Genomic DNA, 56,248 nt, shown 5'->3' with positions numbered 1-56,248 from the left:
CTGGCCCTTCACCGGACACACAGCGCATGCGCATGGTTTGTGCATGCAATGTGCATGGAATGTGCATGCCCGTTTTCGACCCCAAGGGAGTCCTCTCATGACCGACGCCGCCACCCGCGCCGCCGCCCTGCTCGGCGAACATCGCGAGAGCATCGACCGGCTTGACGCCATCCTGGTGTTCACCCTCGCCGAGCGCTTCAAACACACCCAGGCCGTGGGCGTCCTCAAGGCGCAACACGACCTCCCGCCATCCGACCCCGCGCGTGAAGAAAAGCAGATCGCGCGGCTCCAGGATCTTGCGACCCAGGCCGATCTCGACCCGGAATTCGCCAAGAAATTCCTGAACTTCGTGATTCAGGAAGTCATCCAGCACCATAAGAAACATCAATCCTGAAGCGGGGCCGGTCCCCGTCTTCTTCCAGCCATTCCAAGGAGTGAAACAATGGCCATCAAGATCAGACTCGCCCGTGGCGGTTCGAAAAAGCGTCCCTTCTACCGCATCGTGGCAGCCGACAGCCGCATGCCGCGCGACGGCCGCTTCATCGAAAAGCTCGGCACCTACAACCCGCTCTTGCCCAAGGACAGCGAAGAGCGCGTGAAGATGGATGTTGAGCGCATCCAGTACTGGCTTGGCCAGGGCGCCCAGACCACCGACCGTGTCTCCCGTTTCCTCGAAGCCGCCGGCATCGTGGAAAAGAAGGAGCGCTCCAACCTCAAGAAGGGTGAGCCGGGCAAGAAAGCCAAGGAGCGCGCCGAGGAGAAGGCGGCCAAGGCGGCCGCACCCGCAGAGGAAAACGCGGAATAACCTGCGCCTAAAAATCATGCATGTCTCTGGAAACAGGATGTTTTCACGCGAGATGCAATAATGAGGCGCCCCGCCTGACTTGCGGGGCGCCCCTGATCCAAACCCCGATCCGGAAGACGCGTCGCGTGCCGGTTCCTCCTTCCGGATCCTTCGATGCTGCGCCTTGTCCGTCTTGTTTTTCTGTTGATCGCGGCCTTTGTTGCGGGTTTTCTCTACAACGACGCCACGCGGTCCGAGCGCTGCGAAGCCCGCGGCGGAGACATGCGGGACGGGCTGTGCATGGGTGTTAGCCAATGACTGATTTGATCTGTGTCGGCGCGGTGTCCGGCGCTTTCGGGGTGCAGGGCGAGGTGCGCTTGAAAAGCTTTACCGCTGACCCGGCTGCCATCGCCGACTATGCCCCGCTTTGCACCGAGGATGGCGCGCGCAGCTTCGACGTGGAGATCACCCGTGCCATCAAGTCCGGCTTCGCGGCACGCCTGTCTGGTGTGCGCACCAAGGAAGAGGCCGATGCGCTGCGCGGCACGCGGCTGTTTTCGCCGCGTGACCGGTTGCCGCAACTGCCCGATGACGAATTCTATCATGCCGATCTGATCGGTCTCGCCGTGGTCGACACAGGCGGCGCACCGCTTGGCACGATCAAGGCCGTTCACAATCATGGCTCCGCCGACCTTCTTGAGGTGATTGTGCCCGGCGAGAGCCGCACCGCCCTTTTGCCGTTCACGCAGGCCTGTGTGCCGACGGTGGACCTCGCCGCGGGCCGTGTCGTGGCAGACCCGCCGGAGGGCGTGTTCGAGTGACCCGGATCGTGGTGCATGCGGGATTTCACAAGACCGGCACCACCAGCACACAGAACTTTCTGCGGGAGAACCGCGCCGCCCTTTCAGAGCACGTGCAGATCTTGCTCAAAGCCGACATGGTCGATCTGACAGAGGCCGCGCGCCGGTATTCCATCAAGCGCACGGCGCAAAGACAGGCCGCACTCGAACAGGCCGCAACGCAGACCTTCGAGGCGCTCGACCGGCACGACCGGCGCGCCATCCTTCTTGCGTCGGAAGATCTTTCGGGTCACATGCCGGGGCGGCGCGGGGTCACGCAATATGATGCGGCGCCCGTTTGCCTGCGCAGTGTGCAGCGCGCCATTGGCGCCCGGTTCGGGAACGTCGCACAGGTGATATTTGTCCTGTCGACGCGTGCTCCGGATCCCTGGCTGCGGTCCACGTGGTGGCAGACCCTGCGCAGCACCCGATTGACAAAGGATTTTGAGACTTACGCGGCCGGGCTGCCCGCAGCGGCGGATCACGCGGCCACTCTGCGCGAGATCACACAGGCTGTGTTCCCGGCACAGGTCCGGGCCTTCAGCCTCGAAGATGCGCGCGCCATGTCCTTGGGCCCGGTGACCCCGCTTCTGGACTTTCTCGATGTGACGGGGGCTCAGCGTCAGAACTTGTGCCCCGTCCCGGTCGCAAACCGGCAACCCGGCAACGGGTTGGCGGAGGTGTTTCTGGCGTTGAACCGAAGTGGCTTGAGCGATGCGGCCCTGCGCCAAGCCAAGCGCAATTTGCTTCAAATTGCGAACAAAGAGTCTCAGGCCCGGTAATCGTTTCGAAATTGAACAAATGTAGTGTCTCTCACGCGGGACCCGATCATCCTTCTGCCGTATTGATGCGCCACTCTCCGGCCCTGTAGCAGCGAGTGTGTGCGGTGATGGTTGGATTTGGTGGTTCCCAGAGAGGGGTGCTGGCGGGAGTGGCTCTTGCGCCTCCGTTGTTTGCCCATTTTTGGCTCGTTCCGATGACGGGATGGCCGTTTTTTATGGGGTTTTGTGTGCTGGCCAGTCTGTTTGCGTTGCAACGATCCTTGATGCCGACCGCGTCGGAGTTCGGCGACCGCGGCGGCGAGATGATGTTGCGCGCCTCCGCCATGCCACGGGTTTTGGCGGAAATGCCGTCGCGCGACGCCATGCAGGCGCAGATTACCGCGCGGCTGTTGCCGGTCGACCGTCGCCCCCAGGACGCGCCGCCTGATCTTGATGAGGCGATCGGACAGGTTTTTTCGCGGATGATGGCGCGTTGGCGTCGCCATAGGGTCGAAGAACTGCCTGACGGGGAAGCGGCCATCCTGTGTCTGATAGACGCGCTGTGCCGGGCAGAACCGGACACGGCGGCCCGTCTGGCGCAATCCTTCCGGCGGCCTGATGTTTTGCTCAAGATGCGCACGGAGGTGCATAGGCTTGCCCGGGAACGCGCGTCATACGACCGCGCCTTTGCATCTCTGAACGAGACGCAGGCCTTGTGGCAGGCCAAGAGCTTCGATCAGGACACGGGGATGGTCGACGCGCTGGAAGCGATGACGGTGCCCGATCTCGATTTGTGGCACCACATCGTGCTCAATCACGATCCGGACGATCCCGCACAGCGCGCCGCCGCGCTTTGGTGTGTGCGCCAGAAAGCGTGTGACAGGGCGACGGTTGCGGCCTGGCTTGTGCTGACCGCGTGTCATGGGGGATTTGCCCGTCGTGTGCGCAGAGACGGCCCGGAATTCATCGATGCGTTGCGCATGGTAATCGAGCGCTGGAACAATGGCTCATACCGCACCGCAGAGTTGGGGTTGGACCCGCCGGACCGGCTGCGCCCGATGGGGCCGAGGGCGCTCAACGCCCTGTCCAAAGCGGCACAGATGCTCGATCTTCCGCCCTTGGCAGAACCCAAGGGATTGTTCTCAGACTACCGGGGCCGTTTGGCCCGGGATCGCAGTTTCTGGTGTCTTGCGTCAGGCCGCCTGCTCAAGGCCCCCACCCGCAAGGCTTTCATCGGTTCGGTGGGCTCGATCAAGGCATCCTGACATCCGGTATCGGTATCGGTGTCGCGGCTGGCGGTACGCCTGCGCCGGAGCGGGGTGTTTGCTTGTCTCGTCGGATGTCCGGGCAGAACCCGGCCAGCGAAAGCCGGTTGCGGCGCAAGAAATCGTAATTCGTGACTGCGATGCCGGGCGTCGTGGTCTGGCACATCGGCGGATCACCCAGTAAGGAACGATCCATGTCCGATACACCGCCCGATCCCGCCAAGGCCAAATCCGAACCCAGTCGCTCGCATGGACGCAAAGCCATAAGACCGACGTTGAAGCCCCGTGCGCTGATGGACCCGGAGGCCGAGCTGGCCCGTGCGTGGCAGGCGCAGGTGATCACGCTCATGCCCGAGCTTTTCCCCGGGGTTCTGGGTGCTTCGCTGACGGGCAAGGCGCTGAAAGACGGGATCTGGCAATTGTCGTCCGTTCCGCTGCGCCAGTTCGGCGAGGGCAAGCATCGCAATGTCGACGACACCCCTGCCGGTGGTGGCGCCGGGATGGTCCTGCGGGCCGATATCATGGCCAAGGCAATCGAAACCGCCCGTCGCGCCATGCCAGCCGCAGCGCCTTTGCTCTACCTCTCGCCGCGTGGCCGTCCGTTTACGCAGGCGATGGCGCAGAGCCTCGCCTCTGGCCCCGGGGTGACACTGATCTGTGGCCGATTTGAAGGGCTCGACCAACGCGTGATCGATCATTTCCGCATCAAGGAAGTATCGCTTGGAGACTTTGTGCTGACCGGTGGCGAAATCGCGGCTCAGGCGCTCCTTGATGCGACCGTGCGGCTGTTGCCGGGGGTTCTTGGCAATGCGGCCTCCGCGGAAGAGGAAAGCTTCTCCACGGGCTTGCTGGAGCATCCGCAATACACGCGACCGGCGGAATGGCGTGGTCATCCAATCCCCCCGGTGCTGACATCGGGCAATCATGGCGCAATCGCCGAATGGCGCCGTGCGCAGGCCGAAGCCCTGACACAGGCTCGCCGCCCCGATCTTTGGGAGGCGTATCAGGCTATGCAGGCCCGGACCGACGAGAAAGACAGCTGAGACGGGCGATAGCGGGTTGATCCGGGGCCCATCCTTGCCTATAGCGGCCCGGTCCGGCGGGCGTCTCCCGCGCGGGCCGATTCCCGTTTTCCAGGATGATCATGTATCTGGTCATCTATCCGGTGCGGGAACCAGACGACGACAAAGACGACGATAAACCTGTCTGCCCCTCCGGCGGGCGTTGGCCAGCAATCCACGCGTTGGCAACGGACCCGAGCGATAACCCGGAGTTCTCGGACGAGAAAACCCGTCACGGGACAACCGTGCAGCAATTCAGGAGATGATCAGATGGACCTGATCGCACAGATTGAGGCGGAACAGATCGCCTCGCTCGGGAAAAAGATTCCCGATTTCAAGGCGGGCGATACGATCCGCGTTGGCTACAAGGTGACCGAAGGCACGCGGACCCGCGTTCAGAACTACGAGGGTGTCTGCATCAGCCGCAAGAATGGCGACGGCATCGCCGGTTCGTTCACCGTTCGCAAGATTTCCTTCGGTGAAGGCGTGGAGCGCGTGTTCCCGCTCTATTCGACCAATATCGACTCCATCGAGGTTGTCCGTCGCGGTCGCGTCCGCCGGGCAAAGCTCTACTATCTGCGTTCGCGTCGCGGCAAGTCCGCCCGGATCGCCGAAGACACCCGCTACAAGCCCCTCAAGGGCAAAGGCGCCGAGGCATAAGGAGCGCTCCGATGAAAAAGAACCTGCATCCCGATTACCACATCGTCGACGTCAAGATGACCGATGGCACGATCTTTCAGGTCCGCACCACCTGGGGCAAGGAAGGCGATACGCTGTCCCTCGACATCGACCCGACCGTGCACCCGGCCTGGACCGGCGGCACGTCGCGCCTGCTCGACCAGGGCGGCCGCGTGTCGAAGTTCAAGAAGAAATACGAAGGCCTCGGCTTCTAAGCGCCCTGACCTTTCGGAAATCACAAACGCCGTCCTTCGGGGCGGCGTTTTGCGTTTCTGGAGCGGTCTTCACCGAATGGAAAGGCAGGAGGGCTAAAGGCAGGGGGGCGAGACCCAGAATGGGTGGCGCAGAAAGGTTGCCATGTCCCTTATGCTCTTGTCCTACTGGCTCTTGCGGTCCAAAGCTGGCCGATCCGATCGCGCATGCCGCCCTTGGGTTTTTGCCCTGACGGGTGTGATGGCTCTGTGCCTGAGCGCGCTGCATGCGGGTGCAGCATCCGCATCGGCCAAGCAGGCGGAGATCGTGATCGATACACGCAATGGCGCGGTGTATCACGAGATGGATGCGGACAAGCGGCTGCATCCCGCGTCCCTGACCAAGATGATGACGCTTTACATCGCGTTTCAGGCCCTGCGTTCAGGGGAGATCGCCGCAGATCGGGAGGTGACGGTATCGGCGCATGCCGCCGCGCAGCCGGGATCGACTCTCGGCCTCGCGGAAGGTGACCGCATCACGGTAAACTCGCTTGTTCTGGCGACCGCCCTCCGCTCGGCCAATGATGCGGCCACCGCTCTTGCCGAGGCAATTGCCGGCTCAGAGGACGCATTTGTGGCCCGCATGAACAGCACCGCGCAAGCGATGGGGTTAACGGGCACATATTTCCGCAATCCGCATGGCCTGACCGAGGAGGACCATCTGAGCACCGCAAGAGACATGGCGCGGCTCGGTCGCTACTTGTTTTTCGATCAACCCGAGGACTATGCCGTGTTCTCGCGCCGGTCCGCCCGCATCGGCTCGCAGGACGTGGTGCATACAAACAGCCGCTTTCTGGCGGGCTATGGCGGTGCGGACGGTCTCAAGACGGGCTATACCCGGGCCGCCGGTTTCAATCTTGCGGCTTCGGCGCGGCGCGGCGACCGGCACCTGATTGCGGTCCTGTTCGGCGCGCCGAACTCGGTGGCGCGCACGGCGCGCGCCTCGGAGATGATGGATCTGGGCTTTGCTGCCGCACCGGAAGAGGTGCCGCTCATTCACCCCGGTCCGATGTCCCGCAACGCCGCACCGGAGGATCTCTGGATCGCCCGTCTTGATGGGTTGAGCGGCTACGGCGCAGGCTCGGTGCTTGCCCAGGTGCGGATCACGCCGGAGAGCGGTGGACAAAACAACCCGAGCATCGGATCGGCAGCAACGGGGACGACCCCCATCAGGCCGAGCCATGGCGCCATCGGGCTTGGTCTTTTCTCCGCAAAAGCCCCGCCTTGAGCGCGCGACATCGATGCCGGACGCGCGGCTGCGAAGTGATCGGCGCAGAACGGCGCGGCTGGTGCACAGGCGCGCGCGCAGCGCGGGAGCACGGCTCTGAAGCCACTCGAAAAACCGATATTTCAGAGTGTTAAGACACGTCGTCGATTCTTTTTGCACGTGCAGCAATGTCGCTGTGCGGATTGTCGCAGACGGCGGCAAAGATGCGAATTCAGCCTATCTTTGGTCCAACACAACAATGGAGTTCCGCCATGATGGACGCTCTAATCCTGTCGAGGATCCAGTTTGCGGCCAATATCAGTTTTCACATCCTGTTCCCGACGATCACCATCGCGCTCGGGTGGGTGCTGCTGTTTTTCAAACTGCGCTTCAACGCGACGGGCGACGAAAAATGGTTCGATGCCTATCGCTTCTGGGTCAAGGTCTTTGCCTTGAGTTTCGCGATGGGCGTGGTGTCTGGCATCACCATGTCATTTCAGTTCGGCACGAACTGGCCGGGCTTTATGGAAACGGTCGGCAATATTGCCGGGCCGCTCTTGGCCTATGAGGTCATGACCGCCTTCTTCCTCGAAGCGGTATTCCTTGGCATCATGCTGTTCGGCTTCCGGCGCGTTCCGGGATGGTTACACACGCTGGCGACCTTCCTCGTGGCGTTCGGCACGACAATGTCGGCTTTCTGGATCCTTGTTTTGAACAGCTGGATGCACACGCCGGCAGGGTTCGAAATGCGGGAAGGGGTTGCGCATGCAACCGACTGGTTCGCCATCATCTTCAACCCGTCTATGCCTTATCGCCTGGTGCATATGCTGCTTGCTTCCGGTTTGACGGTTGCGTTCCTCGTGGCTGGTTTTTCCGCCTTCCGGTGGTTGATTGGCGATCGGTCCGCCTCTGTGCGGGCGACGCTCAAGACCGGGCTCGTCATGGGGGCCTTGCTGATCCCGATCCAGGTCCTCGCCGGCGACATGCATGGCTTGAATACGCTGGAACATCAGCCGCAGAAGGTTGCCGCAATGGAGGGCAACTGGGAGACCCGCAGCAATGTGCCGCTCGTGCTTTTCGCGCTGCCGGACGAAGAGGCCCGGGAAAACCGCTATGAAATCGGGATCCCGAATCTCGCCTCCATCATCCTCAAACATGACGCAGACGGCGTCGTGCCGGGTCTGAACGATTTTGTGGCGGAGGACGGGAGCGCCTTGCATCCGCCTGTCGCGCCGGTGTTCTTCAGCTTCCGGGTGATGATCGGGACGGGTGTGGCGATGTTGCTGTTGAGCTGGGCGTCGGTGTTCTTCATGGCGCGGCGCGACGTGAGCCGTGGCGGCACGCGCCATCGGCGCGGTGTCGAAGGTCTGCCCAAGCCGCTCTTGTGGGCGTTGGTTCCGATGGCCTTCTCGGGCTGGGTGGCAACGCTTGCGGGCTGGTACACCACCGAGATTGGCCGCCAGCCGTGGCTGGTCCAAGGTATCATGACGACCGCGGATGCTGTTGCCGACGTTCCGGCGCCCTTCGTTGCAACCTCTCTGGTGGCGTATCTCGCGGTCTATGTGGTCCTGCTCGGCGCGTATGTCAGCGTGCTGTTCTACCTCGCGACCAAGACCGCCAAGGGTGAGCGGGTGGCGCTTCGCCCGGGATCCGGCGAAGCCACCACGGCTGCCGCGGCCGCAGTGGCGGCGGAGTAACGGTCATGACCTTGTTTGGTGATCCGACCGTCTGGTTGCCGCTCGTTTTTGCGGCCTTGATGGGGGTCTCGATCCTCGTCTACGTCGTGCTCGACGGGTTCGACCTCGGGGTCGGCGTGCTGTTCCCGTTTGCGGATGAGGCCGAGCGCGACCGGATGGTCGCCTCGATCGGACCGTTCTGGGACGCAAACGAAACCTGGCTGGTTCTGGCGATTGGCATTCTGCTTGTCGCCTTCCCGTCGGCGCATGGTGCAATCCTGACCGCGCTTTACCTGCCGGTCGCCGTCATGCTGATTGGTCTCATTCTCCGGGGCGTCGCCTTCGAGTTCCGGGTCAAGGCGCCGCATCGCTGGAAGCTGTTCTGGGATCGAGCCTTCTTCGGCGGCTCTCTGATGACGTCACTGAGCCAAGGCTACATGCTCGGGATCTACATCATGGGGCTGGAGATCACCGTGTTTACCACGGCCTTCAGCGCGATGACGGCGATTGCCCTGACGGTCGCCTACAGCTTCATAGGAGCCACATGGCTGATCATGAAGACCGAGAGCCAGCTTCAGCGCAAGGCTGTGAACTGGGCCAAGGGGGGCATCTGGGGCGTTGTGCTCGGATTGGGTGCCGTGTCTGTGGCGTCGCCGTTCGTGAGCCAGCGGATCTTCGAGAAATGGTTTTCCATTCCGGAGATCTTTCTTCTGGCGCCTCTGCCGCTGATTGCACTCGGTCTCGTGGCGCTGTTGTGGTATGCGCTGCGCCATCTGCCCGCGCGCAATGACAGCTTTGCCTGGTTCCCGTTCGTGATCACCATTGCACTGTTTGTCTTGGGCTTTTTCGGGATGGCATATAGCTTCTACCCGTTCGTGGTGCCGGACCAGCTCACCATCTACGAGGCGGCCAGCGCGCCCGAGAGCCTGTTCATCATCCTGGTCGGCACCTGCTTCGTGCTGCCGATGATCGTCGGCTATTCGATCCTCGCCTACACGATCTTCCGCGGCAAGGCACGAGATCTGACCTACGACTGACAGGCCGGCTGTCAGAGCGGACAATTGCAAAGCGGCGACCCCCGCGGGCCGCCGCTTTATTACTGTCGTGCCGGGGGCGGTGACCCGATCACCGCCGCCCCCGATATCGAGGCCCGATCAGGCAACGTCGAAGGAAAGTGGGCGGATCTGCTGGAACATGCCGGTCTTGCGCAGGGCGTTTGACGCGGCCTCGGGAAGAGGATCGTCGATGTAGAGAAGGGCGATGGCCTCGCCCTGCGACTCCTTCCGGCCCAGCGTGAAGTTTGCGATGTTCACACCATTGGCACCCAGGGTGGTGCCGAGCGTGCCGATGATGCCAGGCACGTCCTTGTTGGTGGTATAGACCATGTGCTTTCCGACTTCGGCGTCGATATTGATGCCCTTGATCTGGATGAACCGCGGCTTGCCATCGGAGAACACCGTGCCAGCGATGGAGCGTTCGCGTTCCGGCGTGACGACGGTCACCTTGATGTAGCCCTCGAACGCGCCTGACTTGGCCTGATTGGTCGTCGAAATCTTCACCCCACGCTCGCGCGCGATCACCGGGGCGGATACCATGTTCACATCCGGGTTCACGGATTTCATGATCCCTGCGATGAGTGCGCAGTTTAGCGCTTCGAGGTTCATCTCGGAGGCCGCGCCGTCATAGAGGATGTTGATCGCCTTGACCGGCTCATCCGTCATCTGGCCGATGAAGCTGCCGAGATGATCCGCCAGCTTGATCCAGGGGCCCATGACCTTGGCCTCTTCCGCTGTGACGGAGGGCATGTTGAGCGCGTTTTCCACGGCGCCGGTCAGAAGATAGCTCGACATCTGCTCTGCGACTTGGAGCGCGACGTTCTCCTGGGCTTCGGTTGTGGCCGCGCCAAGATGCGGCGTGACGACGACGTTGGGCAGGTTGAAAAGCGGGTTTTCCGTGGCCGGCTCGACAGAGAACACGTCGAAAGCGGCGCCGGCAACATGGCCGGACTGAAGCAGCTCGGCAAGCGCCTCTTCATCAACCAGACCGCCGCGGGCGCAGTTGACGATACGCACGCCTTTCTTTGTCTTTTCAAGGTTCTCGCGGCTCAGGATGTTGCGGGTCTGGTCCGTCAGCGGCACGTGCAGGGTGATGAAATCGGCCCGCTCCAGAAGCGTGTCGAGCGTGACTTTCTCGACCTGCATCTTCTGGGCTTTCTCTTCGGACAGGAACGGGTCATAGGCGATGACCTTCATCTTGAGACCGCGCGCGCGGTCGCAGACGATGCCGCCGATATTGCCTGCCCCGATCACCCCGAGGGTCTTGCCGGTCAACTCCACACCCATGAATTTCGACTTTTCCCATTTGCCCGCATGGGTCGATGCGGACGCTTCGGGGATCTGGCGCGCCACGGCGAACATCATCGCGATGGCATGCTCCGCCGTTGTGATCATATTGCCGAAGGGCGTGTTCATCACGATCACGCCTTTCTGGGAGGCGGCGTCCTTGTCGATATTGTCGGTGCCGATCCCGGCGCGGCCGATGACCTTGAGCTTGTCGGCGGCCGCGAGGATCGTCGGTGTCACCTTGGTCGCGGAGCGGATCGCGAGGCCGTCATAGTCGCCGATCACGGCGGCGAGCGCCTCCTTGTCCTTGCCGAGTTCGGGGCGGAAATCGACCTCGATCCCCCGGTCGCGGAAGATCTGAACGGCGGCCTCGGACAGCTTGTCGGAGATGAGAACTTTGGGAGCCATGATTGGTCCTTTCACGCTGTGTAGAGCGGACGCACAAGGCATGCACAGAGGATGCACAAACCATACATACGCGATGTGCGCGCTTAGGGGCTGTTATTTGGTGTTTAGGTGCAAATTTGCACGATCTGGCGTTTGCGTGCGCACCCCCATGAGGGGCCCGCACGCATGAAGACGGGAAGAGGCGCAGCGGTCAGGCGGCCTCGGACAATGCGGCGATCTCGGTCGCGAAGGCCCAGTCGAGCCAAGGAAACATCGCTTCGAGATCGGCGGTTTCCACCGTCGAGCCGCACCAGATCCGCAACCCGGCAGGCGCGTCGCGATAGGCGCCGACATCGAGTGCTGCTCCTTCCGCTTCGAGCCGCTTCTGCACGGCCTTGGCGAAGGTGGCGCCATCGGTGATGCGCGGATCGGTGAATTTCAGGCAGACCGAGGTGGTGGAGCGGGTGGCGGGATCGACCGCGAGGTTCTCGATCCAGTCGCGCGCGGCGCAGAACTCCCAAACCGCCTGCGCGTTGCGATCCGCGCGCGCGATCAGCCCGGCAAGGCCGCCTTCGCCGCGCGCCCAGTCGAGCGCCAGCAGGTAATCCTCGACCGCGAGCATGGAGGGCGTGTTGATCGTTGCGCCCTCGAAGATGCCCTCGATCAGCTTGCCGCCCTTGGTCAGGCGGAAGATCTTGGGCAGGGGCCATGCGGGGGTGTAGCTTTCGAGCCGCGCGACCGCGCGCGGGCTGAGGATGATGACGCCATGCGCCGCCTCGCCGCCCAGCACCTTCTGCCAGGAGAAGGTGGTCACGTCGAGCTTGTCCCAGGGCAGGTCCATGGCAAAGGCCGCAGAGGTCGCATCGCAGATGGTCAGCCCGTCCCGATCCGCAGGGATCACGTCGCCGGAGGGCAAACGCACGCCGGACGTTGTCCCGTTCCACGTAAAGACCACGTCGGTATCATAGTCGATCGCGGCCATGTCGACGATCTCGCCATATTCGGCGGTGACGACATCGGCGTCGATCTTGAGCTGTTTGACCACATCCGTGACCCAGCCCGCGCCGAAGCTTTCCCACGCGACCATGGTGGCCTTGCGTGCGCCGAGCAGCGACCACATCGCCATTTCGACGGCGCCGGTATCGGAGGCCGGCACGATCCCGATGCGGTAATCGGCGGGCACGCCGAGGATCTCGCGGGTGCCTTCGATGGCAGCCTTGAGCTTGTCCTTGCCGATCTTGGCACGGTGCGACCGGCCCAGAGCGGCGTCGGCCAGCTTGTCGACGGAAAATGTGGGGGGCTTGGCGCAAGGGCCAGAGGAGAACCGCGGATTTGCAGGCAAAACGGCGGGTTTGTTGGCGGCGTCATGCGACGCCGTGTGTGTGATACCAGTCATGGCTAACCTTCCAGATAGTCGCCCTTCGTTGGGGAAGGGTGTCCCACAGACCCCGCTAAAGAACCGCGCAGCGAGGCGCAAGTCGCAAAATGCATGTGAGCCGTCGGTTTGAGCGTTCCGGAGCGGTCCTTGGCGCGGATCGGAAACATCACGCGCCGGGCGGATCAACCAATCACCGCGAAACCCCTTGATTTACAAAGGGTCAGGCGCAAGTCTGGTGATATGAACAATTTCACTCCGTTTCCGGGGGGCGCTGGGGCGGGCGCATCCCATGAGGTCGTTGCCTTTCACCGCACCGAGCTTTCGGTGATCCTGTCGCTTTACGGGCGGATGGTTGCAGCCGGCGAGTGGCGCGATTACGGCATCTCGTCCCTGCGCGACATGGCGGTGTTTTCCGTGTTTCGCCGCACGGCGGAGCATCCGCTTTACCGGATCGAGAAACGCCCGAAATTGCGCAACAGGCAAGGGCAATACGCGGTGATCGGGGCCGATGGGCAGGTGCTCAAGCGCGGCGCGGACCTGCGCGCGGTGCTGCGGGTCCTGGAGCGCAAGCTGATCCGCGCGGTGGAGTAAGCTGGGCCTTTGAGTCGCGCGTTCCGGCGCCGTGCGTGTCGCAAGGCGGGGAACGGGGCGGGCGGGATGCATCGCGCCCGGTTGATCAGCCGTCCGCGTCAGCCAGCATCGCGCAGAGCAGTTCGAACATGATCGAGACGCCGAGAAAAGCTGTTCCCCCCGATTGGTCGAAGGGCGGTGAGACCTCCACCAGATCGGCCCCCACAATATCGAGACCGTGGAGTTCGCGGCAGACCTGCAGCGCCTGCAAACTGTTGGGTCCACCCACTTCCGGCGTGCCGGTGCCGGGCGCAAATGTCGGGTCGACAAAATCGATGTCGTAGCTGACATAGGTCGGCCTTGTGCCAACGATCTCACGGGCTTCTGCCATCACATCCGCCAATCCGCGCGCAAAGAACTCCTCGATCAGCACAAGCCGGATGCCGTTTGCGGCGGCAAAATCGCGGTCTTCGGTGTCATACATGGTCCCGCGCAGTCCGATCTGGATGATGCGCCTGGGGTCGAGCAGCCCTTCTTCCACGGCGCGGCGGAACGGGGTGCCATGGGTATACATCTGGCCGTTGAAATAGCTGTGGAACAGGTCGGTATGGCTGTCGAAATGCACCATGCCCAGCGGACCGTCCTTGGCCAGCGCGCGCAGGATCGGCAGCGAGGTCAGATGGTCGCCGCCCGCGGTGAGCGGGCGAATGCCCTGCGCGTGCACCGCGTCGTAAAACGCCGTGATGCGCGCCATGCTGTCCGGGATATCCGCCGGGTTGGGGCCGACGTCGCCCAGATCGGCGCAGGCGGCGGTTTCGAACGGGCGCTGGCCGGTGGTGGGATGCTGGGCGCGGATCATCGTCGAGGCGTCACGCAGCTGGCGCGGGCCATGGCGGGGACCGGGCCGGTTGGTGGTGCCGCTGTCCCAGGGCACACCGATCAGACCGATTTCGACCTCGGCGCGGCGGTCATGCTCCGGCGGCAGGTAGGGCAGGCGCATGAAGGTCGGCACGCCCGCGAAGCGCGGCAACTCGAAGCCCGAAACCGGATGGAAGAACGGGTCGGAGCGTGGCGTAGCGTTTGGCATCATGGGAGCCTTTTCAAGCGGTTGGAGGGCCGTCGAACGGATGTCCCGCGCATGGTGGCCCAGTGCGGGCGGCGACGCAAGCGGGACGGGCGCGGGTGTTCGGGCGTCTGCTGGACCGGCGCTGCAGGAGGGCCGGTTGCGATGGCGGGGCGGCTTGCATGGTGGCGAAGGCGGGCGGAAGCGGGAGCTTTCGAGGGGGCGCTTTGGAGGGGGCGCTGCCCCCGCCGCGGCAAGCCGCGACTCCCCCGGAGTATTTGCGGACAGAAGAAACTGCTGGGGGGCAGCCTTACCGGGTGCGGGGAGCCGGGCGTGGCGTGTTGCCGTGCGAGAGGGGGGCGCTGCCCCGCCGCGGCAAGCCGCGACTCCCCCGGAGTATTTGCGGACAGAAGAAACCGCAGAGGCGCAGCCTTACCGGGCGCGATGGAGCCGGGCGTGGCGTGTGACCGGGCCGTCGCCCTGGTCGGCGATGCGCGCCAGGGCGCGGTCGAGCGGCTCATGTGCAACCGCCATGTGATGGGCATTGGCATGGAGCAGGCTGTCCGGATCCGAGACCCAAGCCACATGGCCCTTCCAGAACAACAGATCTCCCCGGTCGGGCGCGGTGCCGGGGGGCAAGGTTATGCCGAGCGCGCGTTCCTGCATGTCGCTATCGCCGGGGCAGGCCATCGCGCAGGCGTGGCAGGCGATCTGCACGAGGCCGGAGCAGTCGATGCCCAGGCTGCTGTTGCCGCCCCAGAGATAGGGCGCGCCAAGCAGCCGTTCCGCCACCGAGACGGGATCGTCCTCGGGGCTGTCGGTGGGGGCGAGATGGTTTCGGGGCACGAATCCCAGAGAGGTTGAGGCAAACCGGCCGACGACCGCGTCGACGGTGACCCGGGCGCCAAGCGGGAGGAGGCATCTGTCGGGCGATTTCATATCCGGGGCGGTATAGGCATGGGTCGCGCGGGTCTTGACCCTGTGCGTGGCGGTCCTTTCCGGGCCGATGGCGGCCTGCGCCACATACCCCACATAGCTGTCGTCGGTGGCCTGCACGAAGGCCCAGCCGGCGTGGTGCTCGAAGACCGTAACCGGCGCGCCAAACAGCAGCTGACGGTCCCGCGGCCCATCCGGTGCGGCGCACAGGTCGGTCACCGGATCCGTCACGCAGGCCGGCGTGCCATCGGTGTAGCGGCGCCGGTCTCCCGGCCGGGGCGGGTCGGGTTGCAGGGTCCGGGCGGCGACGCGCGCATTGGCCGGGGTCAGGCGGCGGTCAGTCATGGATCAGAGGTTGAGCGCCTGCGGCAACGCGCCGAAGATCGCCCGCGTTCCCTGACCGAGGCCGCCTTTGCTGCGCCCGGCGGCGGCGCGTGGTTGCCAGGCATAGATGTCGAAATGCGCGTAGCGCGGTGCGTTTTCGACGAAGCGGCGCAGGAACAGCGCCGCGGTGATCGATCCGGCCATGCCGCCGGCGGGGGCATTGTCGAGATCGGCAATGCCCGGTTCGATCATGTCTTCGTAAGGCGCCCAGAAGGGCATGCGCCAAATCGGGTCTGCAAGGCGCCGGCCGGCTTGTTCCAACTCGATGGCGAGGGTCTCGTCATCGGTGTAGTAGGGCGCAAGATCCGCCCCGACAGCCACGCGCGCCGCACCGGTCAGGGTGGCCATGGAAATGGTGAGATCGGTGTCTTCCTCATCGGCAAAGGCGAGCGCATCGGCGAGCACCAGACGGCCCTCGGCATCGGTGTTGTTGATCTCGACGGTCAGCCCCTTGCGCGAGGTCAGGATGTCCTGCGGGCGGAAGGCATTGGCCGAGACGCTGTTTTCGACCGCAGGGATCAGCATGCGCAACCGCAGGGGCAAGCGGTTCGTCATGATCATCTCGGCCAGACCCATCACGTTGGCCGCGCCGCCCATGTCCTTTTTCATCAGACCCATGGAGCTTCCGGGTTTGAGGTTGAGCCCGCCGGTGTCGAAGCACACCCCCTTGCCGACCAGCGTAAGCATCGGCCCCCGATGCCCCCAGCGCATGTCAATCAGCCGCGGCGCGGTGGCGGAGGCACGGCCCACCGCATGGATCATGGGGAAGTTCTTGTCGAGAAGCGCGTCCCCCACGGTGACGGTGATCTCCGCGCCGTGTCGGTCGGCCAGCGCGCGGGCCGCGGTTTCTAGCGCGTCGGGGCCCATGTCGGAGGCCGGCGTGTTGACGAGATCGCGGGTCAGGGCCTCTGCGGCGGCGAAGGATTCCACACAGGGCGCATCGATCGTGGCCGGCGCGACGAGCCCCGGGCTTTCGGCGTTGCTGTTGCGATAGCGGTCGAAGCGGTAGGCGGTCAGGAGCCAGCCCAGCGATTCCGTCGTGGCATCGAAATGATCGGGCGTTTGCGCCAGATGATAGGTTCCGGGCGCGAGACCCGGCAGGCAGGCGGCGAGCGGAAACCGCTGGCGGGCGCGGTCACGGGCCGTGCCATAGCCTGCAAGCGCCGCCATCGGGTGACCGTCCGGACCCGGGATCATCAGGCAGGTGCCTATGGCGCCGGTGAAATGCGTCGCCTCGACCCAGTGGCGCGCAAAATCGCTGGCCTCTGCGGCCCAGCATGCGACGTCATCCGGTTCAAGCACGTAAAGCGGGCACGCCGCATCCGAGGCAGGCGCAAACTGCATTGACATAAAATGGACCTCTCGCTTCCTGAGGGTACACCTTATGCCTCTCTCCGGGCCGATGAAACCGGTATTGTGGCCGTGCCTGCGCCACGATTTCCAACGCGGGGCAGGGGATCACGGGGGTGCACGCGCTGCGAGGCAGGGGACGAGGCGCAGGCGGAATGCGCGCTGCGGCGCGTTGGCGGAAGGGCTGGGGGCCCGGGACCATGGTGCCTTCACGGGGTCAGACGGAGAGATCCTGCAAATCCCACAATGTGCTCAACGCCTGTTCGCCGACGCGGCCGAGTCGCGCGGTTGTCGCGGCTTCGGCGACCGTATCGCCATATTCGATACAGTTCATCACGTCGCGCGCCACACAGGCCAGCCCGGTCAGGCCGATTTGCCCGGCAACCGCCGCCAGGGCCCGGAGGTCCTTGTGGCGTTCCTCGCTCGGGCGGCGGGGATCGTGTTTCTGGATCCGGCACAAACGCATGCCCAGATCTTCCATCGTCCGGCAAATCACATCTTCGGCGGCGCGTGATCCCAGGTCCGCGCACAAGATTTCGATTTGACGCGCATCCATCTCCGGCCGCTCGCCGGGCGCGAGAAAACTGACCTCAGTCATATTTCACCCCATCGTTCAGAGCCCCCACGGCTGACCCATCTTTGCACCGCTGCCCTAGCAAAAGGTTATCTCCGCGACGTATTATCCCTCGAATCTTCCGACAATTCAGCCTATTGCAAGGGACGCAGATCTGTTCCGGAGGCCGATCCCATGCACCGTGTCCGTCCCTTGCCCGCCTATCTCGTTCAGCGTTACCACGGATGGAAAGCCACCGGGTATCACGAGAACCGCGCGTGGTATCGGCGTCTTGCCGAAGAAGGCCAGCGCCCGCGCGCCATGGTGATTTCCTGTTGCGACAGCCGCGTGCACGTCACCTCGATCTTTGGTGCCGATCAGGGCGAATTCTTTATTCATCGCAATATCGCGAACCTTGTGCCGCCCTTCGAGACCGGCGGAAAGCAGCACGGCACCTCGGCAGCGGTGGAATATGCGGTGACGGGGCTGCACGTGGCGCATGTCATCGTGCTGGGTCATTCGCAATGCGGCGGTGTTCAGGGCTGCATCGACATGTGCGAGGGCCGTGCGCCGCAGCTTGAGGACAGCGAATCCTTTGTCGGACGCTGGATGGACCTGTTGCGTCCCGGCTATGAGAAGGTGCGCGAGCGCGGGGAAGGCGATATGGCGCGCGCGCTCGAGAAGGAGGCGGTCGTCGTCTCGCTCGAAAACCTCATGACATTTCCGTTTGTGCGCAGTGCGGTTGATGACGGCGAGCTGACGCTGCACGGGGTCTGGACCGATATCGGTCAAGGCAATCTCGAATGGTGGGACCCGGCAAGCGAGCGGTTTCAGCTCGTCTGATCCTGGGTCGTCATCGCGTGGGCGTTGGCCCGCGTCAGCGCGGGTCAAGCTCGGCTGTCAGGCCATCGGCGCTGCCGCGGAGCGCGGGACGGCCGATGCGGGCCGCGATGCTGCGCAGCGGAACGCCAAGGCTGCGCCCGGTGCAAAGCGGCTCCCCCTGTTCGCGCAGAATGACGAGATGTCCGGCGCGAAACCCCAGCCCGTAGCCCTTGGCCTGCAAGGCGCGGGCCAGCGCGGGCCAGTCCGGCGCGGTTTCCAGGATCGGGCTCAGGAAGCGGCGCAGCAGCATTTGCGTTTCGCAATCGAGCGGGGCCGGAAGGATGGTGGCGGCCGGGTTTCCGGCGCTTTGCCATCCGGCTGAACTGTCTGGTTGGTGCCTCATGGCGGAACTCCAATACTCTGAACACCGCCAGTCTGCGCGTCGAAAACGGCAAAACTAGGGCCGGAGCGGACGTATTATCGTGGTTTGGGAAACGCTTCCTTAACCTGGCGTGCGCAAGGTGTCCCCATGACGAGGATCGAGATCCGCATCAACGAAGACGATCCGCTCTGTCGTGCGTTGCAGACCGTGGCGGACCGCAAGGGCCAGGACTTGGAGGACGTGTTGCGCGAATATCTTTCACAACTGGTCGAGCGGTCGTTGGACGACGCATGGGCGGCAACGCAAGCCCCCGGCGCGGCGGCAGACGAGGCCACGGGCGTCGAGGGCGGCGGTCCGCCCGACGCGCGTCGCCTCGCGGATGAGGGCCTGCGGGAGCAGGTGCGGCGCGATCTGGAATCGGCGCAGTCCTGGCCGGAGCTTCAGGGGCGCTTGATGTTGCGCGGATGCGCGCTGCGCAGCGGTTCAACGGGTCTGGAGGTGGTCCAGCATCCCGGTGAGGACCGGCTCTGGAGCCTCGACAGCCTTGGCCTGTCCCGCGCGGCGCTCGAGCGGAGGATCGGTGCGCGTTTCCCTGACAGCAGCGGTATCGACTGGGCGCGTCTGCGGGGGCAGGGTGCGCGGGTCGCGCCGATTGCACGGCCGGGGCACCGGTTGAGCGCATTGTCGGTGCAACGGGGGCCGGTCGAGGACATGGTCGAAGATGCTGGGGCGAAGATGTGCTTCATGCGGGACGCCGGCGCCACGGCCAGAGGCGCGCTTGCACGGGTGGCAGCACGCGAGGCGGACAAAGGCGGGATGCCTTCGGGCGATGGCGGGGTGCATGCAGGTGATGAAGCGCCACGCGTTCTGGGTGACCCTGCACCCGCCAAGAGGATGGTGCAAACGGATGCGGGGGCTGACGGTCGGCGCGACGAGAGCCCTCGGCTGACTTTCTCAGCGAGGGCGAGTGCAAGTGCGAAGGCGCTGGAAGCGGATGCAACGGGCGGGGGCAGCGAAACGGCCATTTTCCAGCAAAAGGAGGCAGGAGACGCGGGCCCACCGCTTTTTTCGAGCCCTCGGCGCCACGTAGCGGGCTGACCTGTTCCACCGACACCCATGCGGGAAATGCGGTTTTGGTTCATGATTGGGCGCAGCCGGGCAAGTCGGGGCCGCTCAGGATGGCACTGTCTTTATCAGACAGCGATGGCGCGTGCGGCGGGTGAGCGGAACAGCCACGACCGCACGGGACGGCGACGGCGGCGCTGGCCGTCGAGGGCGTTCAGGGCGCGCAGGCGGCGCGCGCGGGCAATGCAGATCAGCGTGTCAGTCATGGACCTGTTCCTTCCATCGACAGTCCTGGTGGGGCCACCGCGTTCGACGATGACATAACAACCATCGCGTGCAATCTGGGCAGAAACAGGACACGTCATGGCCGGTATCGGGACCATTTCGCGAAAGCGCATGGCAAAATCGGGGCTCGAAGGCCAGCCGCCGAGTGCGTAGAGCAGCCGCGGGGAGGAGAGACCAGTGGCAGGGCGCGAAGACCAACCACGGGGCGGGAAGACCAGCCGCGGGGCGGGAAGACCAGCCGCGGGGCGGGAAGACCAACTGCGAAGCGCGAAGACCAGCGGCGAGGCACGAAGACCCGCGGCGAGGCACGAAGACCTGCCGCAGTGACGCAATCGACCCTCTGTCTGGCCATCGGAATGCAGATCCCAGCGGCTTGACGCAGCGGTTCCCAAAAAGGAGCGATCAAGGTCGCGACACCCTTGCCAGGCTTATCCGACAGGCTCGCTCCCCAATTTTGCGGGCACAAAAAAAGCGGGACGCCAAAGGTGCCCCGCTTGTTGGTGTCACTGCGGCGCGGTTGCTGCGCCCGGGTTGCCGCGCGGGTATCCTTGCGGCTCATTCGCACGGATTGTGTCATTCCGGCACCGCCACAGCGGTGCCGTCGCTGCGGTAGTGTCGCTGCGATGCGGTCGCTACGCCCGGTTTGCCGCGCTGCTATCCGGGAGGCTCTTTCGCCGGGATGGCATTATTGTGGCGCCGCCACTGTGGTTCGGTCGCTGCGGTAGTGTCACCGAGGTAGCGCCACCGCGGCGTGGTTGGTGTGCCCGGTCAGCCGCGCCGCTATCCAAGCGGCTCTTTCGCAGGGAAAGTGGTATTGTGGCGCGGCGACTTCGGTAGGGTCGCCGCGCTGGTGCCGCCGAGGAACGTTCTCTGCGACAGGGTTCCCGCGCCGCTGTCCGTGCGGTTTTCTCACCGCAATGGTACGACTAAGGTGCCGCTACTGCGGTATATGCACCGCGGTGATGTCACAGCGGCGGCGTCAGCCCTTTTTCAACGCGCGCTGGCCAAGAACCTCGGCAATCTGGACCGCGTTGAGCGCGGCTCCCTTGCGCAGATTGTCCGAAACGCACCACAGGTTCAGACCGTTGTCGATGGTCGAATCCTGCCGAATCCTTGAGATGAAGGTCGCAAAATCGCCCACGCATTCGACGGGAGTCACGTATCCGCCATCCTCGCGCTTGTCGATCACCATGATCCCCGGTGCTTCGCGCAGGATCTCGCGCGCCTCGTCTTCATCGAGGAAGTCTTCGAACTCGATATTGATCGCCTCGGAATGACCGACAAAGACCGGCACGCGCACGCAGGTCGCCGTGACCTTGATGCTCGGGTCGATGATCTTCTTGGTTTCGGCGACCATTTTCCACTCTTCCTTGGTGGAGCCGTCCTCCAGAAACACGTCGATATGCGGGATCACGTTGAAAGCGATCTGCTTGGGATAAACCTTGGGCGGCACATCGGAGACCGGGTTGTAGACAGCCTTCGTCTGGTCCCAGAGTTCATCCATCGCCTCCTTGCCCGAACCGGAGACGGATTGATAGGTCGACACGACCACCCGCTTGATGCGCGCGCGGTCATGCAAGGGCTTGAGCGCAACGACCATCTGCGCGGTGGAACAGTTCGGGTTGGCGATAATGTTACGCTTGCTGTAGCCCATCACGGCATCGGCGTTCACTTCCGGAACGATCAGCGGCACGTCGGGATCATAGCGATAGAGCGACGAGTTATCGATCACCACACAGCCCGCCTTGGCGGCCTTGGGCGCGAATTCCTTGGTCGCATCGGAGCCGATCGCAAAAAGCGCGATGTCCCAGCCGGTGAAGTCAAACGTGGCGAGGTCCTGGGTTTTGAGCGTCTTGTCGCCAAAGCTCACCTCCGTGCCAAGCGAGCGGCGTGACGCCAGCACCGCCAGCTCGTCGACGGGGAATTCCCGTTCGGCGAGGATGTTCAGCATTTCGCGGCCCACGTTGCCCGTGGCACCGGCGACGACGACCCTGTAACCCATGTCGGTCCTCCGTTTAGGTCTGATGGCGGAACACGATGTTCCGGCCCGTTGTCCGAGGCGTCGTTACCCCAGAGCGACACGGCTTGAAAGACCTCTTTGCTGCGGCACGGTGGAGTTTTGCCCCGGTCGCAACAGGGGCAGGCGCCAAAGGGTGTGGCGGCCTGCCGCAGCCGGGCGCTTTTGGCCAGCCTGAAACCGCCGAAATTGAGGGCACGTGCCCGAAAAACCGGCGAATACCCGCCGATATTCCCCTTGAAGTGCCCAAATGGCGGAAATCCGCCATTTTTTTGGGCGCACCGGTGGTGTATCTGCAGAAGGTATCTCATTAGCTAAGACGGCGATCTTCCCGAGCGGCGCAATTATGTGACAGTGCCGGGTGGTCTCCAAGGGCCGGGATTGCGCCAACAGGCGCTGTGCGGGCATGACAATAAAAAAGGCCTCGGCGCAGAGCACCGCACGAGAGTCAGGGAACGGGACATGCTTTATAGTATTATCAGGACGCTCTCGCCTGGCTGTAAACAGGCCATTTTCATGCTTGCCGACGTGGTGATGATCGCAGTGGCGCTGTACTTGGCGCTGGTGCTGAGTGCCTCGACCTCCGCTGACCCAGCAACACTGCTGTCCGCGGCACCGCTGTTCGCAGGGCTCATGGTGGGAGGGGCTGGTCTCGGCTGGTGGCTCGGTCTGCCGCATATGAAGCTCAACGCATACGAAATGCGGGGCATCCTGCGCACCGCGACCTTTGCCACGGGGCTGGGTCTGACGGGGGTCATTCTTGGCTCCGCCTTTGGCTCAAGCTTGTCTTTTGCAGTCTTTTTCAATTTCACGCTTCTGCTGATGGTGTTCGGCGCGGCCTGGCGGATCGGTCTGCGGCATCTGACGATGATGATCTACCGCCGCGGCCAGAACCGGATGCGGGTGATGATCTACGGCGCCGGTCAGACGGGCCAGCAGCTGGCGTCCGCGCTGCGCCATGACCACGCGGTCGATGTGGTCGCCTTCATCGATGACGACCCGACGCTGCAAAGCACCTCGATTCAGGGCATTCGCGTCTATGGCGCCAGCCGCATCAAGCAGATGGTCGCGGAGATGGACATCCAGCGTATCGTTCTGGCCATGCCCTCGATCAGCCAGCCGACCGTCGCAGGCATCGCGCAACGGCTGCGTCGCATGGGATGCGAGGTGCACACCGTTCCGTCCTTTGCCGCGTTGATCGGGCGCGAAGCGATGAACCGCTCGGTATCGCCGGTCTCGCTCGACGATCTTCTCGGGCGCAATCAGCTTGAAAAGGAGCTACCCGCGGTCAGCCATGCCTATACGAACCGCCGCATCCTCATCACCGGCGCGGGCGGGTCGATCGGCTCGGAGCTCTGCCGTCAGCTGGTGGCGTGCAAGCCCGAATGCGTGGTGCTCGTCGATCACTCGGAGCTGGGTCTTTACAACATCGAGAAAGAGCTCAAATCCCTCGCCGAAGGCATGACAATTGTGCCTGTGCTGGCGTCGGTGCTCGATCAGCCGCTGATGACACAACTGCTGGAGCAACACCGCATCGAGGTGGTGCTGCACGCGGCGGCTTACAAGCACCTGCCCATGGTCGAATGCAACCCGATCAGCGGTCTGCGCAACAATGTCATCGGCACCAAGGTGATGGCCGACGCGGCGCGCGTCACCGGGGTCGAGCGCTTTATCCTCGTGTCCTCCGACAAGGCGGTGCGGCCAACCAATGTGATGGGCGCATCCAAGCGCCTCGCGGAGCTTCTCGTGCAGGATCTTGCTACGCGCTCGGCGGGCACACGCTTTTCCATGGTGCGCTTTGGCAACGTCCTCGGGTCGTCCGGCTCTGTCATCCCGCTGTTCAAGGAACAGATCGAACGCGGTGGTCCGGTGACGCTGACCCACGGCGACGTGACCCGCTACTTCATGACGATTTCCGAAGCCGCCCGGCTTGTGCTTCTGGCCGGGTCCTTTGCCCAGGGGGGCGAAGTGTTCGTTCTGGACATGGGAGACCCGGTTCCGATCAAGGAACTCGCACGCAAGATGATCGAGGGCGCCGGGTTCCAGGTGAAGGATGCGGAAACGCCGGAAGGCGATATCGAGATCAAGATCGTCGGGCTGCGACCCGGCGAAAAGCTGCATGAAGAGCTGCTGATCGAGCCCGACATGCTGACGACACCGCATCCCAAGATCCTGCGCGCGCAGGAGAGCTACCTCTCCGAGTTCGAGATGGCGACCGCGATCAAGGATCTGCGCCTTGCGCTGGAAACCCGCGACGCCGATGCCGCCCGCGCGGTGATTGCGCGCTGGGTCGAGCACGAGGTGATCGAGGAACAGCTGGGCACCGTCTGACGCGGTGCTGGCGCAACGCTGCTCCCCCGCTTGCCCTTCCCCAGTTCATGGTGACGGCGTCCTCGCACGAGGGCGCCCTGCGGGCTCTCCACCGCGGTCCGCGCGTTTTTGGCAGACATCACGCCGAGGGCCGGCGGCCGGGCAGGGCTGACCGGCCTTCCGACGTGGATCGGACCCGGGCCGGCCTGTGCTTGTCAGCGGCCGGGGATGATGTCCCGAACGCCGTGCGCCTCCCAGTTTTCGATCGCGGCAAGCGCCTCTTCGCCGGTTTCGACAAATCGGAACAGTGACAGGTCGTCCTGCGAGATCGTTCCGGCCTCCGCAAGGGCATCCCAGTTGATGATCCGTTCCCAGAAATCGCGTCCGAAGAGCAGGAAGGGCACCCGTTTCATGCGCCCGGTCTGGATCAGCGTCAGCGACTCGAACAGCTCGTCCAGCGTGCCAAACCCGCCGGGAAACACGCAGATCGCGGCGGCGCGCATCAGGAAATGCATCTTGCGGATCGCAAAATAATGGAAATTGAAGGCCAGGTCCGGCGTCACATAGGGGTTCGGGGCCTGTTCATGCGGCAACACGATGTTCAAGCCGATCGAAACGCCTCCGGCCTCTTCGGCACCCCGGTTGCCCGCCTCCATGACGCCCGGTCCGCCGCCGGTGCAGATCACCCAGTCGCGGTTTCCGGACGCCACGGATTTCTCCGTGACCAGCTTCGCAAAACGGCGCGCCTCCTCGTAGAACTGTGACAGGTCCGCAAGCGTTTGCGTGCCCGCGCTGGCCTTGTCCGCGGGCGACGGGATCCGCGCGCCGCCGAACAGAACAACGGTGCTGTCGATCTGGTGCTCGTCGAGCAGCATCTCGAATTTCAGCAATTCCAGTTGCAACCGGACAGGCCGGAGTTCGTCGCGGCACAGGAAACTGTCATCCGCAAAGGCGAGCCGGTAGCTCGGCGAGAGGGTTTGCGGTGTTTCGGGAACCGCGCGAGCGGTCTCGCAATCGGTCCCAGCATCGCGCAGGCTGCTGCGGCGGTCATCTTTCATCGGGGCGTCCTTGTATGGTGCTTGCTCCGACTATAGCGTCAGCGCAAACACACACCAGAGCGATACGTGCCAACTGCGCGTCACGCAGGACAGGAGCCGGGCAATGGATTGGAAAGCGCAGATCAATGCAGCGGCCGAGCGCATCGCGGGCCACGCACAGGTGACGCCGGTGATGCAGAGCGCGTCCCTCTGGGAGCGCCCGGTGGATCTCAAGCTCGAACATCTGCAGCACATGGGCAGTTTCAAGGCGCGCGGCGCGTTCAACACGCTGGCTGCGGTGGATGTGCCGGAGGCCGGGATCGTGGCGGCGTCGGGCGGCAATCACGGGGCGGCGGTGGCCTATGCGGCGCGGATGCTCGGCCACAGGGCGCGGATCTTTGTTCCGGAAATCGCCGGACCGGCCAAGATTGGCCTGATCGAGCGCACCGGGGCGGATCTGACCGTTGTGCCGGGTGAGTATGCCGATGCGGCGGACATGGCGCGCCGGTTCGAAGAAGAGCAGGGCGCGATGCAGGTCCATGCCTATGATGCCGATCTGACGGTCGCCGGGCAGGGCACGCTGATGCGCGAATGGGAGGCGCAGGGGCTCGCGGCGGATACGGTGCTGATTGCCGTGGGCGGGGGCGGATTGATCGCCGGGGCGCTGGCGTGGCTGCAGGGCGCGCGCAAGGTTGTTGCGGTTGAGCCGGGCAGCTGTAACGCGCTGGCTGCGGCGCTTGACGCCGGTGCGCCGGTCGATGTCCCGGTGTCGGGAGTTGCCGCCAATGCGCTGGGCGCGCGCCGGATTGGTCAGATCGCCTATGATCTGGCCGCGGCGCAGGGAATTTCCTGTGTCACGGTCCCCGATGGTGCGATCCTGGAGGCGCAGAAAACGCTCTGGCAGGCGCATCGCCTGCTTGTGGAGCCCGCAGGGGCCTGCGCCCTCGCCGCGCTGCAATGGGGGGCCTATGTGCCCGAACCGGGGGAGCGGGTGGCGGTGCTTGTATGTGGCGGCAATGTAGCACCCGATCCGCTCGGCTGATACGGGCGCGGCACGCCGACAGTCCCCAACCGCCGCGCCAAAAGGCAAGCGGCCGGCCGAGTGGTGCATTGCGCGGCAGGCAGGAGGGCATTAAGGGGGTGTGCGACGCGAACAGGGGAGTTGCACATGTCGAATGCCGAGTTGGAAGTTGCCATCGAAGCCGCTTGGGAAAACCGGGCCGAGATCACGCCGGCGACCACAGGCGCCACCCGCGAGGCCATCGAAGAGACGCTGAACGCGCTCGATGGTGGGGGGCTCAGGGTTGCGGAGCGTCGCGAAAATGGCGATTGGCATGTCAACCAGTGGGCGAAGAAGGCCGTTCTTCTGGGCTTTCGGATCAAGGACATGGAAATCCAGGACGGCGGCCCCCAGGGCGGCGGCTGGTGGGACAAGGTCGACAGCAAGTTCAAGGGCTGGGATGCCGGGCAATGGCGGGACGCCGGCTTCCGCGCGGTGCCGAACTGCGTGGTGCGCAAATCGGCCTTCATCGCGCCGGGTGTCGTGCTCATGCCGTCCTTCGTGAATCTCGGCGCCTATGTGGACGAAGGCACCATGGTCGATACCTGGGCCACGGTCGGCTCCTGTGCGCAGATCGGCAAGAATGTGCACCTGTCCGGCGGTGTCGGGATTGGTGGCGTTCTGGAACCGATGCAGGCCGGTCCGACCATCATCGAGGACAACTGCTTCATCGGGGCACGCTCCGAGGTGGTCGAGGGCTGCATCGTGCGCGAAGGTTCCGTGCTGGGCATGGGCGTGTTCATCGGTCAGTCGACGAAGATCGTGGATCGCGAAACCGGTGAGGTCATGTATGGCGAGGTGCCACCCTATTCGGTGGTCGTTGCAGGCTCGATGCCATCGAAGAACGGGGTTAACCTTTACTGCGCCGTGATCGTCAAGCGTGTGGATGAACGCACGCGCTCCAAGACCGGGATCAACGAGCTGCTGCGCGATTGATTGCGAGATCATCGGGAACCATTGGCAAGCTGCCGGGTTCCCGATGCAGACCTATTTGCAAAAACGGCTCAGGAGCGAACATGGGACTTGGTATTTTGGCATCAATCATCGTCGGCGGGCTTGCAGGATGGATTGCAAGCGGCTTGATGAAGGCACAGACAGGTCTGTTGGTGAATATCATCCTCGGGATCGTCGGTGCGGTGGTGCTCAACACCATTCTCTCCATCGTTGGCATCTATGCCGACCGGAGCTGGCTGCCGCAGCTGATCGTGGGCGCGGCCGGTGCCTCCCTGCTCATTTTCGTGTGGCGCCGCATCAAGAGCTGATGCGCCTCTCATGGCGGTAATCGCTGTCGATGATCGGGCGGGCTCGTGATAGGGTGACCATCACACAATGCGATCAAGAATGAGAGTGGCCCGCCTATGAATCCGCGCATGATCCTGCCTGTTATTGCCATTGCCCTTTCGGTGGCCCTTTCTGGGTTGCCCGCTGATGCACAAGAGTATGACGGGCTGTATCGTATCGAAGGGCTCGGCACCGGCACCTGCACCTATACCGGGGCCGATGATGGCGTCATCGAGGTGCGGGACGGTATGTTGGGCGGGGTCGAAAGCCGGTGTGCGCTGACCAATCCTGTCGCGGTGCGCGCGATGGACGCCACGTTGTTTGACGCGGAATGTATGGGCGAGGGCGAAACCTATGGCTACCGCGTGATGTTGATGCAGACGGCGCGCGGGATCGCGGTCATCCGCAATGGCTATACCGGCGAATATGACAGGTGCGGGGGATAGGCGTGGCCAAGACCGACACATCCGAAAAACCCGCAAAGCCCCGCAAACGCCAACAGGTCTATACCCTGCTTGTCGAAGTCGGGCGCAAGGCGGGTGACGGGCTTCCGAAAGCGGCCACCGGCGGCGCGCTCATGTGCTATGCCTCCGGCGTGGACGAAGCCGAAGCCGTGCGTGAAACCGTGGCCATTCTCAAGCAGGCGGATATGGCACCGCTTGACGTCACCGGCTACGGCACGCCGGAAGAGCGTGAACAGCAGGGCCACGAGATCGACGCGGAGGAGCGCGGATTGATGGACCGCGCGCTTGCCGAAAACGCGGTGATCGTGGCCAGTGTCGAGCCGTTCTTCGACTGACTCCTTGGTCTTTGTGCCCACTCCAACGCCCTGGCCCATGTGATCACGCGCGCTCCTGTGTCGACGCGCCATGCGCCGCAGCAGCCGCGCTGCGGCGCGCGCGCCTTGCAGAGCCGCTGATCGTGAGCCGTCACCAGACAACACGCACGGATCGGCGCACCTCGCCGGCGGCGCTCCGGCGTCTGGCATGCCATGGGGGTAATGGGAGGCTTTGCCAAAGCCGGTTTGTTGCCAAGCGCCCTGCCACGCGGTAGCCATCCCCACGACATCAACCCCGGCAGGAGCCCGTCATGACCACTGATCCCGTTGCACTGACCGCGCGTCTGGTGCGTTGCCCCTCCGTCACGCCGGACGAGGGCGGCGCGCTGGTGCTGCTTCAGGAGCATCTCGAAGCCGCCGGGTTCGACTGCACGCGCGTTGACCGGGGCGGGGTGAGCAACCTATTTGCACGCTGGGGCGCAAAGGGCGCAGCCCGGACCTTTGGATTCAACGGGCATACCGACGTCGTGCCGATCGGACGCCGGGAGGACTGGACATACGACCCGTTCGGCGCGGAGATCGACGGCGACTGGATGTATGGGCGCGGGACCACGGACATGAAATCCGGTGTTGCGGCCTTCGTGGCGGCAGCCATTGATTTTGTCACCGACACGCCGCCGGACGGGGCCGTCATCCTGACCGTGACCGGCGATGAGGAGGGCGATGCGCTGGACGGCACGACCGCGCTTCTGGACTGGATGGATGCGCAGGGAGAGCGCATGGATGTCTGCCTTGTGGGCGAGCCGACCTGTCCGCAACAATTTGGCGACACGATCAAGATCGGACGGCGCGGCTCGATGAATGCCTGGATCACGGTGACCGGCAAGCAGGGGCACTCGGCCTATCTGGATCGAGCGCTGAACCCGATGCCTGCGATGGTGCGGCTTCTGGACCGGCTGTCATCCACACCGCTGGACGCGGGCACGGATCATTTCGACCCTTCCACGCTTTCCGTGGTTACGGTCGATACGGGCAACCCGGCGACCAATGTGATCCCGGCCAAGGTCGAAGCCACGCTCAACATCCGCTTCAACGATACCCATACCGGGGCGGCGCTTTCCGAATGGTTGCACGAGGAGGCGGCAAAGCTGGACGCGGAATTCGGCACACGCACCGCGTTGCGCGTGAAGATCTCCGGCGAGAGCTTTGTGACACCGCCGGGGCCGTTGTCGGATCTCGTGGCCCGCGCCGTGGCCGCGGAGAGCGGTGTGACGCCGGAGCTGTCGACCACCGGCGGCACATCGGATGCGCGATTCGTGAAGGCGCATTGCCCGGTGGTGGAGTTCGGTCTTGTCGGGCACCGGATGCACGCGGTGGACGAACGGGTTTCCGTGTCGGAGATTGGCCGGCTCAAGGCGGTCTACACGCGCATCCTCGGCGATTATTTCGGATCGCGCTGATGCCGGGGCGCCGCAGTCTTGTGGTGATGGTCAAGGAGCCGCGTCCGGGCCGCGTGAAAACGCGGCTTGCGCGCGATATCGGGTCGGTTCCGGCCACTTGGTGGTTTCGGCATCAGGTGGACCGCCTGACACGGTCCATCCGCGATCCCCGGTGGCAGACCGTTCTGGCCGTGGCGCCGGACAAGGCGGTTACAAGCCGGGTCTTTGACGCCGCCTTGCCGCGCGTGGCACAGGGCCGGGGCGATCTTGGCGCGCGTATGGCGCGGGCCATGCGGCAGATGCCGCCGGGGCCGGTCTGTGTCATTGGAGCCGACGTGCCCGGCATCACGCCTGCGCATGTGGCCCGCGCGTTCCGCGCGCTTGGCGATGCGGAAACGGTGTTCGGACCGGCGGAAGACGGGGGCTATTGGCTCGTGGGCGTCCGCAATGCGCGCGCATTTCCGCCGGGGCTTTTTGAGGGCGTGCGCTGGTCGAGCCGGCATGCTCTGGCCGACAGCGTCGCCTCGCTCGGGAAGAGGCGCGTGGCTCTTGTCGACCGGCTTCGCGATGTTGATCGGGCCGCCGACCTCTGAGACCGGTCGAAGGATGCGCGTGGCCGTGGTCCTGCGGGTCGATACGGGCCGCCCGGCACGGCTGAATGACAGGAGAACGCGCCCGACTCGCGCAAGGCGGAGCGCCGCGTGACAGCGTCTGGTGATGATCCGCGTGACGGCGGAGGGCGCGCGTGCTAGCTGACAGGGCATGACACAGATCCCCACGAAAGACGCGATCCTGCAGTGGATCTCCGACAATCCGACGCTGACCTCGAAGCGCGACATTTCCAAGGCCTTTGGCATCAAGGGCGCCGCGCGGATCGACCTCAAGCGCGTGTTGAAGCAACTCGAAGCCGAGGGGCATCTCGAGAAGCGCAAGAAAACCTACCGCGATCCTGATCGGCTGCCGCCGGTCAGCGTGCTGATGGTGCGGGAGCCGGATTCGAACGGAGATCTGTTCGCCCAGCCGCTGGAATGGCATGGCGAAGGGGTCGAACCGATCGTGCTTCTGGTCCCGCGCGAGTCGGACCCGGCGCTCGGGCCCGGCGACAGGATCCTGGCCCGGCTCACGGTGGTGCATGAAGAGGATCACAATTACGAGGCGCGGCTGATCCGGCGGATTGGCCATGCGCCCACCCGCATCGTCGGGATTTTCCGCAAAGGCGCGGAGGGCGGCCGGGTTCTGCCCATCGACAAGGGCTCGGACCGCGAGTGGAGCGTGGCGGCGGACGCCACCGGGGGCGCGCAGGATGGCGAGCTGATCGAGGCCGAGCAGGTCGGGCCAAAAGGCCGCATGGGATTGCCGCGGGCCCGGGTGGTCGAGCGGCTTGGCGACCCGACAGAGCCGCGCGCGGTGTCGCTGATCGCCATTCATCAGCACGGCATTCCCGACAGCTTTCCCGAGGATGTGCTTGCCGAGGCCGACAGGATGAAGCCCGCGGGGCTGAACGGGCGGGTCGATTTGCGTGACATGCTCCTTGTGACCATCGACCCGGCTGATGCCCGGGACCACGACGACGCGGTTTTTGCCGAGGCCGATGACGACCCCAAGAACCCCGGCGGGCATCGCATCTGGGTGGCGATTGCGGATGTGGCCCATTACGTGCGCCCCGGTTCCGCGCTGGACCGCGAGGCCAAGAAGCGGGGCAATTCGAGCTATTTCCCCGACCGGGTTGTGCCGATGTTGCCTGACCGGCTGTCCGGTGATCTGTGTTCGCTGCATGAGGGGGTGCCGCGGGCCTGTATCGCGGTCGAGATGGTGATCGCGGCGGATGGGACGTTGCGGTCCAAACGCTTCATGCGCGGGTTGATGCGCTCGCCGGCATCGCTGAATTACCAACAGGTGCAGGCGGCCATGGATGGCGCGCCCGATGCACAGGCCGAACCCCTGGTCAGCGCCGTAATCCGGCCGCTCTACCAGGCCTATGCCGCGTTGCGACAGGCGCGCGAGCGCCGCCAGCCGCTGGAGCTGGAACTGCCGGAGCGCAAGGTGGTGCTGGACGAGACCGGAACGGTGCAGTCGGTGGATTTCAGCGAACGGCTCGATGCGCACAAGCTGATCGAGGAATTCATGGTCTTGGCGAACGTCGCCGCGGCCGAGGTGCTCATTGCCAAGAAATCGCCGCTGCTGTTCCGGGTGCATGAAGAGCCGCCGCAAGACAAGCTGGACTCGCTCCGGGATACGGCGGAGGCATCGGGGCTGGTGCTGGCCAAGGGGCAAGTGCTCAAGACCAGCCATCTCAACCGGTTGCTGGCGCAGGCAGCGGGCACGGATGAGGCGGAGTTGATCAACATCGCGACGCTGCGCTCCATGACGCAGGCCTATTACAGTCCGAAGAATTTTGGTCATTTCGGCTTGGCGCTCGACAATTACGCGCATTTCACGTCGCCGATCCGGCGCTATTCCGATCTCGTCGTGCATCGTGCGCTCATTGCCGCGCATGGCTGGGGCGATGACGGGCTGAGCGCGGAGGAAATCGACAGGCTGGAACAGACGGCGCAGCATATCTCGGATACCGAGCGGCGTTCGATGATGGCCGAGCGTGACACCACGGACCGCTATCTGGCGGCCTTTCTGTCGGACCGGATCGGCGCGGAATTCACCGGTCGGATCAGCGGAATTGCCAAGTTCGGGGTATTTGTGAAGCTCGATGAGACCGGCGCGGACGGGCTTGTGCCGATCTCCACGCTGGGGCGCGAGTATTTTCACTTTGACCGCGATGCCGGGACCCTCATGGGCGCGGATACCGGGCGGCTCATCGCGCTGGGCATGCGCGCGCGGGTGCGGCTCGTGGAGGCGGCGCCGGTGACCGGGGGCATCGCGTTTGAAATGCTGGAGATCGAGGATGAGGGCATCGCCAGCAGCGCGCGCGGGCGCGGCGGCGGGCCGCGTGGCAAGGGGCGCGGGCGGGGCGGGCGCCCCGGTGGCGCACCAAAGCGCAAATCGGTCCGGGCGGCGAAGAAGGCGGCGAAGGTGAAACGCAAGGTGACGCGCCAGACGCGCCAACGGTAAATCGCGCGTGGCTTCGCAAGGCTTTGCCGATCCGCCGCGCAGGGTCCGCTTGCGGCGGAGGGGCCGCGCGTCCTAGGCTGGAGCAGGATCAGGAGGGCGACGATGCGGATTGCAGACTATCTGGCATGCGCGCTGGCGGCAGTGCTGCCAGCAATGGCGGTGGCGGAGCCGCTGCGCCCGGTTGCACGGCCCGCCGTGCTGGATGCGGCGAGGCCGGTGCCGGTTGTCCTTGCGCAGACCGTGCGGCCGCAGGCGCGTCCGGCGGGGGTCGACCAAGATGGCGCCGGCGCGGGCAGGGGCGGCGCGGAATTTGACGCCTGGATTGCCGGGTTTCGCGCCCGCGCGCTGTCTCGGGGCATCACCGCATCGGTCTTTGATGCGGCCTTTGCCGATGTGCGCTACGATCCGGAGGTTGTCCGGCGCGACCGAAACCAGTCGGAATTCACCAAGACGATTTGGGTTTATCTCGAAACCGCCGTGTCCGAGGCCCGCATTCGCAACGGGCGCGCGGCGCTTGCGCGGCATCGGGCGCTGTTGGAGCGGATCGAGGCCGAATACGGCGTGCGCAAGGAAATCGTCGTCGCGATCTGGGGGCTGGAATCGGCCTATGGCACCTTCAAGGGCTCCAAGCCCGTTATCGGGTCCATGGCGACGCTGGCCTATGACGGGCGGCGGCAGCGTTTCTTCGAGGCCCAGCTGCTGGCCGCGCTGAAGATCCTGCAACAGGGCCATACCGTGCCGGAAAACATGAAGGGGAGCTGGGCCGGTGCGATGGGCCATACCCAGTTCATGCCGACCTCGTTCCAGTCGCTGGCGGTGGATTGGACCGGCGATGGGAAGCGCGATATCTGGGGCGAAGATCCGGCCGACGCGCTGGCCTCCACAGCGCATTACCTCAAGTCGAACGGGTGGCGGACCGGCGTGCCATGGGGCGTGGAAGTTGTTGTTCCTGAAGGGTTTGACTATCTCCAGGCCAATCGCGAGATCGAGCGGCTGCCCTCGGCTTGGGCGCGGCGCGGCGTGGTGCCGGCCCATGGCGGCCCGATCCCCGATGCCGGGGTTGCGTCGCTCTTGCTGCCCGCAGGGCACCAGGGGGCCGCGTTCCTCGTGTTCCGCAATTTCGCCGTGTTGGAGAGCTACAACACCGCCGATGCCTACGTGATTGGCGTGGGGCATCTGGCGGACCGGATTGCCGGCGGCCCGCCAATCAGGGGGGGCTGGCCGGAAGCGGACCGGGCGCTGACATTTGAGGAGCGGATCGAGTTGCAGGAACGTCTGACGGCGCTCGGATTCGATACGCGCGGGATCGACGCGAAGGTCGGTCCGTTAACCATCAATGCCGTCCGGCGTTTTCAGCAATCTCAAGGGCTTGTGCCCGATGGCTATGCCTCTCCGGGGCTGTTGCAGCGGGTACGCGCGGCCGGGTGAGCGAAGGCCGGGTGCGCGCAGCCCGGGGGCCGCCCTGATCGCCCGTGCGAGCGATGGGCGGACCCAGGGCTTGGCGGCTCTGTCCCGCAGGCGCGCGCTGCGTCTCCATGCGTGTTTGGGCACAGCGCGGCCCCGTGGTCGATTGGGGTGGATGCCCTCCGATCACCGGTCTCGGAATGCGCATGGGAAACGGTGTGCCGGTTTGGATCCCCCGCGCCGGCGCGCAAACGCGGTTCGGATGCGCGCGGGCGAGGGCGCGTTGCGGAAACGCCCGGGACTGCGGAATGGGGCGATGCACAAACCATGCACAAGCCATGCACATCCCATGCGCATGGGATGCGCCTCTCTGGCGACCGGGCGGGGGATGCGCGGTGCTTTTCAGATCCCCGACATGCGATCTTTGCGGTGGTCGAAAAGAGGGGCGCTGCCCCGTCGCAGCAAGCTGCGACTCCCCGGAGTATTTCGGGACAGAAGAAACCACGGTTGTGTTGGAGGCCAGCGGGTGGCGGCGGGTGTCAGCGGGCAGGGGCGCAGGCATCGCCGGTGAAGCAGGCGGTGATGGCGGCCAGCGTGGCCCGTGACGGGGTGGCGTGCAGGTTGGCGCCGCAGGGGCTTGCAAAGACAATGTCGGCACCGGCCTCGCGTTTGACGAAGGCCAGGTAACGCCCGCCATCCTCCGGCGCGCCGCACCACGGTCCGAAACAGAGCACGCGCAGCGTCACGGCGCGCGCGAAGGGGCGGTCAAACCCCTTCGGGCCAAGGCCGAGCCCCCGGAGGGTGGCGGGGATATCGGTCTGGCGGGCGGCGGCCGCGCCGCTGTGGCTTCGGGGCAGCGCGCTTGTGTTGAAGCGCAGCGTGCCGGTAACCACCATCCAGATTTCCTCTGCTGCGGCGGCGGCGAGGAAGTCGCGCACCGGGTCCGGCGTGCGACAGCTCAGCGCGGCGGCAGGGCGGGCGGCGAGGGCCAGCAGAAGGGCGATGCCCGCGAGCCGTGCCGCGGCGCCGATCCTCATGCCAGGTGCGCTCTGAATTCGGCCATCACCGCTTCGTAGACGCCGCGTTTGAACGGCACGATCTGCGCCACCACCTCGTCGGCGGGCAGCCATTTCCAGGCGGAGAATTCCGGGTGGTCGGTGTCGATGCGGATGGCGTCATCGGTTCCGTGAAAGCGCAACAGGAACCATTTCTGCTCCTGCCCGCGATACCGGCCTTTCCAGATCCGCGGGATGATGTCGGCGGGCAGGTCATACCGGACCCAGCCTTCGGTTTCGGCCTCTAGCGTCACCATTGCGGGCGAGACGCCGGTCTCTTCTTCCAGCTCGCGCAGGGCGGCGTCGCGCGGGGTTTCCCCCTTGTCTATCCCGCCTTGCGGCATCTGCCAGGCGGGGGTGTCCACCGGGCTGTCGAGACGTTGGCCGACCCAGGCGTGGCCCTGGGCGTTGATCAGCATCACGCCCACATTCCGGCGATAGGGCAATTGGGCGATGGCATCGGGTGTGAGGGGCGTATCGGTCATGCGCGGATGGGTAGCGCGCGCGGCGCGGCGCGGCAAGGGGCGGCGCTGCGCCGGTCTGGGAGGGACTGCATGGGTGGGGGAGGGACTGTGCTGGTGGGGGAGGGACTGCGGCGGTGGGGGAGGGACTGCGGCGGTGGGGGAGATTGTGTGGAGAGGCGAAGGTCTGTGCCGCGGGGAAAGACTGTGCCTGTTGCGCGGCGCTGATGCGCGGGGCGCGCTGTGCGCATGCAGGGGGGCCGCGCCGCGTGAAAGCCGTGCCCGAGCCGAGGGGCCGCTGCGCGGGGAGGCTCTGTTATGCGGGGCGCGCCGTATCGGGGGAAGGGTCTGCAGGGTCTGCGTTGCGGGGAGCACCCGTGCCCGAGAGGAGAGGCCGCGGCGCGGGTAGAGGCTGTCCCCGAGGGGAAAGCGCAGGCAAAGCGCAATTGCCGAAACGAAGCCGGCGGCCCCGAGATCGGGCCGCCGGCGGGTCTTGTCAGGATGCGCCGTGCGGCGGATCAGTCCGCGTTGGGACCAAGCGCCGACAGGCCCTTGAGGATGTCGATGGCATAGGCCAGCTGATAGTCCTCGTCGCGCAGGGCGGCGGCGGCTTCGGCTTTTTCGCGGTCTGCCTCGATCTGGCGGATCTCGTCTTCGGTCAGCGAATCGTTGTCGAGAGAGCCGCGCAGGTCGGCTTCGGAGCGGTTGAAGATGTTGGTTTCATCCTCGTCCTCCTCCTCGTCGCGGCGGCGGGGCTGTTCGACCACGATATCGGGCGAGACACCGAGCGACTGGATCGAGCGGCCCGACGGCGTGTAGTAACGCGCGGTGGTCAGGCGCATCGCGCCATCGCCACGCAGCGGCATGACCGTCTGGACCGAGCCCTTGCCGAAGCTCTTGGTGCCGACCACCACCGCGCGGCGGTGATCCTGAAGCGCGCCGGCGACGATTTCGGAGGCCGAGGCCGAGCCGCCATTGATCAGCACCACCACGGGCTTGCCGCTCGCCAGATCGCCGGGCGTGGCGTTGTAGCGGTCGCCATCGGCCGGATCGCGGCCCCGTGTCGACACGATCTCGCCTTTTTCGAGGAACGCGTCCGACACCCGGATCGCCTGTGTCAGCAGACCGCCGGGGTTGTTGCGCAGATCGAGCACGAACCCGTTGACGTTTTCGATGCCGCCAAGGGCTTCGATCTGTTCGGCAATGCCTTCGGCGAGGTTGGGGTAAGTCTGGTCGTTGAAGGTTGTCACACGGAGCACGACGCTGTCGCCCTCGGTCCGTGTGCGCACGGCGGTGAGCTTGATGGTGTCGCGGATGATCGAGACGTCGAACGGCTCTTCTTCGCCTTCGCGCACCACGGTGATGATGATCTCGGAGCCGACCGGGCCGCGCATGAGGTCCACCGCGTCGGTGAGGGTCAGACCGAGCACGCTTTCGCCATCCACATGGGTGATGAAGTCGCCCGCTTCGATGCCGGCTTCGTCGGCGGGGGTGCCGTCGATCGGCGAGACCACCTTCACGAACCCGTCTTCCTGGCTGACCTCGATGCCGAGGCCACCGAACTCGCCCCGGGTCTGCACACGCATGTCTTCGGCGTCATCGGGGGGCAGGTAGCTCGAATGCGGATCGAGCGAGGTGAGCATGCCGTTGATCGCCGCTTCGATAAGGTCGCTTTCGTCAACCTCCTCGACATATTGCTGGCGGATCCGCTCGAAGATGTCGCCGAACAGGTCCAACTGCTCGTAGACGCTCGATGGGCGATTGTTTTCCTGCGCCAGAAGCGGGCCGACGAATTGCGTGGTCGCGACCACGGAAGCGAGTGTGCCACCGACCGCGGCCATCACGAGTTTCTTCATCATTGTCGTCCTTTGTCGTCGTCCTGAACCGGGCGATCTGCGCCCGGCTGCCTGTTGTCTTTCGGGCCGCCTTCCCGGCGGGGTGTGTCTGCTGCGGCGCGGGCCAGCTTTGCGTGGCCGTTGCGGGGCACGGTGCCGGGTTCAGCGGCCGAGGTCAAACCATGTCAGCGGGCTCACCGGCCTGTTGTCTTCCCTGACCTCTATATAGAGCGTTTCCGACCGTTGCGCGCCAGTGTTTTCACCGGAAGGTGAAGGGATATCAGCCGCGGAGAGCACGGTGCCGCCCATGAGACCGACCGGATCGCCCGCGCCGACCACTTCGCCGGTGCGTGCGAAGGTCTGGTCGAGACCGGCGAGCACGAACAACAGATCGGCTTGCGGCTCGAGGATCATCACCAGACCGTAATCCAGAAGCGGCCCGGTATAGCGCACGGTGGCGGCGGTGGGCGTGGTCACGAGCGCCTGTGGCTGGGTGGCCAGAACAAGGCCCGGCCGGGTGACGCCGGCGGCGTCGGCCTCGCCGGGGCGGCGCAGGATCGTGCCTCGGACCGGCAGCGGCAGCGCGCCCTTGCGGTCCGCGATGCGGGGCAGGCCCTGGGGGCGCTCATCTTCCGCGATCTGGCTGAGACCGGAGGCGAAAGCGTCGAGGGTTTCGGCGGCGGTGATCAGGATCGCGGTGCGCACCGGGTCTTCGGTAAAGCGGCGCGGCAGTGGCACACGGTCCGCTACGGCCTGGCTCAGCGCGGTCCGCGCGGCCTGAAGATCGGCGAGACCGGCAACAAGCGTATCGGCGGCACTCTGTTGCAGGCGGCGCAGCGCGGTGACCTCCTCAAGGTCGGCCCGGAGCGCGTCGGCCGCGGCGTTGAGCGCGGGTGTCAGGGCGGCGACCAGCATGCCGGAGCGCGCCGCGCCAAGCGGCCCGTCGGGATGCAGGAAGCTTTGTGGCCGGACCTCGGGGCCGAGCGCGGAAAGCACCCCGAGCAGCTGCGCGATCTCCGCATCCTGTGCGGCCAGGCGGCGCGTCAGCTCGGTTTCCCGGATCGCGGCGCGGCGCAGGCCGTCCCGCATGGCCGCGAGCCCGTCTTCGAAGGCGCTGACCGTGCTCGTCAGGGCGGCAACGCGGTCGCGGGCGCCTTCGGCGGCGTCAAGTTGAACCGCGGCGGCTTCGAGCGCGGCAAGCGCGGCACGGGCATCGGCGCCGGCGTTTTGCGCCCCGGCCAACACGGGCGCGGCACAAAGCGCAAGTGTCAGCGCAAGGCGTTTCACGCCAGCAGGCTCCGTCCGGTCATTTCCTCGGGCTGGTCGAGCCCCATCACGTCGAGCAGCGTCGGCGCCACATCCGCCAGCCGACCGTCGCGCAGCGTGCCGCCCTCCGGCCCGCCCCAGAGGATCACCGGCACGAGATTGGTCGTATGGGCGGTATGCGGCCCGCCGGTTTCGGGATCGACCATGGTTTCGCAATTGCCATGATCGGCGATGACAAGCATGGCGCCATCCGTGCCTTCGAGCGCTTCGAGAACCTTGGCGAGACCGGCATCCACCGCTTCGCAGGCCGCAATGGCGGCATCCAGATCGCCCGTATGCCCGACCATGTCCGGGTTGGCATAATTCACCACGATCAGGTCATAGCCTTCGCGGATCGCGGCAACGAAGTGCTCTGTCACTTCCGGCGCGGACATCTCGGGCTGTGCGTCATAGGTCGCCACGTTGGGCGATTTGGGCATGAAGCGGTCTTCGCCGTTCGCGGGGATTTCGACACCGCCATTCAGGAAGAAGGTCACATGCGGGTATTTCTCCGTTTCGGCGAGGCGAAACTGGCGCAGCCCCTGCTTGGACACCCATTCGCCGAGCGTGTTGCGAATGTCGCGCTTGGGGAAGGCTGTCTGCATGAAGCCGTCATGCGCATCGGAGTAGGACACCATCCCGAGCAGCGCAGCGAAGGGCGGCTTGTCGCGGGTGAAACCGTCGAAATCGTCCGACCCGATGGCGGCGAGGATCTCGCGGGCGCGATCCGCACGGAAATTCAGGCAGAAGAAGCCGTCGCCCTCCGCAATGCCGGAATACGATCCGATGACGGTTGCGGGTAGGAATTCATCCGTTTTGTCAGCGGCATAGCTTGCGTCGATGGCCTCTGCGGCGGAGGTCGCACTCGCTCCCTGACCGTCGATCATGGCCCGGTAGGCCTTCTCCACGCGGTCCCAGCGGTTGTCCCGATCCATGGCAAAATAGCGCCCTGTCACGGTCGCGATCTCGATGCCCTCGCGTGCATCGATCCACGCCTGAAGATCGGCCATGAACCGATCCGCGGATTTCGGGGCGACATCGCGCCCATCGGTCACCGCATGCAGCCGCACCGGCACGCCCTGATCTGCGATCATCGAGGCGGCGGCCTTGATGTGGCTGGTGTGGCCATGCACGCCGCCATCGGAGACGACACCCATGAGATGCGCGGTGCCACCGGTTTCACGAAGGGTCTTTGCAAAGCCGAGAATGGCGTCGTTTTCGAAGAAGCTCGCATCTTCGATGGAGAGGTCGATCTGACCGAGATCCATCGCCACCACGCGACCGGCGCCGATATTGGTGTGTCCGACTTCGGAATTGCCCATCTGGCCGCTGGGCAGGCCGACATCGGGGCCATGGGTGATCAGCGTCGCGTGCGGGCAGGTGGCAAAGAGCCTGTCCATCGTCGGGGTGCGGGCGAGCTTGGGTGCGTTTGCCGTGGGGTCATCGCGCAGCCCCCAGCCGTCAAGAATGGTCAGGATCACGGGTTTGGACATCGGTTTGGCCTCCTGCGGTTGCGAGCGGTGTAACAGGGCATCGGCGGGATGTGGAGGGGTCTTCACAGCGCGTTTGCGGCGTGACGTGCCGCGCGGAAGGGCGCCCGGAACCCGGGAGTGTTGCAGATCGGCGCGGTTTCCGACGTTCACGCAGATTTGCCGTGTGCACAGTCGGGAATCGCTCTATTTATTTCCATGCAGACCATGATTCATGGTTTCTTCAGTCAAGGCCTGTAGCACAGGTCATAGCCAAGGCGAACGGATCGAGATGAGCACCTCCGGGCACAGCATTCTGCACAGGTTTGTGGCACTTCTTGTGCTTGCCACGATGATTTCGGTCACGCTTGGGGGATCCGCGAGCGCCGAGGAGCGCAGCCTGTCTTTCGAACTGGGCCTTGGTGCGCGGGTTGCCCCGACCTATGAGGGGTCCGACACCTATCAGACGAGCCCGTCGTTTGGCGGGGGGCTCGAGGCCTTGTCGCTTGGCGCGATCAGTATCGAACCGGGTGACGATCTGGGCTTCGGTTTTGCACCCTCCTTTCGGGTGCTTTCCGAACGGACCGCCGACGATGATAAGGCCCTGACGGGAATCGACGATGTGGATCTGGCGTTTGAACTGGGTGCCAAAGTCTCCTATCGCTGGGACGGGGCGGAGGCTTTTGCGGCCCTGCGCAAGGGCGTGACGGGCCATGACGGGCTGGTGATGGATTTTGGGGCGGATGTCATCATGACACCGGGCACCCGGACCGAGCTGCGGTTTGGTCCGCGCATGTCCTGGGCCGACGATGCTTATATGGACACGTATTTTTCCGTGCCTGCGGGCGCGACGCTGCGCCAGTACGACGCCGAAGGCGGTTTGCGGTCCTATGGGCTTGAGATGTCCATGCGCTATGACATGTCAGACGTCTGGGCGGTGGAAGGCACTTTGGGATACGACCGGCTGACCGGATCGGCAGCGGACTCCCCCATCGTAGATGCCGGCAGCCGCGACCAGGGCAGCGTGGGCATCCAGATAATCCGGACGTTTAACCTGCGCTTCTGAACTGGAACACTGGGTCTTGTTTGCGGACGTGTCGCCAGTGTCGCCCGTGTCTCTTTTTGCGGTGTGAATTTTCTCTGTGGGCTGACGGAACGTCTCGGTGTGTGCGGTCCGGCCGATGGGGTCCAGGGGCGATCAGGGGACCGTTGCCGGGCTTGGCTGATTTGATGGCAGGGCCGTTTTCTGGCGTCGGGTGAACCGATAGAGGGGCCGCTTCGGACCCTCGCTGATCCGATGGCGGGGCCGGTTGGAGCGCTGGTTGGTCGGATTGGAAAACCGATGTGGGTCGTGGCGCATCGGACGACCGGGCCGTATCGGACCGCGCTGATCCGATTGCGGAGCCGGTTGGAGCGCTGGTTGGCTAGATTGGAAAACCGGTCTGGGTCGTGGCGCATCTGACGACAGGACCGTATCGGGCCCTCGCTGATCTGATGGCGAGGCCGGTTGGAGCGTCGGTTGGTCGGATTGGAAAACCGGTGTGGGTCGTGGCGCATCTGACGAAAGAGCCGCATCGGACCCTCGCTGATCCGATGGCGGGGCCGGTTGGAGCGCTGGTTGGTCGGATTGGAAAGCCGGTGTGGGTCGTGGCGCATCTGACGCTGGTGCTTATGCGAGTCGCTTCAACTCTGATTGCGGCGCAGTTGCGGGCTAAGGCTTGTTTGATCGGGGACCTGTTCTGCGTGGTTTGGGGGTGTTGCGGAGGTCATGGCCTTGCCGCTTCGAACGGTATTCGAACGCATGATCCGGCGTTTCATGGGGGCTCGATCGGATCGGTGGTGGTCGGGGCCGTGTGAACGAGATCACTTGCTTCATGTGCTGATCGTGCCGGTGCGGCGCTCAGGCTGTTCACCCTGCGCTGCCGGATATGAGGATCCGACGGTTGGCCCAAGGCATGGCTTCTGCACGTTCGATCCATGCGGTGACCGATGACCGGGGTAGCGCGATGCGCAAGGTCTTGGCCGGCCACGGTCAATGCCAAGCCGCGACGGACCCGAGCCTGGGGCATTCCAGATCGGGAAAAGCATCGGTTCGGCGGCACAGCATTTGTCGGGGTGTGACCGTATGGCCCAGAGGGCGGCCGGGATTGCGACGCCGGGAAACACGCGGCGGCACGCGCGGGCGCGGGTTCCGATCCGAGCCGCACCGGGGATGCAGAAATCCCGGCCAGTGGCCGGGTTTCGCGCGAGGGTCAGCGGCCTGCGACCATCAGCCTTGCAGCGACTTGACCACCAGATCGCCATCTTCGCGTTCTTTCATGGCAAGAGCGGCGGCATGCGCTCCGGCGGCAGTCGTGAAGTAGGGGATCTTGTCATAGAGCGCGACGGAGCGGATCTCCTGGCTGTCGGTCACCGCGGCGGCGCCCTCGGTGGTGTTCATCACCAGTGCGATGCCGCCGTCCTTCATCAGGTCGACCACGTTGGGGCGGCCCTCATAGACCTTCTTGACCACGGTGGTTTCCAGCCCGTGATCGGACAGGAACGCGGCTGTTCCGCCCGTGGCAACAATGGAAAAGCCCAGATCGGTCAATGTGCGTGCCGTTTCGACAAGCTGGGGGGTTTTGTCGTCATCCTTGATCGAGAAGAACACGGCCCCTTCGGTGGGCAGCACCGTGCCGGCCCCCATCTGCGCCTTGAGGAAAGCACGCGGGAAAGACCGATCCCAGCCCATGACTTCGCCGGTGGATCGCATTTCCGGGCCAAGCAACGTGTCCACGCCGGGGAAGCGTGCGAAGGGCAACACGGCCTCCTTCACGGAGAACCACGGCATGTTCGGGTCCGCCAGCGTCATCGGATCGGCAAGCGGCAGCGTGGTGTCATACCCGGCATCGGACGGGTAGGGATCGCGCAGCGGGAAGTTGGAAAGCGGCTCGCCCGCCATGATCCGCGCGGCGATGGAGGCGATGGCGCTGTCGGTGGCCTTGGCAACGAAGGGCACGGTGCGGGATGCACGCGGGTTCACCTCGATGAGGTAGATCTCGCCATCCTTGATCGCGAATTGGACATTCATCAACCCGACCACGCCGAGCGCGCGCGCCAGCGCATGGGCCTGCCGCTCGATTTCGGCCAGCACCTCTTTCGAGAGCGAGTAGGGCGGGAGCGAGCAGGCGCTGTCGCCCGAATGCACGCCGGCCTCCTCGATATGCTGCATGATGCCCGCCACATGCACCGCCTCGCCATCGCACAGCGCGTCCACGTCAAGCTCCACCGCGCCGGAAAGATAGCTGTCGAGCAGCACCGGGCTGTCGCCGGACACCACCACGGCCTGCGAGATGTAGCGGCGCAGCTGATCCATGTCGCGCACGATTTCCATCGCGCGTCCGCCCAGCACGTAGGACGGGCGGATCACCAGCGGGAAGCCGATCTCTTCGGCGATGGCGAGCGCCTGTTCGTCGGTCGAGGCGATTCCGTTTTTCGGTTGTTTGAGACCGAGCTTTTCGACCAGCGCCTGAAACCGTTCGCGGTCCTCGGCAAGGTCGATCGCATCGGGCGAGGTGCCGAGAATCGGGATTCCCTCTTCTTCGAGCGCATTGGCGAGCTTGAGCGGCGTCTGGCCACCAAACTGCACAATCACGCCCTTCAGGGTGCCGTTCTGCTGTTCGACACGCAGGATCTCCATCACATGCTCGAAGGTGAGCGGCTCGAAATAGAGCCGGTCGGACGTGTCGTAATCGGTGGAAACCGTCTCGGGGTTGCAATTGACCATGATCGTTTCGTAGCCCGCCGCGGTCAGCGCGAAACAGGCGTGACAGCAGCAATAGTCGAACTCGATCCCCTGGCCGATCCGGTTCGGGCCGCCGCCCAGAATGACGATCTTGTCGCGCTTTGAGGGCCGCGCTTCGCATTCGACCTCGCCCATCATCGGGGCCTCATAGGTGGAATACATGTAAGGTGTCTGCGCCTCGAACTCGGCCGCGCAGGTGTCGATGCGCTTGAACACGGCGGCCACGCCCTGCCCGAGGCGTGCGTCGCGCACGGCTTTCTCGGTCTGGCCGGTCAGGGTCGCCAGCCGCGCATCGGTAAAGCCCATCATCTTGAGATCGCGCAATCCGGCGGCATCGCCGGGCAAACCGTCGGCCTTGATCCGCGCCTCGACATCCACAATCTCGCGGATGCGGGCGAGGAACCACGGGTCGAACATCGTGACGCCATGGATCTCGTCATCGCTGAGACCGTGGCGCATCGCCTGCGCGATGGTGCGCAGACGGTCCGGTGTCTGTTGACCGATGGCCTTGATGATGGCGGATTTCTCCGGCGCGCCAGGGATTTCGACATCGTCAAAGCCGGTCAGGCCGGTTTCCATCGAGGCCAGCGCCTTCTGCATCGATTCGTGAATCGTCCGCCCGATGGCCATGGCCTCGCCCACGGATTTCATCGCGGTGGTCAGATACGGTTCGGAGCCGGGGAATTTCTCGAAGGCAAAGCGCGGGATCTTGGTCACGACATAGTCGATGGAGGGCTCGAAGCTCGCCGGGGTCACGCCGGTGATGTCGTTGTCGAGCTCGTCGAGCGTGAAGCCCACCGCGAGCTTCGCGGCGATCTTGGCGATCGGAAAACCGGTGGCCTTGGAGGCCAGCGCAGAGGAGCGCGACACGCGCGGGTTCATCTCGATCACAACCATGCGGCCATTGTCGGGGTTCACCGCCCATTGCACGTTGGAGCCGCCGGTTTCGACGCCGATCTCGCGCAGCACCGCAATCGAGGCGCCTCGCATCATCTGGTATTCCTTGTCGGTCAGCGTGAGCGCGGGTGCGACGGTGATGCTGTCGCCGGTATGCACGCCCATCGGATCGACGTTTTCGATGGAGCAGACGATAATCGCGTTGTCGGCCTTGTCGCGGACAACCTCCATTTCATATTCTTTCCAACCCAGCAGCGACTCGTCGACGAGGATTTGCCCGACCGGTGAGGCATCCATGCCGGAGCGGCAGAAATGGATGTAGTCTTCGCGGTTATAGGCCACGCCGCCTCCGGTGCCGCCAAGGGTAAAGGCCGGGCGGATGATCGCCGGAAGCCCCACATAATCCAGCGTTTCCAGCGCGATGGCGACGCCGGCCTCAAGGTCGAACTTGCCCTTGGCATCCTTGGGCGCGGTGACGATGGTGGCCTTGGGGTTTTCCAGACCGATCCGTTCCATCGCCTCGCGGAAGAGCTTGCGGTCTTCGGCCATCTCGATGGCCTCGCGCTTGGCCCCGATCATCTCGACGCCGAATTTCTCCAGCACACCCATTTCCTCAAGCGCAAGCGAGGTGTTGAGCCCGGTCTGGCCGCCCATCGTGGGCAGGAGCGCGTCGGGACGTTCCTTCTCGATGATCTTGGCGACAACCTCGGGGGTGATGGGTTCGATATAGGTGGCGTCCGCCAGCCCCGGGTCCGTCATGATCGTCGCCGGGTTGGAGTTGACGAGGATAACCCGATACCCTTCCTCGCGCAGCGCCTTGCAGGCCTGGGCGCCGGAATAGTCGAATTCGCAGGCCTGCCCGATCACAATCGGCCCTGCGCCGATGATCATGATGGATTTGAGATCGGTACGCTTGGGCATGGGGGTATCCTTTACCTCGGCAAAGCAGCGATTACAGCGGGACACGCCCCAGCCGCAAATTGTTGCGGGTTATAGACATGCGCGACTGACGTTCAAGGGGCTTCGCACGGCGATTGTCGCTTTGTGCATCCGGTGGGCGGGGTCCACGGGAAGGCCGGAAATCGCGCCGGCGGCTGAACCATTTTGCCGGGCCCGCGTTATCCCGGAACCGACGTCATTCCAGGAGAGCCACAGATGACCCCCTCAGCCGTCTTCTTCGGAGCGATCGGCACGCTTGCCGAGACCTCTGACATGCAACGCCGCGCCTTCAATGCCGCCTTCGAGGAAGCCGGTCTCGGCTGGCGGTGGGACCCGGGCGCCTACCGCGACATGCTGCGCGCGCCCGGCGGCCGGGCACGGATTGCGCGGTTTGCCAAGGAGCGCGGCGAGAGCGTCGATGCCGACGCGCTGCATGCCCGCAAGGTTGCGCATTTCCGGGCGCTGGTCGAAGAGGAAGGGATCGCGGCGCGCCCCGGTGTCGTTGCCTTGATCGAGACAGCCAGAGAGCGGGGAATCAAGGTGGGGTTTGTGACCGCGACGGGCGAGGACACGGTTGATCTTATCCTTCGGGGGTTGGAGGGCTGTGTTGCACGCGACCGGTTCGCGCTTGTGACCCATGGCGGGCTGGTGCCCGCGGGCAAGCCCGACCCGGCGATCTATGTGCATGCGCTTGCGGCGCTCGGCCTCGACCCCAAGAGCGTCCTGGCCATCGAAGATACACCGGAAAGCGCGCAGGCAGCTGTGGCCGCGGGCATCCCGACGATCGCCTGTCCCGGTCTGGAGGCGCAGGGGCGCGATTCTCCCGGTGTCGAGGCGGTGGTGGATGCGCTCGATCCCGGGCTCCTTGATGGCCGCGCCGGGCGCGCAGCCTGAGCCCGCATCTCGGGGGCGGCGGGTGCGGGTTTCCGGGCGCGGCGCCGCTGAATGGCCGGGCGGGCCGAGGGGCGGGCGCGGGGCGTGCGTCCTGCAATCGGCCGCCATGGCGCTGCAATCGGCCCTGTGACTGCGCGATTTATGGCGAATCGCGCGGGCTTCCCTTGACTTCCCGCGCGCAGAGCGATGTATCGGCCCACAAAGTTCCGCTTCCCCAAAAGGGCCGTTCGTTATGCATGCCTATCGCAGCCACACCTGTGCCGATCTGACCAAAGCCAATGTCGGCGAGACCGTTCGCCTTGCCGGTTGGGTACACCGCATCCGTGACCACGGGGGCGTTCTGTTTGTCGATCTGCGCGACCATTTCGGCATCACGCAGGTGCTTTGTGACCCCGACAGCCCGGTCTTTGCCGAGGTGGAAAAGGTGCGCTCGGAATGGTGTATCCGCATCGACGGCACCGTGAAGGCGCGCGACGAGAGCCTTGTGAACCCCAAGATCCCGACCGGCGAGGTCGAGGTTTTCGTGCGTGACATGGAGGTGCTGGGCGCGGCGGACGAGCTGCCGCTCATGGTGTTCGGCGATCAGGAATATCCGGAGGAGACGCGGCTGCGTTACCGCTATCTCGATCTGCGCCGCGAGGCGATGCAGCGCAACATGACGCTGCGCTCGGATGTGGTGGCCTCGATCCGCAAGCGGATGTGGGACCAGAATTTCCGCGAGTATCAGACGCCCGTGATCACCGCGTCGAGCCCCGAGGGGGCGCGCGACTTCCTTGTGCCGTCGCGTCTGCATCCGGGCAAGTTCTATGCGCTGCCGCAGGCGCCGCAGCAGTTCAAACAGCTCATCATGGTGTCGGGTTTCGACAAGTATTTCCAGATCGCGCCCTGTTTCCGCGACGAGGATCCGCGCGCCGACCGGTCGCCCACGGATTTCTACCAGCTCGACATGGAGATGAGCTTTGTCGAGCAGCAGGACGTGTTCGACACGGTGGCACCGGTGATTGCGGGCGTGTTCGAGGAGTTCGGCGGTGGCAAGACGGTGGACGCACCGCAGGACTGGCCGCAGATCCCCTATGCCGAGGCGCTGCTGAAATACGGCACCGACAAGCCCGATCTTCGCAACCCGATCGAGATGCAGGACGTCTCGGAGCATTTCCGGGGCTCGGGCTTTGCGATCTTTGCCAAGCTTCTGGAGCAGGAAGGCACGCAGATCCGCGCGATCCCCGCGCCCACGGGCGGCAGCCGCAAATTCTGTGACCGGATGAATGCCTTTGCCCAGAAAGAGGGCCTGCCGGGCATGGGTTATATCTTCTGGCGTGAGGCTGATGGCGCGATGGAGGCCGCAGGGCCGCTTGCCAAGAACATCGGCCCCGAGCGCACCGAGGCGATCCGCCAGCAACTCGGGCTGGGCGTCGGAGACGCGGCCTTCTTCCTCGGTGGCAAGCCGCATGCCTTCGAGCGCGTGGCGGCGAAAGCGCGCGACGTGATCGGCGAGGAAAAGGGGCTGACGGACAAGAACCGCTTTGCCTTTGCGTGGATCGTGGATTTCCCGATGTACGAGGCCGACGAGGAAAGCGGCAAGATCGACTTCAGCCACAACCCGTTTTCCATGCCGCAAGGTGGCGAAGCGGCGCTGGACGGCGATCCGCTGGACGTGCTTGGCTACCAGTATGACCTTGCGTGCAACGGCTACGAACTGGTGTCCGGCGCGATCCGGAACCACCGTCCGGAGATCATGTTCAAGGCGTTTGGCCTTGCGGGCTATGGCGAGGACGAGGTGCGCAAGCGTTTTGGCGGCATGGTCAACGCCTTCCGCTTTGGAGCGCCGCCGCATGGCGGGTGTGCCGCGGGGATCGATCGGATCGTGATGCTGCTGGCCGATACGGCGAACATCCGCGAGGTCATCATGTTCCCGATGAACCAGCGCGCCGAAGACCTGATGATGAATGCGCCTTCCGATCCGACGTCGGATCAGCTCATGGAACTCGGTCTGCGCGTGATCCCTCAGGACTGATCACGTTTCGGCAAGAGGGCGCGCATCGGGATTGGAGCGGCTCGCGTCCCGTGTCAGACTGGCTTTGGCGGGGCACTCTGGGTTCCGTCGCCAGGCCGGGAGGGTTTGCGCGTGCCTTTTGATCCCGCTCTTGCGGATATTCGATTCGGCTGTGGGCTCAGTCCCGTTGTTGCGCCGCCGGACAGCGTGCGCGCCATGCTGGACCGGCTGCGCCAGCAGGACCGGGCGGCGCGGGACTGGCCGATCCAGCCATGGCCGGCCTTTTCGGACCATGTCGATTATCGCGCCAACCTGCGCAAACGTCTTCGCGCGGAGACCGACGAGGCGGCGGCGTTCGAGCTGCGCAAGGAATCCGAACGGCTGCGGGTTTTTGCGCGCAAGGATTCGCTGAAATGGATGGCGGCGCATATTGCGCGCCGGATCACGACGGTTGACCCGTTCCGCGAACGGCTGGAAGCGTTCTGGGCCGATCATTTCACCACCGCAGGCAAGGGCGGGCTGCTCAAGCACGGGGTTTCAGCCTTCCGGGAAAGTGCCATCCGGCCCAATATGACCGGCCGGTTCGAGGATCTGTTGATCGCGGCGGTCACCCATCCGATGATGCTGATCTATCTCGATCAAACGACAAGCGCGGGTCCGAACTCGGAGATCGTGCAAGGCGGTGCGGGATCGCTCGGTCTTAACGAGAACCTTGCGCGCGAGATCCTGGAATTGCACACGCTGGGCGTCGATGGCCCCTATACACAGGCCGATGTGCGGCAGCTTGCGGAGCTTCTGACCGGGCTGACCTATCGTCCGGGCCTGACGCGGCGTTTCCGTCCAGAGTTGGCGGAGCCCGGCGCGGAAACCGTGCTTGGGGTGTCGTATGGCGGTGCAGGCGATGCGACGCTCGATGATATTGATGCGGTGCTGCGCGATCTGGCGCGTCACCCGGCGACGGGCTGGCACATGGCGGCAAAGCTGGCCGTGCATTTTGTCGGCGATCAGCCGGAGCCTGCGTTGATCGTGGCGCTGGAACGCGCGTGGCGCGATACGGGCGGCGATCTGATGGCGGTATACGAAGCGCTCCTGTCGCATCCGGCCAGCTGGTCGCCCCGCTTGAGCAACATGAAGCAACCGTTCGATTTCATCGCGTCGGCCTGTCGTGCGCTGGCTGTGCCCGGCGCGGTGTTGGTCGATATGCCGGAGACGGAGTATCGCCGCCGGATCCATGACCCGATGGTTGCCATGGGACAGCGCTGGCAAGCGCCGGTCGGGCCTGATGGTCTTGAGGAAGCCGATGGTGCCTGGTTGACGCCGGCGGGGCTTGCGGCGCGGCTGCAATGGGCGATCGGGGTGCCGGAACTGCTTTTGCCGGTGTTGCCGGATCCACGGGCCTTTGTGCGCACGGCCCTTGGGCCCTTCACCAGCGAAGCGACGCTGTTTGCCGCGCGCGCGGCGGAAAGCCGGGCGGATGGCGTCGGGCTGGTGCTCGCCGCGCCTGCGTTTCAGAGGATGTAAGCGGATGGACAGACGTGGATTTCTGGGCGGGTCGCTTGCCCTTGGTTGCTCGCTGGCGGCAAGCCCGCTTGTGACGCCGATCACCTTTGCCGCGACGCCGGGGGAGGCGCGATTGGTGGTGATCATCCTGCGCGGTGCGATGGACGGGTTGGCGGCGGTGGCGCCCTATGGCGATCGCGATTTCGCCAGTCTGCGCGGTGCCCTTCCCATCGGGGGGGACGGGTATCGCGATCTTGACGGGTTCTACGCGCTGGCGCCGGAGCTGGCCCCGCTGATGCCGCTCTGGCAGGCCGGGCAGCTTTCGGTCGTCCACGCGGTTTCGACGCCCTACCGCAACAAGCGCAGTCATTTCGACGGGCAGGACATGCTCGAGGCGGGCATTTCGGATCTCGGCGCGGGTTTGACGCGGGATGGCTGGCTCAACCGGATGCTGGGCCTGATGGCGCAGGGCGGGCAAACGCAGACCGCCTATGCGGTCGGTCATGACGCGCTCAAGATCCTGCGTGGGGACGCGCCGGTGGAGCGTTGGTCGCCGGATGCGGATCTCTTGCTCAGCCCGCAGGCCGTGCGGCTGGCGCGGATGGTCATGGAGGACGACCCGGCGATGGCGCGCGCGCTGGACGAAGCGTTGCGGCTGGCGGGGAGCGATGGGGACGGGGTCATGCTCGACCAGCCGGCAATGGGTTTTGACAGCATGATGCAAGGCGAGGCGGTGGATACGCGCCCCAGCGCGCAACATCGGCGGCTGGCGGGCTTTGTCGCGGACCGTCTGCGGGCGGATGCGCGGGTGGCGTCCTTCTCGCTCAATGGGTGGGATACGCATCGCAACCAGGCCGCGGGGCTTGGCCGGGCGCTGACCCGGCTGTCGGAGACGATCCTGACGCTCAGGGAGGAGACCGGCCCCGCGGTCTGGGATCAGACCACCGTTGTTGCAATGACGGAGTTTGGTCGGACGGCACGATTCAATGGTGGCAAGGGCACGGATCACGGCACGGGTGGGGCGATGATCCTGGCCGGTGGCGCGCTGAATGGTGGGCGGGTCGTGGCCGATTGGCCGGGGCTTTCGGAAGCCGATCTGTTCGAGCGGCGTGATCTGATGCCGACCCGGGATTTGCGGGCGCATGCGGGCTGGCTCGTTCACGGGCTGTTTGGCCTGTCCCGGTCCGACGTGGAGACCGGGGTGTTCCCCGGGGTCGATCTGGGCGCAGACCCGCGTCACCTCGGGTGAGTGTGCCTTGCGATTTGCCGACCTTGGCTGAAGCGCTGTGTATATGTTGCCCGCCTTGGCTCAAGTGCTGTGTGGACGTTGTGCGCCTTGGCTCAAGTGCTGTATGGACGTTGCGCGCCTTTCCTTCTGCGCGACCTCGAAGACGTGGCATCGGCGGCGAGCGCAACTTGGCATCGGCGCGTCCAGCCGCGAGCACCGCTTGTAAGACAATTTCCTCCCGTGAGCGCCAAAAGCGCCATCACCACCCGAAATGCATGCTGAATGCGATTCTGGCGAACACAGCCTGCCTGGTTTTGCGCCGAGGGCCGCTCTCGGTATGCGTGCCCGTATGGAATGCGGGCCCGCTGGTGTGACCGCCCCTTGGCGCCATCGCCGCTTGGCGTGAACGCGCCCCGGGCGCGAGGGCGGGTTGGTTTGGATCTTGTTGGCGGCAAGGACGGCTTCGGTATGACCTCGCGAGGATCTCAGGGCGGACTGGTTTGCGCGCTTTGGCGAGTGGACGGCATTGCGAGAGGGCGGCTTTGATGTGAATGGTCCTGGGCGGGAGGATGCCTTTTCGGGAATGCCAGTGGCTTTCAAGGCAGCTCGGTCTCAACGGCTTTGGATGCGAGCGCCGCTTAGTGTGCGCCCTTGGATGTCTGGCCCCGTTGGCGTGAATGCCATTGGCTTTGAGGGCCGTTTGGTCTGAACGGCTTTAGATGCAAGCGCCGCTTAGTGTGCGCTCTTGGATGTCTGGGCCGGTTGGCGTGTATGCCATTGGCTTTCAAGGCCGCTCGGTCTCAACGCCTTTGGATGTGAGCGCCGCTTTATGCGCGCCCTTGGATGTCTGGCTCCGTTGGCGTGAATGCCATTGGCTTTGAGGGCCGTTTGGCCTTAGCGCCCGTTGGCCCGACGACCGCGCCAACGGTCCTACGCGCCGCATACTTGCGCCGCGTGCCGGCGCGCCACCCGTCAGGAAGACGCCGCGAACTTCGTCGCGACGAACGGGCGCCGGTCAGGGATCCATGGCGCCGGGACGCGCGCGTGCCCGCGCGACCGCGGCACGCGGAGCGGCGTTACATGGCCATGGGTTCGGCGAGCCGGTCCTGCACCAATGCGGCCACACGTGCGAGCGGTGATTGCAGCGGCTGGCCGTCCCTTTGCGCGGCCGTGAGATCTTCGGCGGCGCTGGCAAGGGCGGCGTCATTGGCGGAGCGGGCGACCCCGGCGAGAAACTGCGCCACATACTGAAGCGTCTGGCCGTCCGAGCGGTCGTCGAGCACGTCGGCGACATGGGCCATGTCATCGCGGAAGGCGACCATGTCGGGGCGGATCGGATCATTGCTCACGAGCCGCGGACTGGGCGGTTGACGCTCTGCGGGCAGGACGGAGAGGATCGCCGTCTGGAAGGCGGGCACCGAGGAGATCGGTTTTGCGAGGAACCCGTCCGCCCCGGCGGCGAGCGCCACGTCCTCGGCGAAACTGTCGCCGCTTGTGCCAAGGATCACGTCCACCCGTGGCGATGTGTGGGCCAGTTCGGAAATCAGGTCGGCGCCGGAGCCATCCGGCAGACCGAGATCAACGATCACCACGGAAGGGCGATAGACCTGAAGGTGGCGCCGCGCGGATTTGAGGCAATCGGCACGCCGGATCCGCGCGCCGGACCGCAGGCAGAGCAGGCGCATGGCGTCGCAGGCAAAACGGCTATCCTCGACCACGAGCACGGTGAGGCCCAGAAGCGGCCGCGATGCGGTGGGGCGAAGATGGGTTGCAAGCTGGTCTAGCGGGTCCATGGTCCTCTCCTTTGGAACGGTGCCGGGATCGGCGGTTCGGGGTCGTGCGACTCACTTTGGCGCAGCTTGGCTAACAAGCGGTTAAAGGACGCAGACCCTTGCGGCATCCCCCATGCGCGGTCCATATGCTGCGCAAGTTCAAGATCGAAAGACCGCGACGCAGGAGACAGAAGCATGATCGGACGTTTGAACCACGTGGCCATAGCCGTGCCCGACCTTGAAGCCGCGTCCGCGCAATACCGGGATGCGCTGGGCGCCAAGGTGGGCGCTCCACAGGACGAACCCGATCATGGTGTGACGGTTGTCTTCATCGAGCTGCCGAATACCAAGATCGAGCTGCTCTATCCCTTGGGAGAAAGCTCGCCGATCCAGGGTTTCCTCGACAAGAATCCGTCTGGCGGCATTCATCACGTCTGCTACGAGGTTGATGACATCCTCGCCGCGCGCGACCATTTGCAGGAAACCGGCGCGCGGGTGCTTGGCAGCGGCGAGCCCAAGATCGGCGCGCATGGCAAGCCGGTGCTCTTTCTGCATCCCAAGGACTTCAATGGCTGCCTTGTCGAGCTGGAGCAGGTCTGATGGGGATCACGTCCGGAATCGTTCTGTTTGCGGTAATCTGGTTCATGACGTGGCTCGTGGTGATCCCGATCCGGATCAAGACCCAAGGAGACCTGGGTGAGATCGTGCCCGGCACCCATGCCGGAAGTCCTGAGGTTCACAATCTCAAGCGCAAGGCGTGGATCACGACGGGCGTGTCGGTGGTGCTCTGGATCATCATCGCGACGATCATCCTGACGGGCACGATCACGGTGCGCGATATCGATGGCTGGATGTTCAACCGCATGGAGCCGCTGCAGTAAGCGCGGTCGGCCGACGGGTGGTATATGGACAGGCTCCGCGATGGCGGGGCCTGTTGTCGTTTGATCCGACCCGTTCCTAGCGCGCGCCGGATGCCGTCGTAAGGCGGTAGACGATGTGGGTGAAGGTCGCCGCGCCCAGAACCGGCACCAGCAGGTTCACCAGCGGGATCGTCAGCGGCACCACCATCAGCACACCCGCCGCCCAGATCGTCGGAAGGTTGCTCCGCCACATGGCGCGGGCATCCGCGCGCGGCATCCGGCGAGAGGCCGCGAGGGTGAAGTATTCCCGCCCGAGCAGGAAGCCGTTCAACCCCCAGAAGACAAAAGGCGCAAGCGAGGCCACCGTCAGGTAGATGATCAGCGCCACGATGTTGGCCGCGATCAGAACGCCGAGAAAGCCAAACGAATCGCGAATCGCATCGGAAACGGTCTGGGTGCGGGCCTTGCTCAGATGCGGGTAGTGGCGATGCTCCACCGCGTCGGCAACCTCGTCGAGAAAGAGCCCGGTGATGGCGGAAGCCACGGGCACCATCAGGAAGGCGGAGAGCACGATCATCAGCGGGATCGCAGCCCAGGACACCACCTCATCCACCCAGGATACCGTTCCGATCCAGGGCAGGGTCACGGCATCACCCAGAAGCCATCCCACCGTCCACACGAAGAGCGCATAGAACGCCACCAGCAACAGCACGGTCAGGCCGACCCCGCGGCCCAGGACGGCGCGAAAACGCCGGTCGCCGAGCTGGGCAAGCGCCTTGAAGAACGCCGTCAGGATCATGTGTCCACCCATTCGGTCAAAGCGTCGAGCGAAGGGCGCGGACGCTCGGGCGGCACGCTGCGCTCGGTGCCGATATGGATAAAGCCCGCGACGCGTTCCTGCGGCGAAAGCCCCAGAGCGGAGGCGCAGAAGGCGCGGTCATGGCTGGCCCACCCCGACAGCCAGTTCGCACCCCAGCCCGATGCCAGCGCCGCGTTGAGCAGCGCGAGGCAGACCGCCCCCGCGGAATAGGTCTGTTCGATGGCGGGGATCTTCGGGCTGTCCTTGTGCACCTCGATGACGGCCACGCAGAGCGGACTGTTGGCAAAGGCGGCGCGGGCCTTTTCGATATCCTCGTCGGATTTGCCGAGCCGCGTGCCGCAGGCAACCGCCTCGGAAGCCACCCGGTCCAGCGCGGCACCACGGAGCACGATAAATCGCCACGGTTCGAGCTTGCCGTGGTCGGGTGTTCGGGCTGCGGCGGTCAGGAGCGTGCGCAGGGCGGCCCGGTCGGGCGCAGGCGCCTGTAGCGTCTTGGCCGGACGCGACCGGCGCGTCAAAAGAAAGTCCATCGCGGCGGGATTGGGCTGCGGCATCGGGAGTCCTCGGGTCGTTTCCTGCCTTATGTCTGCCTTTGCACGGGGGCTTTCAAGCCATGTCTGGCGTGAAACCGGATGTGGGCCGGGAAAGGCAGGGTCAGATCAGGCTCCGTCCTTGTCGCGGGTATAGACCCCCTCGGGCAAGCTGATCGCCGCGGCAAGGTCACGCATCTGGGTGATGGAGAGCGTGATCTTCTGGGTGCTGTCGGTGCGCGGGTCGTATTGCTCGACCGTGATGCATTCCTCGAAGGTGGATACGATCACGTCCTCCTGAAGGGGGGCGTTGCCCTCGTCCACAAGGGTGACCACGGTGGCGTCAAATTCGTGCTCGATGCTGAACATGGGCGTATCCTAGAGCGCATTCCGAAAAGTGGGAACCGGTTTTCGGGATGAAATGCGCGAGGTGTGGGCAGAGCGCATTCCGAAAAGTGGGAACCGGTTTTCGGGA

The 56,248-nt window shown here is 64.8% G+C and carries 53 protein-coding genes; 33 read left to right on the top strand and 20 right to left on the bottom strand.

Annotated elements, in window-relative coordinates; all coding sequences use genetic code 11:
• Positions 1-97 precede the first annotated feature (97 nt).
• The 12 genes from J1C49_RS16855 to J1C49_RS16800 all read left to right on the top strand — a co-directional run bounded on the left by J1C49_RS16855 (position 98) and on the right by J1C49_RS16800 (position 9,559).
• Positions 98-394, top strand: coding sequence for a chorismate mutase (locus J1C49_RS16855; protein ID WP_227447014.1), 297 nt, complete (start codon positions 98-100; stop codon positions 392-394).
• Between the two features lie 48 nt (positions 395-442).
• The gene (rpsP, locus tag J1C49_RS16850; RefSeq protein WP_227447013.1) at positions 443-805 is read left to right on the top strand and encodes a 30S ribosomal protein S16; all 363 of its coding nucleotides are present in this window, start codon (positions 443-445) and stop codon (positions 803-805) included.
• A gap of 293 nt (positions 806-1,098) precedes the next feature.
• Complete coding sequence (gene rimM, locus J1C49_RS16845) at positions 1,099-1,605, top strand: ribosome maturation factor RimM (protein ID WP_227447012.1); 507 nt, start codon at positions 1,099-1,101, stop codon at positions 1,603-1,605.
• Positions 1,602-2,405: a hypothetical protein gene (locus tag J1C49_RS16840; protein ID WP_227447011.1), complete on the top strand. Its 804-nt coding sequence runs from the start codon at positions 1,602-1,604 to the stop codon at positions 2,403-2,405. Before rimM ends, J1C49_RS16840 begins: the two co-directional genes overlap by 4 nt.
• A gap of 263 nt (positions 2,406-2,668) precedes the next feature.
• A complete protein-coding gene (locus J1C49_RS16835) occupies positions 2,669-3,649 on the top strand; it encodes a hypothetical protein (RefSeq protein ID WP_227447010.1) in 981 nt (326 codons plus the stop codon).
• 194 nt (positions 3,650-3,843) lie between these two features.
• Positions 3,844-4,692 carry a tRNA (guanosine(37)-N1)-methyltransferase TrmD gene (gene trmD, locus J1C49_RS16830; protein WP_227447009.1) on the top strand — a complete coding sequence of 283 codons (849 nt, stop codon included), beginning with the start codon at positions 3,844-3,846 and terminating at the stop codon, positions 4,690-4,692.
• A gap of 101 nt (positions 4,693-4,793) precedes the next feature.
• On the top strand, positions 4,794-4,976 hold the full coding sequence (locus tag J1C49_RS16825; RefSeq protein WP_227447008.1) for a hypothetical protein: 183 nt from the start codon (positions 4,794-4,796) through the stop codon (positions 4,974-4,976).
• Between the two features lie 4 nt (positions 4,977-4,980).
• The gene (gene rplS / locus J1C49_RS16820; RefSeq protein WP_227447007.1) at positions 4,981-5,370 is read left to right on the top strand and encodes a 50S ribosomal protein L19; all 390 of its coding nucleotides are present in this window, start codon (positions 4,981-4,983) and stop codon (positions 5,368-5,370) included.
• 11 nt (positions 5,371-5,381) lie between these two features.
• Positions 5,382-5,603, top strand: a complete 222-nt coding sequence (rpmE, locus tag J1C49_RS16815) for a 50S ribosomal protein L31 (protein WP_227447006.1) — start codon at positions 5,382-5,384, stop codon at positions 5,601-5,603.
• Positions 5,604-5,745: 142 nt separating this feature from the next.
• Positions 5,746-6,867 carry a D-alanyl-D-alanine carboxypeptidase family protein gene (locus J1C49_RS16810; RefSeq protein ID WP_227447005.1) on the top strand — a complete coding sequence of 374 codons (1,122 nt, stop codon included), beginning with the start codon at positions 5,746-5,748 and terminating at the stop codon, positions 6,865-6,867.
• A 251-nt stretch (positions 6,868-7,118) separates the two neighbouring features.
• Entirely contained in the window at positions 7,119-8,543 is a 1,425-nt protein-coding gene (locus tag J1C49_RS16805; protein ID WP_227447004.1) for a cytochrome ubiquinol oxidase subunit I, read from the top strand.
• 5 nt (positions 8,544-8,548) lie between these two features.
• Complete coding sequence (locus J1C49_RS16800) at positions 8,549-9,559, top strand: cytochrome d ubiquinol oxidase subunit II (RefSeq protein WP_227447003.1); 1,011 nt, start codon at positions 8,549-8,551, stop codon at positions 9,557-9,559.
• A gap of 117 nt (positions 9,560-9,676) precedes the next feature.
• On the opposite strand, the gene serA is transcribed toward J1C49_RS16800, so the two are convergent.
• Positions 9,677-11,272 (bottom strand): phosphoglycerate dehydrogenase, encoded by a 1,596-nt coding sequence (serA, locus tag J1C49_RS16795; RefSeq protein WP_227447002.1) that lies wholly within the window; start codon positions 11,270-11,272, stop codon positions 9,677-9,679.
• A gap of 190 nt (positions 11,273-11,462) precedes the next feature.
• Positions 11,463-12,647: a phosphoserine transaminase gene (locus J1C49_RS16790; protein WP_227447001.1), complete on the bottom strand. Its 1,185-nt coding sequence runs from the start codon at positions 12,645-12,647 to the stop codon at positions 11,463-11,465.
• 222 nt (positions 12,648-12,869) lie between these two features.
• On the opposite strand from J1C49_RS16790, the gene J1C49_RS16785 reads away from it, so the two are divergent.
• Positions 12,870-13,220 carry a DUF2794 domain-containing protein gene (locus J1C49_RS16785; RefSeq protein WP_227447000.1) on the top strand — a complete coding sequence of 117 codons (351 nt, stop codon included), beginning with the start codon at positions 12,870-12,872 and terminating at the stop codon, positions 13,218-13,220.
• Between the two features lie 85 nt (positions 13,221-13,305).
• Here J1C49_RS16785 and speB read toward each other — a convergent pair whose 3' ends face one another.
• The 4 genes from speB to J1C49_RS16765 form a co-directional block, all read right to left on the bottom strand.
• Positions 13,306-14,286 carry an agmatinase gene (speB, locus tag J1C49_RS16780; protein ID WP_227446999.1) on the bottom strand — a complete coding sequence of 327 codons (981 nt, stop codon included), beginning with the start codon at positions 14,284-14,286 and terminating at the stop codon, positions 13,306-13,308.
• A 408-nt stretch (positions 14,287-14,694) separates the two neighbouring features.
• A complete protein-coding gene (locus J1C49_RS16775) occupies positions 14,695-15,543 on the bottom strand; it encodes an NlpC/P60 family protein (protein ID WP_227446998.1) in 849 nt (282 codons plus the stop codon).
• Positions 15,544-15,546: 3 nt separating this feature from the next.
• On the bottom strand, positions 15,547-16,932 hold the full coding sequence (locus tag J1C49_RS16770) for a M17 family metallopeptidase (RefSeq protein WP_227446997.1): 1,386 nt from the start codon (positions 16,930-16,932) through the stop codon (positions 15,547-15,549).
• Between the two features lie 217 nt (positions 16,933-17,149).
• The gene (locus J1C49_RS16765) at positions 17,150-17,530 is read right to left on the bottom strand and encodes a hypothetical protein (protein ID WP_227446996.1); all 381 of its coding nucleotides are present in this window, start codon (positions 17,528-17,530) and stop codon (positions 17,150-17,152) included.
• Positions 17,531-17,680: 150 nt separating this feature from the next.
• On the opposite strand from J1C49_RS16765, the gene J1C49_RS16760 reads away from it, so the two are divergent.
• Positions 17,681-18,328 carry a carbonic anhydrase gene (locus J1C49_RS16760; RefSeq protein WP_227446995.1) on the top strand — a complete coding sequence of 216 codons (648 nt, stop codon included), beginning with the start codon at positions 17,681-17,683 and terminating at the stop codon, positions 18,326-18,328.
• Positions 18,329-18,362: 34 nt separating this feature from the next.
• Here J1C49_RS16760 and J1C49_RS16755 read toward each other — a convergent pair whose 3' ends face one another.
• Positions 18,363-18,710, bottom strand: a complete 348-nt coding sequence (locus J1C49_RS16755; protein WP_227446994.1) for a hypothetical protein — start codon at positions 18,708-18,710, stop codon at positions 18,363-18,365.
• Between the two features lie 126 nt (positions 18,711-18,836).
• Between J1C49_RS16755 and J1C49_RS16750 the strand changes: the two genes are divergently transcribed.
• Positions 18,837-19,787, top strand: coding sequence for a hypothetical protein (locus J1C49_RS16750; RefSeq protein WP_227446993.1), 951 nt, complete (start codon positions 18,837-18,839; stop codon positions 19,785-19,787).
• Between the two features lie 95 nt (positions 19,788-19,882).
• On the opposite strand, the gene J1C49_RS16745 is transcribed toward J1C49_RS16750, so the two are convergent.
• Complete coding sequence (locus J1C49_RS16745) at positions 19,883-20,020, bottom strand: hypothetical protein (RefSeq protein ID WP_227446992.1); 138 nt, start codon at positions 20,018-20,020, stop codon at positions 19,883-19,885.
• Positions 20,021-21,018: 998 nt separating this feature from the next.
• A complete protein-coding gene (locus tag J1C49_RS16740) occupies positions 21,019-22,041 on the bottom strand; it encodes an aspartate-semialdehyde dehydrogenase (protein WP_227446991.1) in 1,023 nt (340 codons plus the stop codon).
• An 83-nt stretch (positions 22,042-22,124) separates the two neighbouring features.
• Here J1C49_RS16740 and J1C49_RS16735 point away from each other — a divergent pair, with 83 nt between their 5' ends.
• Positions 22,125-22,370, top strand: coding sequence for a hypothetical protein (locus tag J1C49_RS16735; RefSeq protein WP_227446990.1), 246 nt, complete (start codon positions 22,125-22,127; stop codon positions 22,368-22,370).
• 148 nt (positions 22,371-22,518) lie between these two features.
• Positions 22,519-24,387 carry a nucleoside-diphosphate sugar epimerase/dehydratase gene (locus tag J1C49_RS16730; RefSeq protein WP_227446989.1) on the top strand — a complete coding sequence of 623 codons (1,869 nt, stop codon included), beginning with the start codon at positions 22,519-22,521 and terminating at the stop codon, positions 24,385-24,387.
• 194 nt (positions 24,388-24,581) lie between these two features.
• Here the strand turns inward: J1C49_RS16730 and J1C49_RS16725 are convergent, their stop codons facing one another.
• Positions 24,582-25,424 carry a TIGR00730 family Rossman fold protein gene (locus tag J1C49_RS16725; RefSeq protein ID WP_227446988.1) on the bottom strand — a complete coding sequence of 281 codons (843 nt, stop codon included), beginning with the start codon at positions 25,422-25,424 and terminating at the stop codon, positions 24,582-24,584.
• Between the two features lie 103 nt (positions 25,425-25,527).
• Between J1C49_RS16725 and J1C49_RS16720 the strand changes: the two genes are divergently transcribed.
• From J1C49_RS16720 to J1C49_RS16680, 9 genes are all read left to right on the top strand, one after another.
• Complete coding sequence (locus tag J1C49_RS16720) at positions 25,528-26,445, top strand: threonine/serine dehydratase (protein WP_227446987.1); 918 nt, start codon at positions 25,528-25,530, stop codon at positions 26,443-26,445.
• A gap of 126 nt (positions 26,446-26,571) precedes the next feature.
• A complete protein-coding gene (gene dapD, locus J1C49_RS16715; RefSeq protein ID WP_227446986.1) occupies positions 26,572-27,399 on the top strand; it encodes a 2,3,4,5-tetrahydropyridine-2,6-dicarboxylate N-succinyltransferase in 828 nt (275 codons plus the stop codon).
• 80 nt (positions 27,400-27,479) lie between these two features.
• Positions 27,480-27,725, top strand: a complete 246-nt coding sequence (locus J1C49_RS16710; RefSeq protein WP_227446985.1) for a GlsB/YeaQ/YmgE family stress response membrane protein — start codon at positions 27,480-27,482, stop codon at positions 27,723-27,725.
• Positions 27,726-27,833: 108 nt separating this feature from the next.
• Positions 27,834-28,190 (top strand): hypothetical protein, encoded by a 357-nt coding sequence (locus tag J1C49_RS16705; RefSeq protein WP_227446984.1) that lies wholly within the window; start codon positions 27,834-27,836, stop codon positions 28,188-28,190.
• 2 nt (positions 28,191-28,192) lie between these two features.
• Complete coding sequence (locus J1C49_RS16700) at positions 28,193-28,543, top strand: hypothetical protein (protein ID WP_227446983.1); 351 nt, start codon at positions 28,193-28,195, stop codon at positions 28,541-28,543.
• Between the two features lie 290 nt (positions 28,544-28,833).
• On the top strand, positions 28,834-29,982 hold the full coding sequence (gene dapE, locus J1C49_RS16695) for a succinyl-diaminopimelate desuccinylase (RefSeq protein ID WP_227446982.1): 1,149 nt from the start codon (positions 28,834-28,836) through the stop codon (positions 29,980-29,982).
• Positions 29,982-30,554 (top strand): TIGR04282 family arsenosugar biosynthesis glycosyltransferase, encoded by a 573-nt coding sequence (locus J1C49_RS16690; RefSeq protein ID WP_227446981.1) that lies wholly within the window; start codon positions 29,982-29,984, stop codon positions 30,552-30,554. The genes dapE and J1C49_RS16690 overlap by 1 nt, the downstream gene beginning before the upstream one ends.
• Positions 30,555-30,723: 169 nt before the next feature.
• Positions 30,724-33,027: a ribonuclease R gene (gene rnr / locus J1C49_RS16685; protein ID WP_227446980.1), complete on the top strand. Its 2,304-nt coding sequence runs from the start codon at positions 30,724-30,726 to the stop codon at positions 33,025-33,027.
• A gap of 102 nt (positions 33,028-33,129) precedes the next feature.
• Positions 33,130-34,455: a lytic murein transglycosylase gene (locus J1C49_RS16680; protein WP_227446979.1), complete on the top strand. Its 1,326-nt coding sequence runs from the start codon at positions 33,130-33,132 to the stop codon at positions 34,453-34,455.
• A 515-nt stretch (positions 34,456-34,970) separates the two neighbouring features.
• Here J1C49_RS16680 and J1C49_RS16675 read toward each other — a convergent pair.
• The 5 genes from J1C49_RS16675 to gpmI form a co-directional block, all read right to left on the bottom strand.
• On the bottom strand, positions 34,971-35,468 hold the full coding sequence (locus J1C49_RS16675) for a hypothetical protein (RefSeq protein WP_227446978.1): 498 nt from the start codon (positions 35,466-35,468) through the stop codon (positions 34,971-34,973).
• Positions 35,465-35,971, bottom strand: a complete 507-nt coding sequence (locus J1C49_RS16670) for an RNA pyrophosphohydrolase (RefSeq protein ID WP_227446977.1) — start codon at positions 35,969-35,971, stop codon at positions 35,465-35,467. Before J1C49_RS16670 ends, J1C49_RS16675 begins: the two co-directional genes overlap by 4 nt.
• A 494-nt stretch (positions 35,972-36,465) precedes the next feature.
• Entirely contained in the window at positions 36,466-37,803 is a 1,338-nt protein-coding gene (locus J1C49_RS16665; RefSeq protein WP_227446976.1) for a S41 family peptidase, read from the bottom strand.
• Between the two features lie 141 nt (positions 37,804-37,944).
• A complete protein-coding gene (locus J1C49_RS16660; protein ID WP_227446975.1) occupies positions 37,945-39,069 on the bottom strand; it encodes a peptidoglycan DD-metalloendopeptidase family protein in 1,125 nt (374 codons plus the stop codon).
• Complete coding sequence (gene gpmI / locus J1C49_RS16655) at positions 39,066-40,580, bottom strand: 2,3-bisphosphoglycerate-independent phosphoglycerate mutase (RefSeq protein WP_227446974.1); 1,515 nt, start codon at positions 40,578-40,580, stop codon at positions 39,066-39,068. The genes J1C49_RS16660 and gpmI overlap by 4 nt, the downstream gene beginning before the upstream one ends.
• A gap of 211 nt (positions 40,581-40,791) precedes the next feature.
• Here gpmI and J1C49_RS16650 point away from each other — a divergent pair, with 211 nt between their 5' ends.
• Entirely contained in the window at positions 40,792-41,622 is an 831-nt protein-coding gene (locus tag J1C49_RS16650; protein WP_227446973.1) for a MipA/OmpV family protein, read from the top strand.
• Positions 41,623-42,825: 1,203 nt separating this feature from the next.
• Here J1C49_RS16650 and carB read toward each other — a convergent pair.
• Positions 42,826-46,158, bottom strand: a complete 3,333-nt coding sequence (gene carB / locus J1C49_RS16645) for a carbamoyl-phosphate synthase large subunit (protein WP_227446972.1) — start codon at positions 46,156-46,158, stop codon at positions 42,826-42,828.
• A gap of 234 nt (positions 46,159-46,392) precedes the next feature.
• On the opposite strand from carB, the gene J1C49_RS16640 reads away from it, so the two are divergent.
• The 4 genes from J1C49_RS16640 to J1C49_RS16625 all read left to right on the top strand — a co-directional run bounded on the left by J1C49_RS16640 (position 46,393) and on the right by J1C49_RS16625 (position 51,812).
• A complete protein-coding gene (locus tag J1C49_RS16640; protein ID WP_227446971.1) occupies positions 46,393-47,070 on the top strand; it encodes an HAD-IA family hydrolase in 678 nt (225 codons plus the stop codon).
• Positions 47,071-47,302: 232 nt separating this feature from the next.
• Positions 47,303-49,084 (top strand): aspartate--tRNA ligase, encoded by a 1,782-nt coding sequence (gene aspS / locus J1C49_RS16635; protein WP_227446970.1) that lies wholly within the window; start codon positions 47,303-47,305, stop codon positions 49,082-49,084.
• Positions 49,085-49,195: 111 nt separating this feature from the next.
• Complete coding sequence (locus tag J1C49_RS16630; RefSeq protein ID WP_227446969.1) at positions 49,196-50,584, top strand: DUF1800 domain-containing protein; 1,389 nt, start codon at positions 49,196-49,198, stop codon at positions 50,582-50,584.
• 4 nt (positions 50,585-50,588) lie between these two features.
• Complete coding sequence (locus J1C49_RS16625; protein ID WP_227446968.1) at positions 50,589-51,812, top strand: DUF1501 domain-containing protein; 1,224 nt, start codon at positions 50,589-50,591, stop codon at positions 51,810-51,812.
• Between the two features lie 1,055 nt (positions 51,813-52,867).
• Here the strand turns inward: J1C49_RS16625 and J1C49_RS16620 are convergent.
• The gene (locus J1C49_RS16620; RefSeq protein WP_227446967.1) at positions 52,868-53,584 is read right to left on the bottom strand and encodes a response regulator; all 717 of its coding nucleotides are present in this window, start codon (positions 53,582-53,584) and stop codon (positions 52,868-52,870) included.
• 174 nt (positions 53,585-53,758) lie between these two features.
• On the opposite strand from J1C49_RS16620, the gene mce reads away from it, so the two are divergent.
• On the top strand, positions 53,759-54,163 hold the full coding sequence (gene mce, locus J1C49_RS16615) for a methylmalonyl-CoA epimerase (RefSeq protein ID WP_227446966.1): 405 nt from the start codon (positions 53,759-53,761) through the stop codon (positions 54,161-54,163).
• Positions 54,163-54,444 carry a DUF1467 family protein gene (locus tag J1C49_RS16610; RefSeq protein ID WP_227446965.1) on the top strand — a complete coding sequence of 94 codons (282 nt, stop codon included), beginning with the start codon at positions 54,163-54,165 and terminating at the stop codon, positions 54,442-54,444. The genes mce and J1C49_RS16610 overlap by 1 nt, the downstream gene beginning before the upstream one ends.
• Before the next feature lie 76 nt (positions 54,445-54,520).
• Here J1C49_RS16610 and J1C49_RS16605 read toward each other — a convergent pair whose 3' ends face one another.
• The 3 genes from J1C49_RS16605 to J1C49_RS16595 form a co-directional block, all read right to left on the bottom strand.
• Complete coding sequence (locus J1C49_RS16605; protein WP_227446964.1) at positions 54,521-55,222, bottom strand: EI24 domain-containing protein; 702 nt, start codon at positions 55,220-55,222, stop codon at positions 54,521-54,523.
• Positions 55,219-55,797 (bottom strand): nitroreductase, encoded by a 579-nt coding sequence (locus tag J1C49_RS16600; protein WP_227446963.1) that lies wholly within the window; start codon positions 55,795-55,797, stop codon positions 55,219-55,221. The genes J1C49_RS16605 and J1C49_RS16600 overlap by 4 nt, the downstream gene beginning before the upstream one ends.
• A 105-nt stretch (positions 55,798-55,902) precedes the next feature.
• Positions 55,903-56,142: a hypothetical protein gene (locus tag J1C49_RS16595; RefSeq protein WP_227446962.1), complete on the bottom strand. Its 240-nt coding sequence runs from the start codon at positions 56,140-56,142 to the stop codon at positions 55,903-55,905.
• Positions 56,143-56,248 lie beyond the last annotated feature (106 nt).

Source organism: Cognatishimia sp. F0-27 (assembly GCF_020667845.1).
In the GTDB taxonomy this organism is placed as follows: Bacteria; Pseudomonadota; Alphaproteobacteria; order Rhodobacterales; family Rhodobacteraceae; genus JAFMPQ01.
The sequence above is the reverse complement of the archived record's forward strand: the minus strand, read 5'-3'. Positions and strand labels throughout refer to the sequence as shown.

Bases quoted from the DNA above. Each gene is read 5' to 3' on its own strand.
- J1C49_RS16855 (WP_227447014.1), top strand. From the start codon at position 98: ATGACCGACGCCGCCACCCGCGCCGCCGCCCTGCTCGGCGAACATCGC.
- rpsP (WP_227447013.1), top strand. From the start codon at position 443: ATGGCCATCAAGATCAGACTCGCCCGTGGCGGTTCGAAAAAGCGTCCC.
- rimM (WP_227447012.1), top strand. From the start codon at position 1,099: ATGACTGATTTGATCTGTGTCGGCGCGGTGTCCGGCGCTTTCGGGGTG.
- J1C49_RS16835 (WP_227447010.1), top strand. From the start codon at position 2,669: ATGCCGACCGCGTCGGAGTTCGGCGACCGCGGCGGCGAGATGATGTTG.
- trmD (WP_227447009.1), top strand. From the start codon at position 3,844: ATGTCCGATACACCGCCCGATCCCGCCAAGGCCAAATCCGAACCCAGT.
- J1C49_RS16825 (WP_227447008.1), top strand. From the start codon at position 4,794: ATGTATCTGGTCATCTATCCGGTGCGGGAACCAGACGACGACAAAGAC.
- rplS (WP_227447007.1), top strand. From the start codon at position 4,981: ATGGACCTGATCGCACAGATTGAGGCGGAACAGATCGCCTCGCTCGGG.
- rpmE (WP_227447006.1), top strand. From the start codon at position 5,382: ATGAAAAAGAACCTGCATCCCGATTACCACATCGTCGACGTCAAGATG.
- J1C49_RS16810 (WP_227447005.1), top strand. From the start codon at position 5,746: ATGTCCCTTATGCTCTTGTCCTACTGGCTCTTGCGGTCCAAAGCTGGC.
- J1C49_RS16805 (WP_227447004.1), top strand. From the start codon at position 7,119: ATGATGGACGCTCTAATCCTGTCGAGGATCCAGTTTGCGGCCAATATC.
- J1C49_RS16800 (WP_227447003.1), top strand. From the start codon at position 8,549: ATGACCTTGTTTGGTGATCCGACCGTCTGGTTGCCGCTCGTTTTTGCG.
- serA (WP_227447002.1), bottom strand. From the start codon at position 11,272: ATGGCTCCCAAAGTTCTCATCTCCGACAAGCTGTCCGAGGCCGCCGTT.
- J1C49_RS16790 (WP_227447001.1), bottom strand. From the start codon at position 12,647: ATGACTGGTATCACACACACGGCGTCGCATGACGCCGCCAACAAACCC.
- J1C49_RS16785 (WP_227447000.1), top strand. From the start codon at position 12,870: ATGAACAATTTCACTCCGTTTCCGGGGGGCGCTGGGGCGGGCGCATCC.
- speB (WP_227446999.1), bottom strand. From the start codon at position 14,286: ATGCCAAACGCTACGCCACGCTCCGACCCGTTCTTCCATCCGGTTTCG.
- J1C49_RS16775 (WP_227446998.1), bottom strand. From the start codon at position 15,543: ATGACTGACCGCCGCCTGACCCCGGCCAATGCGCGCGTCGCCGCCCGG.
- J1C49_RS16770 (WP_227446997.1), bottom strand. From the start codon at position 16,932: ATGTCAATGCAGTTTGCGCCTGCCTCGGATGCGGCGTGCCCGCTTTAC.
- J1C49_RS16765 (WP_227446996.1), bottom strand. From the start codon at position 17,530: ATGACTGAGGTCAGTTTTCTCGCGCCCGGCGAGCGGCCGGAGATGGAT.
- J1C49_RS16760 (WP_227446995.1), top strand. From the start codon at position 17,681: ATGCACCGTGTCCGTCCCTTGCCCGCCTATCTCGTTCAGCGTTACCAC.
- J1C49_RS16755 (WP_227446994.1), bottom strand. From the start codon at position 18,710: ATGAGGCACCAACCAGACAGTTCAGCCGGATGGCAAAGCGCCGGAAAC.
- J1C49_RS16750 (WP_227446993.1), top strand. From the start codon at position 18,837: ATGACGAGGATCGAGATCCGCATCAACGAAGACGATCCGCTCTGTCGT.
- J1C49_RS16745 (WP_227446992.1), bottom strand. From the start codon at position 20,020: ATGACTGACACGCTGATCTGCATTGCCCGCGCGCGCCGCCTGCGCGCC.
- J1C49_RS16740 (WP_227446991.1), bottom strand. From the start codon at position 22,041: ATGGGTTACAGGGTCGTCGTCGCCGGTGCCACGGGCAACGTGGGCCGC.
- J1C49_RS16730 (WP_227446989.1), top strand. From the start codon at position 22,519: ATGCTTTATAGTATTATCAGGACGCTCTCGCCTGGCTGTAAACAGGCC.
- J1C49_RS16725 (WP_227446988.1), bottom strand. From the start codon at position 25,424: ATGAAAGATGACCGCCGCAGCAGCCTGCGCGATGCTGGGACCGATTGC.
- J1C49_RS16720 (WP_227446987.1), top strand. From the start codon at position 25,528: ATGGATTGGAAAGCGCAGATCAATGCAGCGGCCGAGCGCATCGCGGGC.
- dapD (WP_227446986.1), top strand. From the start codon at position 26,572: ATGTCGAATGCCGAGTTGGAAGTTGCCATCGAAGCCGCTTGGGAAAAC.
- J1C49_RS16710 (WP_227446985.1), top strand. From the start codon at position 27,480: ATGGGACTTGGTATTTTGGCATCAATCATCGTCGGCGGGCTTGCAGGA.
- J1C49_RS16705 (WP_227446984.1), top strand. From the start codon at position 27,834: ATGATCCTGCCTGTTATTGCCATTGCCCTTTCGGTGGCCCTTTCTGGG.
- dapE (WP_227446982.1), top strand. From the start codon at position 28,834: ATGACCACTGATCCCGTTGCACTGACCGCGCGTCTGGTGCGTTGCCCC.
- J1C49_RS16690 (WP_227446981.1), top strand. From the start codon at position 29,982: ATGCCGGGGCGCCGCAGTCTTGTGGTGATGGTCAAGGAGCCGCGTCCG.
- rnr (WP_227446980.1), top strand. From the start codon at position 30,724: ATGACACAGATCCCCACGAAAGACGCGATCCTGCAGTGGATCTCCGAC.
- J1C49_RS16680 (WP_227446979.1), top strand. From the start codon at position 33,130: ATGCGGATTGCAGACTATCTGGCATGCGCGCTGGCGGCAGTGCTGCCA.
- J1C49_RS16675 (WP_227446978.1), bottom strand. From the start codon at position 35,468: ATGAGGATCGGCGCCGCGGCACGGCTCGCGGGCATCGCCCTTCTGCTG.
- J1C49_RS16670 (WP_227446977.1), bottom strand. From the start codon at position 35,971: ATGACCGATACGCCCCTCACACCCGATGCCATCGCCCAATTGCCCTAT.
- J1C49_RS16665 (WP_227446976.1), bottom strand. From the start codon at position 37,803: ATGAAGAAACTCGTGATGGCCGCGGTCGGTGGCACACTCGCTTCCGTG.
- gpmI (WP_227446974.1), bottom strand. From the start codon at position 40,580: ATGTCCAAACCCGTGATCCTGACCATTCTTGACGGCTGGGGGCTGCGC.
- J1C49_RS16650 (WP_227446973.1), top strand. From the start codon at position 40,792: ATGGTTTCTTCAGTCAAGGCCTGTAGCACAGGTCATAGCCAAGGCGAA.
- carB (WP_227446972.1), bottom strand. From the start codon at position 46,158: ATGCCCAAGCGTACCGATCTCAAATCCATCATGATCATCGGCGCAGGG.
- J1C49_RS16640 (WP_227446971.1), top strand. From the start codon at position 46,393: ATGACCCCCTCAGCCGTCTTCTTCGGAGCGATCGGCACGCTTGCCGAG.
- aspS (WP_227446970.1), top strand. From the start codon at position 47,303: ATGCATGCCTATCGCAGCCACACCTGTGCCGATCTGACCAAAGCCAAT.
- J1C49_RS16625 (WP_227446968.1), top strand. From the start codon at position 50,589: ATGGACAGACGTGGATTTCTGGGCGGGTCGCTTGCCCTTGGTTGCTCG.
- J1C49_RS16620 (WP_227446967.1), bottom strand. From the start codon at position 53,584: ATGGACCCGCTAGACCAGCTTGCAACCCATCTTCGCCCCACCGCATCG.
- mce (WP_227446966.1), top strand. From the start codon at position 53,759: ATGATCGGACGTTTGAACCACGTGGCCATAGCCGTGCCCGACCTTGAA.
- J1C49_RS16610 (WP_227446965.1), top strand. From the start codon at position 54,163: ATGGGGATCACGTCCGGAATCGTTCTGTTTGCGGTAATCTGGTTCATG.
- J1C49_RS16605 (WP_227446964.1), bottom strand. From the start codon at position 55,222: ATGATCCTGACGGCGTTCTTCAAGGCGCTTGCCCAGCTCGGCGACCGG.
- J1C49_RS16600 (WP_227446963.1), bottom strand. From the start codon at position 55,797: ATGCCGCAGCCCAATCCCGCCGCGATGGACTTTCTTTTGACGCGCCGG.
- J1C49_RS16595 (WP_227446962.1), bottom strand. From the start codon at position 56,142: ATGTTCAGCATCGAGCACGAATTTGACGCCACCGTGGTCACCCTTGTG.